The 52,311-nt window shown below is 55.6% G+C and carries 45 protein-coding genes; 32 read left to right on the plus strand and 13 right to left on the minus strand.

The window, feature by feature from the left end:
- Window positions 1-1,376 (minus strand): hypothetical protein (locus HQL52_07615; GenBank protein ID MBF0369304.1); only part of this gene is annotated, 1,376 nt, incomplete at its 3' end.
- 812 nt (window positions 1,377-2,188) lie between these two features.
- On the opposite strand from HQL52_07615, the gene HQL52_07620 reads away from it, so the two are divergent.
- From HQL52_07620 to rsgA, 13 genes are all read left to right on the plus strand, one after another.
- Entirely contained in the window at window positions 2,189-3,016 is an 828-nt protein-coding gene (locus HQL52_07620) for a protein-glutamate O-methyltransferase CheR (protein ID MBF0369305.1), read from the plus strand.
- A 99-nt stretch (window positions 3,017-3,115) separates the two neighbouring features.
- Window positions 3,116-3,499, plus strand: coding sequence for a response regulator (locus HQL52_07625; protein MBF0369306.1), 384 nt, complete (start codon window positions 3,116-3,118; stop codon window positions 3,497-3,499).
- Window positions 3,500-3,503: 4 nt separating this feature from the next.
- Window positions 3,504-4,007 carry a chemotaxis protein CheX gene (locus HQL52_07630; GenBank protein MBF0369307.1) on the plus strand — a complete coding sequence of 168 codons (504 nt, stop codon included), beginning with the start codon at window positions 3,504-3,506 and terminating at the stop codon, window positions 4,005-4,007.
- Window positions 4,008-4,404: 397 nt separating this feature from the next.
- Window positions 4,405-4,776, plus strand: coding sequence for a response regulator (locus HQL52_07635; GenBank protein ID MBF0369308.1), 372 nt, complete (start codon window positions 4,405-4,407; stop codon window positions 4,774-4,776).
- A gap of 1,187 nt (window positions 4,777-5,963) precedes the next feature.
- On the plus strand, window positions 5,964-7,616 hold the full coding sequence (locus HQL52_07640; protein ID MBF0369309.1) for a methyl-accepting chemotaxis protein: 1,653 nt from the start codon (window positions 5,964-5,966) through the stop codon (window positions 7,614-7,616).
- Window positions 7,617-7,654: 38 nt separating this feature from the next.
- A complete protein-coding gene (locus HQL52_07645; GenBank protein ID MBF0369310.1) occupies window positions 7,655-8,170 on the plus strand; it encodes a chemotaxis protein CheW in 516 nt (171 codons plus the stop codon).
- Between the two features lie 273 nt (window positions 8,171-8,443).
- Window positions 8,444-10,834 carry a nitrate- and nitrite sensing domain-containing protein gene (locus tag HQL52_07650; GenBank protein MBF0369311.1) on the plus strand — a complete coding sequence of 797 codons (2,391 nt, stop codon included), beginning with the start codon at window positions 8,444-8,446 and terminating at the stop codon, window positions 10,832-10,834.
- 97 nt (window positions 10,835-10,931) lie between these two features.
- Entirely contained in the window at window positions 10,932-11,867 is a 936-nt protein-coding gene (locus tag HQL52_07655; GenBank protein ID MBF0369312.1) for a chemotaxis protein CheV, read from the plus strand.
- A gap of 98 nt (window positions 11,868-11,965) precedes the next feature.
- On the plus strand, window positions 11,966-12,301 hold the full coding sequence (locus tag HQL52_07660; protein MBF0369313.1) for an STAS domain-containing protein: 336 nt from the start codon (window positions 11,966-11,968) through the stop codon (window positions 12,299-12,301).
- Between the two features lie 5 nt (window positions 12,302-12,306).
- A complete protein-coding gene (locus tag HQL52_07665) occupies window positions 12,307-12,672 on the plus strand; it encodes a response regulator (GenBank protein MBF0369314.1) in 366 nt (121 codons plus the stop codon).
- A 208-nt stretch (window positions 12,673-12,880) separates the two neighbouring features.
- Window positions 12,881-14,974 carry a chemotaxis protein CheA gene (locus HQL52_07670; protein ID MBF0369315.1) on the plus strand — a complete coding sequence of 698 codons (2,094 nt, stop codon included), beginning with the start codon at window positions 12,881-12,883 and terminating at the stop codon, window positions 14,972-14,974.
- Between the two features lie 166 nt (window positions 14,975-15,140).
- Window positions 15,141-15,395 carry a hypothetical protein gene (locus tag HQL52_07675; GenBank protein ID MBF0369316.1) on the plus strand — a complete coding sequence of 85 codons (255 nt, stop codon included), beginning with the start codon at window positions 15,141-15,143 and terminating at the stop codon, window positions 15,393-15,395.
- 153 nt (window positions 15,396-15,548) lie between these two features.
- Window positions 15,549-16,604, plus strand: coding sequence for a ribosome small subunit-dependent GTPase A (gene rsgA / locus HQL52_07680; protein MBF0369317.1), 1,056 nt, complete (start codon window positions 15,549-15,551; stop codon window positions 16,602-16,604).
- 665 nt (window positions 16,605-17,269) lie between these two features.
- Here the strand turns inward: rsgA and HQL52_07685 are convergent.
- The 3 genes from HQL52_07685 to HQL52_07695 all read right to left on the minus strand — a co-directional run bounded on the left by HQL52_07685 (window position 17,270) and on the right by HQL52_07695 (window position 20,561).
- The gene (locus HQL52_07685) at window positions 17,270-18,988 is read right to left on the minus strand and encodes a hypothetical protein (protein MBF0369318.1); all 1,719 of its coding nucleotides are present in this window, start codon (window positions 18,986-18,988) and stop codon (window positions 17,270-17,272) included.
- Between the two features lie 206 nt (window positions 18,989-19,194).
- Window positions 19,195-19,668, minus strand: a complete 474-nt coding sequence (locus HQL52_07690; GenBank protein MBF0369319.1) for a chemotaxis protein CheD — start codon at window positions 19,666-19,668, stop codon at window positions 19,195-19,197.
- A gap of 2 nt (window positions 19,669-19,670) precedes the next feature.
- On the minus strand, window positions 19,671-20,561 hold the full coding sequence (locus HQL52_07695; protein MBF0369320.1) for a HAMP domain-containing histidine kinase: 891 nt from the start codon (window positions 20,559-20,561) through the stop codon (window positions 19,671-19,673).
- A 328-nt stretch (window positions 20,562-20,889) separates the two neighbouring features.
- Between HQL52_07695 and HQL52_07700 the strand changes: the two genes are divergently transcribed.
- Window positions 20,890-21,990, plus strand: a complete 1,101-nt coding sequence (locus HQL52_07700; protein ID MBF0369321.1) for a chemotaxis response regulator protein-glutamate methylesterase — start codon at window positions 20,890-20,892, stop codon at window positions 21,988-21,990.
- Window positions 21,991-22,021: 31 nt separating this feature from the next.
- On the plus strand, window positions 22,022-22,891 hold the full coding sequence (locus tag HQL52_07705) for a chemotaxis protein CheR (protein ID MBF0369322.1): 870 nt from the start codon (window positions 22,022-22,024) through the stop codon (window positions 22,889-22,891).
- Between the two features lie 327 nt (window positions 22,892-23,218).
- Here HQL52_07705 and HQL52_07710 read toward each other — a convergent pair whose 3' ends face one another.
- From HQL52_07710 to HQL52_07720, 3 genes are all read right to left on the minus strand, one after another.
- Window positions 23,219-24,208: a hypothetical protein gene (locus tag HQL52_07710; GenBank protein MBF0369323.1), complete on the minus strand. Its 990-nt coding sequence runs from the start codon at window positions 24,206-24,208 to the stop codon at window positions 23,219-23,221.
- A gap of 346 nt (window positions 24,209-24,554) precedes the next feature.
- Complete coding sequence (locus HQL52_07715) at window positions 24,555-26,363, minus strand: SulP family inorganic anion transporter (protein ID MBF0369324.1); 1,809 nt, start codon at window positions 26,361-26,363, stop codon at window positions 24,555-24,557.
- A gap of 287 nt (window positions 26,364-26,650) precedes the next feature.
- Window positions 26,651-26,989 (minus strand): 4a-hydroxytetrahydrobiopterin dehydratase, encoded by a 339-nt coding sequence (locus tag HQL52_07720; protein ID MBF0369325.1) that lies wholly within the window; start codon window positions 26,987-26,989, stop codon window positions 26,651-26,653.
- A gap of 188 nt (window positions 26,990-27,177) precedes the next feature.
- On the opposite strand from HQL52_07720, the gene HQL52_07725 reads away from it, so the two are divergent.
- Window positions 27,178-27,462 carry a hypothetical protein gene (locus HQL52_07725; protein MBF0369326.1) on the plus strand — a complete coding sequence of 95 codons (285 nt, stop codon included), beginning with the start codon at window positions 27,178-27,180 and terminating at the stop codon, window positions 27,460-27,462.
- 265 nt (window positions 27,463-27,727) lie between these two features.
- A complete protein-coding gene (locus HQL52_07730) occupies window positions 27,728-28,588 on the plus strand; it encodes a DUF3800 domain-containing protein (protein ID MBF0369327.1) in 861 nt (286 codons plus the stop codon).
- A gap of 80 nt (window positions 28,589-28,668) precedes the next feature.
- On the opposite strand, the gene typA is transcribed toward HQL52_07730, so the two are convergent.
- Together typA and arfB are read right to left on the minus strand one after the other, a co-directional pair.
- Window positions 28,669-30,498 carry a translational GTPase TypA gene (gene typA, locus HQL52_07735; protein MBF0369328.1) on the minus strand — a complete coding sequence of 610 codons (1,830 nt, stop codon included), beginning with the start codon at window positions 30,496-30,498 and terminating at the stop codon, window positions 28,669-28,671.
- A 212-nt stretch (window positions 30,499-30,710) separates the two neighbouring features.
- A complete protein-coding gene (gene arfB, locus HQL52_07740; protein MBF0369329.1) occupies window positions 30,711-31,157 on the minus strand; it encodes an aminoacyl-tRNA hydrolase in 447 nt (148 codons plus the stop codon).
- A gap of 163 nt (window positions 31,158-31,320) precedes the next feature.
- Here arfB and HQL52_07745 point away from each other — a divergent pair, with 163 nt between their 5' ends.
- Together HQL52_07745 and HQL52_07750 are read left to right on the plus strand one after the other, a co-directional pair.
- Entirely contained in the window at window positions 31,321-31,599 is a 279-nt protein-coding gene (locus tag HQL52_07745; GenBank protein MBF0369330.1) for a hypothetical protein, read from the plus strand.
- Between the two features lie 77 nt (window positions 31,600-31,676).
- Entirely contained in the window at window positions 31,677-32,003 is a 327-nt protein-coding gene (locus HQL52_07750; protein ID MBF0369331.1) for a nucleotidyltransferase domain-containing protein, read from the plus strand.
- 75 nt (window positions 32,004-32,078) lie between these two features.
- On the opposite strand, the gene HQL52_07755 is transcribed toward HQL52_07750, so the two are convergent.
- A complete protein-coding gene (locus HQL52_07755) occupies window positions 32,079-32,402 on the minus strand; it encodes a hypothetical protein (GenBank protein ID MBF0369332.1) in 324 nt (107 codons plus the stop codon).
- Between the two features lie 76 nt (window positions 32,403-32,478).
- A complete protein-coding gene (locus tag HQL52_07760; GenBank protein MBF0369333.1) occupies window positions 32,479-33,786 on the minus strand; it encodes a hypothetical protein in 1,308 nt (435 codons plus the stop codon).
- Between the two features lie 216 nt (window positions 33,787-34,002).
- Here HQL52_07760 and HQL52_07765 point away from each other — a divergent pair, with 216 nt between their 5' ends.
- From HQL52_07765 to HQL52_07780, 4 genes are all read left to right on the plus strand, one after another.
- Window positions 34,003-34,548 (plus strand): hypothetical protein, encoded by a 546-nt coding sequence (locus HQL52_07765; protein MBF0369334.1) that lies wholly within the window; start codon window positions 34,003-34,005, stop codon window positions 34,546-34,548.
- An 83-nt stretch (window positions 34,549-34,631) separates the two neighbouring features.
- Window positions 34,632-34,970 carry a hypothetical protein gene (locus tag HQL52_07770; GenBank protein MBF0369335.1) on the plus strand — a complete coding sequence of 113 codons (339 nt, stop codon included), beginning with the start codon at window positions 34,632-34,634 and terminating at the stop codon, window positions 34,968-34,970.
- A gap of 129 nt (window positions 34,971-35,099) precedes the next feature.
- Window positions 35,100-36,431: a pentapeptide repeat-containing protein gene (locus tag HQL52_07775; GenBank protein MBF0369336.1), complete on the plus strand. Its 1,332-nt coding sequence runs from the start codon at window positions 35,100-35,102 to the stop codon at window positions 36,429-36,431.
- Between the two features lie 13 nt (window positions 36,432-36,444).
- Window positions 36,445-36,618: a type II toxin-antitoxin system HicB family antitoxin gene (locus tag HQL52_07780; protein MBF0369337.1), complete on the plus strand. Its 174-nt coding sequence runs from the start codon at window positions 36,445-36,447 to the stop codon at window positions 36,616-36,618.
- A gap of 40 nt (window positions 36,619-36,658) precedes the next feature.
- On the opposite strand, the gene HQL52_07785 is transcribed toward HQL52_07780, so the two are convergent.
- Both HQL52_07785 and HQL52_07790 read right to left on the minus strand, forming a co-directional pair.
- Window positions 36,659-37,510, minus strand: coding sequence for a hypothetical protein (locus HQL52_07785; GenBank protein MBF0369338.1), 852 nt, complete (start codon window positions 37,508-37,510; stop codon window positions 36,659-36,661).
- Window positions 37,511-37,645: 135 nt separating this feature from the next.
- Window positions 37,646-38,437: a hypothetical protein gene (locus HQL52_07790; protein ID MBF0369339.1), complete on the minus strand. Its 792-nt coding sequence runs from the start codon at window positions 38,435-38,437 to the stop codon at window positions 37,646-37,648.
- A 238-nt stretch (window positions 38,438-38,675) separates the two neighbouring features.
- Here HQL52_07790 and HQL52_07795 point away from each other — a divergent pair, with 238 nt between their 5' ends.
- From HQL52_07795 to HQL52_07835, 9 genes are all read left to right on the plus strand, one after another.
- Window positions 38,676-38,822, plus strand: a complete 147-nt coding sequence (locus tag HQL52_07795) for a hypothetical protein (GenBank protein MBF0369340.1) — start codon at window positions 38,676-38,678, stop codon at window positions 38,820-38,822.
- Window positions 38,806-39,264 (plus strand): cytochrome c maturation protein CcmE, encoded by a 459-nt coding sequence (ccmE, locus tag HQL52_07800; GenBank protein ID MBF0369341.1) that lies wholly within the window; start codon window positions 38,806-38,808, stop codon window positions 39,262-39,264. Before HQL52_07795 ends, ccmE begins: the two co-directional genes overlap by 17 nt.
- Window positions 39,265-39,852: 588 nt before the next feature.
- On the plus strand, window positions 39,853-41,298 hold the full coding sequence (locus tag HQL52_07805) for a porin (GenBank protein ID MBF0369342.1): 1,446 nt from the start codon (window positions 39,853-39,855) through the stop codon (window positions 41,296-41,298).
- Between the two features lie 16 nt (window positions 41,299-41,314).
- Window positions 41,315-42,301, plus strand: coding sequence for a phosphate/phosphite/phosphonate ABC transporter substrate-binding protein (locus HQL52_07810; protein ID MBF0369343.1), 987 nt, complete (start codon window positions 41,315-41,317; stop codon window positions 42,299-42,301).
- 58 nt (window positions 42,302-42,359) lie between these two features.
- Window positions 42,360-46,886, plus strand: a complete 4,527-nt coding sequence (locus tag HQL52_07815; protein MBF0369344.1) for a response regulator — start codon at window positions 42,360-42,362, stop codon at window positions 46,884-46,886.
- Between the two features lie 187 nt (window positions 46,887-47,073).
- Complete coding sequence (locus tag HQL52_07820; GenBank protein ID MBF0369345.1) at window positions 47,074-47,685, plus strand: acyltransferase; 612 nt, start codon at window positions 47,074-47,076, stop codon at window positions 47,683-47,685.
- 140 nt (window positions 47,686-47,825) lie between these two features.
- The gene (locus HQL52_07825; protein ID MBF0369346.1) at window positions 47,826-49,766 is read left to right on the plus strand and encodes a pyruvate dehydrogenase; all 1,941 of its coding nucleotides are present in this window, start codon (window positions 47,826-47,828) and stop codon (window positions 49,764-49,766) included.
- Window positions 49,763-51,208 carry a 2-oxo acid dehydrogenase subunit E2 gene (locus HQL52_07830; protein MBF0369347.1) on the plus strand — a complete coding sequence of 482 codons (1,446 nt, stop codon included), beginning with the start codon at window positions 49,763-49,765 and terminating at the stop codon, window positions 51,206-51,208. Before HQL52_07825 ends, HQL52_07830 begins: the two co-directional genes overlap by 4 nt.
- Before the next feature lie 9 nt (window positions 51,209-51,217).
- Window positions 51,218-52,018 (plus strand): 4'-phosphopantetheinyl transferase superfamily protein, encoded by an 801-nt coding sequence (locus HQL52_07835; protein ID MBF0369348.1) that lies wholly within the window; start codon window positions 51,218-51,220, stop codon window positions 52,016-52,018.
- Window positions 52,019-52,311: the final 293 nt, after the last annotated feature.

Consider the following 52,311-nt stretch of genomic DNA (forward strand, 5'->3'; position numbering starts at 1 on the left):
GCTAGGGCTTTAGCTTGTGCCTCCGCTTTAGCTTGGGCCTCTGCTTTAGCCTTAGCTTCCGCTAGGGCTTTAGCTTGTGCCTCCGCTTTAGCTTGGGCCTCTGCTTTAGCCTTAGCTTCCGCTAGGGCTTTAGCTTGGGCCTCCGCTTTAGCCTTAGCTTCCGCTTTAGCCTTAGCTTCCGCTTTAGCCTCAGCTTCCGCTAGGGCTTTAGCTTGTGCCTCAGCTTCCGCTAGGGCTTTAGCTTGTGCCTCAGCTTCCGCTAGGGCTTTAGCTTGTGCCTCAGCTTCCGCTTGAGCTTTAGCTTGTGCCTCAGCTTCCGCTTGGGCTTTAGCTTGGGTCTTTGCTTTTGCTTCAGCTTCCGCTTTAGCTTGGGCCTCCGCTTTAGCCTCAGTTTCCGCTTGGGCTTCCCCTGGGGATTTGGTTTGGATTTCGGTTGGGATTGCCGCTGGCGGTTTCAGCGTATTTTTCTCACCCGGTTTGGGCATGGCCATGAGCTTGGCGATCATCCGGGCTCGGGCGCTGGATTCTTCATCCTTTTGAGGATCGGATGGGAGGTCGCTTTGGGAGTTGGTTTGCAGGTCGCTCGTGAGTTTGGTGACCTGAAATTCAACCACTGTTTTTGGCGCTGGGTTGATGGCTTCCAAGGGGGAGGGCGGATGCCGGGGGGGCTCAGGTTCTCCAGCCATCGCTTCCAGTTGGGCCGCTTCCCGCATCAGGGAGGCCATGGCCGGGACCGGCTCGGAGACCTCGGGGGGAGGGGGGGGTGGTTGCGGGATGGTGGCCGGAGGTGGTGGAGGCTTCACTGCCGGTGGGGGGTGGGATGGGGTTTTGGTCAGATAAGGGGAGCGCTTGGGGATGGGTCTGTTGACAAAATCGGGCCGGACTTCATGTTGATTCACTGCGGTGTTGATCCCGGGGCTCTTTTTGTCCTCTCCACCCAAGGTGAAAATCAGTGTCAGGCCGAGAACCGTGATACCGGCAACCCCCCCCCACAGGGGCAAATTGCCTTTGAGTCTCCACTTTTTAGTGCTTTTTGGCGGCGAAATGCCTAGATCCCGGTAGACTTCCAATCGCTTTTCAGCAATGGCTTGTTGCCAGCTTTTTCCCTGAATTTTGTTTTCATACGCTTCCCGCCCGCCAAACAGATCGTGGAGGGCATAGACGATGGTATCGACCCCATGGCCGCCAGAATAATCGATGAGGGGTTTGCCGGTTTTGCCGGAAACCTCCAGGCGGGCCAGAAAGCCGACCACAGCCAGCTTTTGCTTGCGCACATCCCCGCTTTGCAAAGCCGCCAGATAACGCCCAGCCGGGATGGTTTCCATTCTGGTTGTGGGTTTGGCAGGCTGATTTCGAACTGTGGTCAATGCATTCATGATGGCGTCCAACTCCAGGGTCGTCCTTGTGAAACACTGCTCCGACCATCGGCATTTTTGTGCCGGTAGGGGGCGTGAGGCGAATCCATGATCTTGGGGCTCGGGCCAACGTGAGCCGGTTGATGGCGTGAACAGTTCAAACCATTCTCGCCGAAGATATCAAACCGATCTTGGTGATGACCATGATTTTTGCCATGATTGCCTTTCGAGGGCTGATTATGGTCGATATGGTTCAGGAGTGAGTGGACCCTGCAGGACTGGAAAAAGTGGCTTGGTTTCAGTGGCAAAAGCTACAACCCAATCGGTTGATTTCAGCCTCAAGCCACCGGCTGAATGATGGGTCGCTCTGTTCAGGCCACGGGATTCGGTGTTTTAAAAAAAGTGGCACTAAACGTGCATTGAATTTATCGTGCTTGGGTCTATTTTGTTGCGTTTCAGCCATTTTTGACGATTTTTGCGATGCACGCAGGTTTTTTTTGGAAAATAATGGGCAAAAAGGGATCCGTTTTGGTTTGAATCGGTGTAGAATGTCCACTTTTGTTCCGTAGATTTTTGTGTGCCAATATCTGTGTGGGTGTGAAATAATTCACCTCTTTGCTGGACAACAAAGGCCGGACTCAAGAAAATTTCTGACCAACCGATCAATAACTGGTTGGGGCGGCTGGGGAAGTGGGGCCGCCGCTGATTTTTGACTGGAAACTACTTTTCAAAAGCAGTTGTTTTGAACAGGGCAGAGAGTCGTGGGGGGAAGAGGCTCTCGAAGATTGGGTCTGTCTTGGCGAGAATTAACTGCTGTACCGGAAACGGAGAACATGGGTATCACGCCCCAGGAATTTAAACTGATCGCCTCATTTTTGCATGAGCACAGCGGCATCCTCATCGCTGAGGGTAAGGAGTATCTCCTTGAAAACCGTCTGACCGTGCTGATGGCGCAAAACGGCTGCAACACCTTTTTGGAGCTGCACGAAAAGCTACAGAAGGATTCGGGGCCGCTCTGCACCAAGGTGATTGATGCTCTGACGACCAACGAAACGTTGTGGTTTCGGGACGATTCATTCTTTAATGCCCTGAACGATTTTATCGTACCCCATCTATTGGAAAAGGCCAAACGCCAGTCCAAGGTACGCATCTGGTCTGCAGCTTGCTCCACCGGGCAGGAACCCTATTCAGTGGCGATGTTGTTGAACCATGTTGGCGGTGCAGGCGTTAATTTTTCACCGGAAAAATTTGAGATTCTGGCGACCGATATCTCTCCTTCGGCCATTGTCATGGCTACCCGGGGGCGATATAGCCAACTGGCGATCACCCGGGGTATGCGCAAGGATTTTTTGAATCACTATTTTACCAAGAAAAACATGGCCTATGAGATCAATCCGGCTATCCGCCAAATGGTGACTTTTAAACGGTTCAACCTGAAGGGGCCTTTTGATTCTTTGGGAAAATTTGATTTTGTTTTGTGTCGCAACGTGTTGATCTATTTTTCTGAGCAGCTCAAGTGTGAGATTTACGACAAGATTCACCGCGCCCTGAACCGGGATGGCTTTTTGGCCATCGGTGCGTCAGAATCCCCGAGAGGCTTGACCACCGCCTTCCGGCAGAAGCGGGTGGGCAAGGCGGTGCTGTATAAACCCGTGGGTTAAGAGCAGTAAGAGCAGGCGCGTTTGCTTGGGGGGTTGGCAGGGCAACAGTCCGGAGTCATCCACAAAACACAAAGTGGACGCCGGGTCTGGGAGAGAGTGATGAAGCTTTTATCCATAGACGATTCCAGGATCATCCGGCGCATCATCAGCGGCGTCGGTGCCATGCTGGGTTATGAGACCCTGGAGGCAGAGCATGGGGAAGCCGCCTTCATCCTGTTGCGGGAGCGTGCCGACGAGGTGGGCTTGATTCTCCTGGACTGGAACATGCCGGGACTCAATGGTCTGGAAGTATTGATTGAGCTGAAAAAATCACCGGCTTGGCAGCACATTCCTGTCATGATGGTGACGACTGAAGGCGAGAAGGAGTATATCGTCAAGGCGATTCAGGCGGGAGCGGCCCATTATATGACCAAACCCTTTTCCCAGGAGGAGATGGCCGCTAAAATCATGGAAGTTCTCGGTAAGGGTACTATTCAGGAATAGCTTGATGACCCAATCGAAATGGCCGCTGAATGGAGATCTCTATCGGCAAAAGGTGTTGGATGATCTGAAAAATTCCACCATTGAGGTGTTGGCCACCATGGCGATGGTGGAGGCCTCCTTGATCGACAGCCGGGAAAAAGCGGTTTTTTCTCTTTCCGGCCCAGTGGGTGGGCTCATTCATCTCACCGGTTCCGGGGAAGGGGTGTTTCAGGAGGGTATGTTTGGCATTGCCGGGGAGGTTGGCCTGATCAGCGACCTGGTGGCTCGGATCGTCGGCTTGGATGCAGGGGAGTTGACCAAAGAAGATCTGCTGGATGGTGTTGCTGAACTGGCCAACATGATCTGCGGAGGCATGAAGAGCAAGGGTGGCATCGGGCCAGGGCGACTTTCACCTCCCATGGCGGCTTTGGGTGACGGCATGTTGTTATTGTGGAAAACCAGCAAGCCTACACGCCTGATGCGCTTTCAAATGGCAGCGGGTGTGTTGGAAGTGCATGCCAGCGTGTGAGTTTTGATTGTTGGCGTTTTATTGTTTTTTTTGTTTACGCACGAATCATTTGAGTTCGGTTTTTGCTTGGAATAGTGTCGCCTGTGGTGCTGGATCAGGTGGAAATGATCCGGTTGGATCATGGCCGAAGGGTGTTCGGTTTTGAGTCCTGACTGCTTGAAATGGATCAGGTTGTGCTTGAAGCTTGGCCATTAAGCTTGTAGAATATCACTCTTTCAATGGGTTGCATCCAGTTCTGGGTATGGCTTTCACAAACCAGGGAGAGCTGTGGGATGCAGATCGAATTGCACCCTTGTGTCTGAAAAAACAGATGGGCTAAACTAATCCTGAACGGGCTGCTCTGGCCTGACCAAGTCCGTGAATGGGGCATGGGGATTAATCATTTACGAGGTGTAACATGCGTGTTCTGATTGTCGACGACTCTTCGGTGATGCGGAAGATCGTTCAGCGGAGTCTCCGTCAAGCTGGATTGATGGCGGACGAAGTGCGGGAGGCTGGAAATGGGATGGAGGGGGTTAACGCTCTCAAAGCTGGGCCGGTCGATCTGATCCTGTGTGACTGGAACATGCCGGTGATGGATGGCCTCACCTTCGTTAAAACCGTGCGAAGCGGCCCCCCGCAAGTTAAGGGGATTCCCATCGTCATGGTAACCACCGAAGGGGGCGAAGATCGTATGGCTGCCGCCAAAGAGGCTGGAGCCAGTGGCCACATCAAAAAGCCCTTCACCACCACCGTCATGCAGGAAACTTTGGGGAAATATTTCAAATAAGGCTGCGTTGTCGGGGTGATTAATCCCCCCTATGAATCAAAGCATTTGCCTGCTGGATATCCAAGCCTCTTCCACCCCCCCGGTGGAAGGGGCTTTTTTGTTTTTTCGCTCCTTGTCCAAAGCCCCGCTCCCACCCATTTTATTTTTGAATGAGACCTGTTAACAAAATCCTTACAATATGGTGACTTTTTTGTTAAACTTATCCGGGATTTTCGTTGAGATGCGCTCTATTGTATCTCATGTGTCACTATTTATAGCTGCATGAGCGGTCTATTGGGGAGTCTTTTTTCTCGTCGCTCTTTCTTGTTTGTTTCACCCTTTTGAAAGCTCGTTTTGGTGGGGGTACCCCCTGTTTTTTCTGGAATGATTCTCGTTTACTGACATTAGTCACTTTTTTGACTGATGCCTCTGGGGTAAAGAGCGTTCTGACCAGGAAAGTGTGTTAATGGGGGTGGCTGAACGGAAGGTATTAAACCAACTGGCCTGGATGTCTGGGATGAGGTCATAGATGAATGAAGGAAATGACAAACCGGCCTTGATGGTTTAGGAGTGGGGCTACAGAGGGGGCGACGATGGGAATCGTCAATGGTTTTAAAAATCTCAACATCAGTGCCAAAATTGGCGTCAGCTTTGGTTTGATCGGCATCCTGTTCATTGGGGTGGTGACTCTTTACCAGACCACTCTGAACCAAACCCGGGATAACTACCAAAAGCTGCTCACTCAGGCCGAGGCGGTGAAGAGTCACGCCATGGGAGTGGGGGAGTTGATGCTCCAGGCCCGCCGGGCAGAGAAGGATTTTTTGCTGCGCAAGAAGATCAAATATATTGATCGGGTTGCAGAGCTGGGAAATCAGGTTAACATGAAAGCGGCTGCCATCGGTGAAATCGGCCAGGTCATGGGTGGGGATATTGGCCACATGCTGGTGGGAGATGCCAGGAATATCCAGGCGGCGATGGATTCTTACGTGGCTTCCTTCAAGGCCATGGCCCACGCCTGGGAGGTGAAGGGGCTGGATCCCAAATCGGGGCTCCAGGGAGAGTTCCGAAGCGCGGCCCACAGCCTGGCTACGCGGCTGAACGATTTTGACACCGCCAAGCTCAAGATTATCGCTTTGCAGTTGCGTCGTGCAGAGAAGGATTTTCGGCTGAGGGGTAAGGATAAATATATCGAGAAGCATCGCTCGTTGATGTCTGATTTTGCCGGAACCCTCAAAGCGAGCAGCTTGAACGACAGCCTGAAAAGTCAGCTGACGGCAGCCATGGTCCCTTATGGAGAGGTTTTTGCCCGTACGGTGGCGGAAAAGAGGCGGGATGGTGCGGCATCCTCCGCCACGGCGAATAAATTGAGTGCCACCGCCAAGGTGGTGGAAAAGCTTTTGGATGCCAACTATGTGACAGGCGTCTGGCGGGACTATCTGGAGGTGCGCAAGCACGAAAAGGACTATCTGCTGAGGGGGGCTGACAAATATATCGGCAAACTGGACAAAACCATTGCCGCTATCGTTAAAAATACCCAAGCTTCCGTTTTGCCTGAAGGGGGCCGCAATGCGGTGCTGGATGACTTGGCCGTTTACCAGGGGGCCTTTCACAAGCTGGTGGCTGAGGACGGTAACATTGCCGGGATGACCGCTGCCATGCGGGAGGCGGTGCACCGCATTGAGCCAATGGTTGCGGATTTGGTGGAAGATGGTGAAAAAATGATGGGGGATACCGCCATCGCTACCGAACAGGAGGTGGCGCAAGGGTCACGACAGGCCTTGATCGTCAGTGGTGTCATTCTTCTGCTGGGAGCCTTTTTTGCCGTGGTGATCGGTCGAGCTGTTTCCGGTCCTCTGGTGCGGCTGAAGGGTATGTCCGACCAGTTCAGCCAAGGAGATCTGACCGTTACCACTGATATCAGCCGTTCTGATGAGGTGGGGATGATGGCGCAAGGGTTGAGCCGTACGGTGGCCAAGCTGCGGGAGGTGATGTCCCAGGCCAAATCCGCCTCGTCCAACGTCGCTGCTGGCAGTCAGGAGCTTTCGGACGCTTCCCAGCAGCTTTCCCAGGGGGCGACCCAGCAAGCAGCCGCCATTGAGGAGACCTCTTCGGCCATGGAAGAGATGGTTTCCAATATTCAGCAAAATGCCGATAATGCCCAGACCACCGAGCAGATTTCCCAAAAGGCCTCCAAGGATGCCGTGGAGAGTGGTGATGCGGTCAACGAGGCCATGAGCGCCATGAAGATGATCGCTGAAAAGATTTCCATCATTGAGGAGATCGCCCGCCAGACCAATCTTTTGGCCTTGAATGCCGCGATTGAGGCGGCCCGGGCCGGGGAGCACGGGAAAGGGTTTGCAGTTGTGGCTGCAGAAGTGCGAAAATTAGCCGAACGGAGTCAGTCGGCAGCTGGTGAGATCGGCGGGCTTTCCGCTTCCAGTGTTTCGGTGGCGGAGCGAGCTGGGGGCATGTTGGAGCAGCTGGTGCCGGATATCCAGAAAACAGCCGAGCTGATTCAGGAAATCACCGCTGCGAGTATCGAGCAGAACCAGGGGGCCACCCAGATCAACAAGGCCCTGCAACAGCTGGATCAGGTCATTCAGCAAAATGCCGGACAAGCGGAGGAGATGGCCGCTACTTCCGAGGAGCTTTTCGCCCAGGCGGATACCCTGCAATCGGCGGTGGGTTTTTTCCATACGGGAGAGGAGGGGGGCGCTGTCAGGACCACACCCAGGTCCAGGCTCCCCAGGCAAAAAGCATTGGGCGCACCACCCCAGCGAGCCCGGCCCACCGGTGCTCTGCTGGAGATGAATGCCGGACCCGGAGGTGGTTCGGGGGATGACGAATTCGAAAATTTTTAAGGCGGCCCATGGATCAGGCTGACGAGGGAGGAAGTGAGATGAGTGTTCCCGGTATTACCGAAACAACCCAGTTTTTGACCTTTACCCTGGCGGACGAGGTCTTTGCAGTAGACATTTCCCAGGTCAAGGAGGTGCTGGAATGGACCCCCATGACCAAAGTCCCCCGCACCCCTGCCTTCATGTGTGGCGTGACCAACCTGCGGGGCAGCGTTGTCCCGGTGGTGGACATGCGGCTCAAGTTTGGCATGTCCAAGGGAGATCGGACGGTCAACACCTGCATTATCATCGTCGAAGTAAATGTCGAGGATGGCCAGACGGTTCTGGGAGCCATGGCTGACTCGGTTCGTGAAGTGATCGGTCTGGAACCCGACCAGATCGAACCTCCCCCAAAAATTGGAACCAAGCTGCGTACCGAGTTTATCAAGGGTATGGGCAAGCGGGATGGGCAGTTCATCATCATCCTGGATACCGACAAGGTGTTTTCCGCTGAAGAGTTGAGCCTGATGGGTGAAGCAGGGGATGGCAGGCCGGGCGAGAGTGCCGCTGCAGCCTAGTCACTCTTTCTGCTTGGTGAATGTGCAGGCTTGCTTTCCTGAAGACAGATCTCCTCCCCGGTCGGATCTGTCGATGGAGTATGCCCAATCGAAAGCCTGGCCTCTCGGCTGTTGGCGCCTTGGGGGGAGAGATGGGCGTACGGTTGACGCAGGTCTGTTTCCTGAAGTGATACCAAAACAAAACAACGACTTGATTGCAATGATCCGGCTCCAGTTCGACGCATATGCCCACGGGAGCGGGCATCATTTTTGATCAAGAAAGGTGGTTGCGCCATGGGATTCCTGAAAAACATCCAGTTGAGTACCAAATTTTTCATCATGCTTCTCATCCCTCTGCTGGGGTTGATCATTTTCGGTGTTCAGGGGGTGATGGATCGACAGGAGATGGCCAATCGCATGACCAGCATGGGGGAACTTTCCGGGCTGGGGGTGCGTATCAGCGCCTTGCTGCATGAGACCCAGAAAGAGCGGGGTATGACGGCGGGATTTTTGGGCAGCAAAGGCAAAAAATTTCGCTCCGAGCTTCCCAAGCAGCGGGGGGAGACCAACAAGCGGGGTGGGATTCTCAAAGAATATCTCGAAACCTTTGATGCCCGCTCCTTTGGTCAGGAACTCTCCTCCCCCTTGGCAGATGCCTTGAGCCGTTTGGAAGGGCTGGATGATATTCGCCGCAAGGTGGACGGTCTCAATATTGCCGGTAAAGAGGCGATTGGCTATTACACCAAAATGAACGCGACGTTTCTGGACACGGTGGGGAATCTTTCAAAACTGGCCGGTAACGTGGAAATGGCCGCCCTCTCCAACGGCTACGTCAATTTTTTGTTGGGTAAGGAGCGGGCCGGAATTGAGCGGGCGGTGTTGACCAATACCTTTGCCCGGGACAGCTTTGGGCCGGGGATGTTTCATAAATTCGGGGTATTGGTGACTGAGCAAAACACCTTTTTCCGGGTATTTCGTTCCCAGGCCAGCCCCTCTCAGATCGCCTTTTTCAATGAAAAACTCTCTGCCCCCCCCGTGGCAGAGGTCCAGCGGATGCGGGATATCGCTTTTTCCAAGGGTACGGCGAGCGAAAAGGGGGATCTGCTGAACACCCTGTTTCGTCACATCGGCTACGGTGGGATGATCCATGATTTTAAAAACCTGGTCCTGCGGATGGACCCCATGTATCTGGAACGGGCCAAGGACAACCATCAGCAGGCGATGGCCGTCCTGGATCGGTTTGAAAAAATTGCCACCTCCGAGGAAAAATCCCAGCTGGCTGTTGTGCGTTCCACCCTGGATAAATATCGCGCCGGCCTGGATGTTGTCATGGGGTCATCGGGGGGTGATCAAGGGGATGTGACGACTCGGGACAAGGCGGTCAAGGTGAATGACGGCCCCGCTCTGAAGGCGTTGGAAGCCCTCTCCATGGCCAATCTGTCCAGCAGTATGGGGGTGGAGCCTGCCTACTGGTTTAAAACGATCACCGCCAAGATCAATCTGCTGAAGGAGATCGAGGATCGGCTTTCCACGGATCTCGACGCCCGTTCTACCGAGCTTAAGTCTACTGCCAACCAGGCCTTCTGGGCGACTCTGATCTTTACTGTGGTAGTGGTTTTGATGGCTTCGCTGTTGGGAATTCTCTTTGCCCGGCAGATTTTGGCCCAGGTGGGGTGTGAGCCTGCTGAAGTGATGGCGATTGCCAACCGGGTGGCCCAGGGGGATCTGACCATGAGTTTTGAGGAAAGATGTGACCCACGGGGTATCTATGGCTCCATCAAAAACATGGTGGAAAATTTAAGCCGCACGGTACGCACCTTGAACATCGTGGCTGAAGAGGTGGTATCAGGCAGCAGCACGGTGAGTACCGGCTCCCAGAGGGTGTCCGAAGGAGCGACCGAACAGGCCGCCTCTGTGGAAGAGACCTCGGCGGCCATGGAGCAGATGACTTCCAATATCGCCCAAAACACCGAAAATGCCCAAACCACCGAAAGCATGGCCGAAGTGGCCTCCAAGGATGCCGCCAGCGGTGGCAGTGCCGTCAGCCAGGCGGTGGGGGCGATGCGGGAGATCGCTGAAAAAATTTCCATCATCGAGGAGATCGCCCGTCAGACCAACCTGCTCGCCCTGAATGCCGCCATTGAGGCCGCTCGGGCGGGTGAACACGGCAAGGGCTTTGCGGTGGTGGCTGCCGAAGTGCGCAAGCTGGCGGAGCGCAGCCAGACTGCGGCTGGTGAGATCACCGGGCTTTCCACCTCCAGTGTGGCGGTGGTGGAGGAAGCGGGGGGTATTCTGGCCAAGCTGGTCCCGGATATTCAAAAAACCGCCGGGCTGGTGCAGGAAATTTCCGCCTCCTCTCTGGAACAGCAATCGGGATCCCAACAAGTCAACCAGGCGATCCAACAACTGGACCAGGTGATTCAGCAAAATGCCTCCACTTCTGAGGAACTTTCGGCCACGGCGGACGAATTGGCAGGACAGGCGGAAAAATTGGTCACCTCACTGGCCTTTTTTAAACTCAGTGATAAACGGGGTGCGGCCATGCCGGCCCAAACCCGAAAAAACCGCGCCACTCCCCGGATTGCCTCTGGTGGAGCCAGGCCGAAAGCCCTGCCCCAACCCGCCTCAAGAGGAGGTCAGGGGGCGCAGATCGACATGGGTGATGACGCCTTTGAAAAATTTTAGCTGGGCTGGACTGCATTTGCCGGGTAACATGGGGCGATTGAGCTGAAAAAATTACCTACATGGGGGCAAATGCAGTTGGTTTGCAGGAGTGAAGGCTATGGATGATGTTTTAAACGAGGTACAGCAGCGCGCCAATCTTGCCATGAGCAACGAGATGGAGATGCTGACCTTCTATCTGCGAGACGAACAGCTCTACGGCATGAACGTCTTCAAGATTATTGAAATCCTGGAACACAAAGCCATCACCAAAATTCCAGGGTCTCACGACGCCATTCTGGGAACCATCGACTTTCGGGGTAGACCCATCTCCCTGATCGATCTTTCCTATGCTCTGGACCTGGGCTATACCGACTACGAAAACAACCTGGCCTATATCCTGGTTTGCGAATACAGCGACACCACCCAGGGTTTTTTGGTCAGCCGGCCCAATGTTCTCATCACCAAGGGGTGGAAGGATATCATCAAGCCGGATGGCATGTTCTATGATTCCACCTATCTGACGGCCATCACCTATCATCAGGATGAGACGGTTCAGATTCTGGATGTGGAAAAAATTCTGGTAGAGATCACCGGCATCACCATGCAAGTGGACGAAAGCCTGCTCCAAGAGGCCCAACGCCTCCACGCCGAGAGACACCACGTTCTCTGTGTTGACGACTCCAAGGCCGCCTGTGAGCTGTTACGTACGACCTTGGATCAGATGGACATTCAGCATACCATTTTGGAAGATGCCCAAAAGGCCTATGATACACTGGAAAAATCGGTCGAGGATGGGGGAAAGAGTCCTTACACCATGGTAATTTCCGATCTGGAAATGCCGGGGATGGACGGCTTCAGCTTAACTCGGAAGATCAAAGCCAACCCCAAGCTGGCAGGCATCCATGTAGCGATTCACTCATCCCTTTCCAATCGCTCCAATCAGGTCAAGGCTCAGCAGATGGGGGCGGACGATTTTATCCCGAAATTCATGCCCAACAGCATCGTCAAATCGGTGTTGGCGCAAATCACGAAATCGCAAGAGGCAGCCAACTGATAGCAGTGCTGGGAGCTCCCGGTTTTTTATGACGAAGAGCTGAACGGCTTCTCCGGTTGAACCCGAACGGTTGGTTTGACATCCTATAGGGGGTGGCAGTGATTGAATTTACTTTGGACAATGCAGATGGAAACGGTACTCTAACCCTCTCTGGGGACATTACCATTCAGGTTGCCACAGAGTTGAAAGAGAACCTGATGAAAGCCCTGGACGACGAGGTGAAACATCTGATCTTAAGCCTGGATCAGGTTAGCGCCTTGGATCTGACCGGGTTGCAGCTCATCTGTGCCGCGCAGAGGAGTGTGAAAAATGCAGGAAAGAGCTTTACATTGGCGGGTGCGGTTCCCGACGCCGTAAGGCAAGCGGTGGTGGAGTCCGGCTATGTCGGATGCGGGGGGGCCGAGGACAACAGCAAACTCTGGACGGGAGAATAGTAGGCATGGCCAAGAAAATCATGACGGTAGACGATTCCTCCAGCGTGCGGCAAATGGTGGGCCTTACGTTGAAGGGGGCTGGCTATGATGTGGTGGAGGCTGAGGATGGTGTGGATGCCCTCAATAAATTGAAGGCATCCCCCGTGGACATGGTGATTACCGACCTGAATATGCCCAATATGGATGGTCTCACCCTGATCAAAAATCTTCGGGCGCTGCCCCAATATAAGTTTATCCCCATCGTCATGCTCACCACGGAATCCCAGGCCGGGCGCAAGGCGGAAGGTAAATCTGCCGGTGCGACGGGTTGGATCGTCAAACCCTTCAAGCCACCCCAGTTGTTGGGTGTGATCAAGAAGGTACTGCGTTAGCCTCCTCTTCCCCAGGGGTCGATGGATCCGGGGATATGAAGAGGTTATCGGTGGAAGCTGCTTTTGAAATGAAGGCAATTGCCGGTCTGACGATGTGTTGGATGGTAAACCTCGTGGTACCTTCGGGCTCTCTCCCGGGTGACGTGTGTGCGGGGTGAGCCACTGGTAAACAGGAAAAGGGTTGCAGCCCTTTGGAGGAGTGGGGGAAATGGAAATCGATACCAGTGCGTTTACAGAGGAAGCGTACGAACTCCTGTCAGAACTGGAGGATTCTCTGCTGACGCTGGAGGAGGTCCCCGATGACCAGGATCTCATTGGCCGGGTTTTCCGGGCCATGCACACCATCAAGGGCTCCGGAGCCATGTTTGGCTTCGACGAAGTGGCGGAATTTACCCACGATGTGGAAACGGTCTTTGATCTGGCGCGCAACGGTACCATTCCCGTCACCAAGAAACTCATCGATCTGACTCTGGCTGCCAGAGATCAAATTCGCTCCATGCTGGATGCCGCTGCCGGTGGCCCTCCTGCAGATGTCGAAAATGCCAAGCAAATCACTGCAGGCCTGAGAACCTTGGTTCCCGGTGCTGAGCCTGCCGCCGATACCTCGGCAGAAGCGCCTGGTGCTGCACCTGATATTCCTGATCAGGATGGTCCCCTCCCTTACCGCATCCGGATCAAACCCCAGCCGGACATCATGGCCAACGGCACCAACCTCCTGTTGCTGCTGGATGAGCTTCGGGAGCTGGGAGACTGTCGGGTGGTGGCTTTTACAGATGCCCTGCCGGATCTTGCCGAGCTTGACCCGGAACACTGCCACACCAGCTGGGAGGTGTTTCTCACCACAGATGGCGGCGAAAACGCCATTCACGATGTCTTCATTTTTGTCGAGGATGAGTGCGAGATCAATATCCGCATCCTCGACCGTGGGGAAGAGGATGAGGATTCTCCCCCCAAGAAGATTGGTGAAATTCTCATGGAGAGGGGGGATATCTCCAAGGATCAGCTGGAGCGGGAGCTGCAGCCCCTGGGAGACCGGCTGGTGGCTTCAGGAGCAGCTCCTGCCGCCAAGGTCAAAGCCGCCCTCGCTGAGCAGGATGTGCTCCGAAAACAGAAAGAGGTGCGCCAAGCCACGACAGCCGCCGCCAGTGTTCGGATTCCCGCTGATCGCCTGGATGGTCTTGTAGACCTGGTGGGAGAGCTGGTGACCACTCAAGCCCGCCTCCACCAGACATCCAACTCTCTGGACAACCAAGATCTACAGCTCATCTCTGAGGAGATTGAGCGCCTGACCAACGAGCTGCGGGACTCCACCATGAGTATCCGCATGCTCCCCATTGGTGCTACTTTTAATAAATTCAAACGCTTGGTCCGGGATCTCTCCAAGGAACTCAGTAAGGAGATGGAACTGACCACTGAGGGGGCGGACACTGAGCTGGACAAGACCGTTATCGACCAGCTTAACGATCCTCTGGTACACATTATCCGTAACTCCATTGATCACGGTGTTGAGTCTCCTGATGAGCGGGAGGCCGCTGGTAAATCCCGTTCCGGAACGATCCACCTTTCCGCTGTTCACTCCGGCGCCAACGTGCTGATCAGCGTGAAAGACGACGGCAAGGGGTTGGATGCGGACAAGCTGCGCGCCAAGGCGATCGAAAAAGGGATCCTCTCCCTTGACGACAATATTTCCGATCATGAGGCCTACCAGCTGATTTTCGCCGCCGGTTTTTCCACCGCCGAAAAAATCACCAACGTTTCCGGTCGCGGTGTGGGAATGGACGTGGTGAACAAGTCTATCGACGCCTTGCGAGGATCTATTGATGTTTGGAGCGAGCTGGGTGTGGGGACTGAGATCACACTCAAGCTGCCTCTGACTCTGGCGATCATTGAAGGGTTGTTGGTGGAGATCAACGACCAGCGGTTTATTCTGCCCTTGGCATCCGTGGAGGAGTGTGTGGAGCTATCCCGGGAGGATATTGCCCAGACCCATGGCCGTCATGTGGTCAACGTTCGGGATGAAATCGTGCCTTATATCCGCATTCGGGATCGCTTTAACGTGGAGGGCGAGTCTCCAGAGATCGAGCAGATCGTGATCACCGAGGTACAGGAAAAACGGGTCGGTTTTGTGGTGGATGGGGTGATTGGTCAGCATCAGACAGTGATCAAGAGTCTGGGTAAACATTTTTCCCATTCCGATGAGCTTTCGGGGGCGACTATCCTGGGAGATGGCTCTGTCGCTTTGATCTTGGATCTGGGCAAAATGGTCCGTCTGGTGGAGGATGAAGAGATCGTAGCGGGCTGACCCTCTGTTTATTCAGCTTATTTCAAAAAAAGCCTCCGATTGAATGGTCGGGGGCTTTTTTGTGTCCTGATTTTCAATGGCCGAAAATGATCCTAAATCCGGCAGTTGGACGTACGCACATGCCCCCCAGCTTCTTGATCCACCAAGGCAATCGGGAGAAAGTCTTGTGACCAACATGGTGCCGGCGATTCCTCCCAATTCACTCTGCGAACCAATATCCTGCACCATCCACACACGCCCAACTGCCGGATTTAGGATGATCGGTTCGATACGGCCTGTCTCCTCGGAAAAGTGGATGATGAAAAACCCGATGGGACAGCCCGTCAGGCCGTTGTGTGAAATGGATATCTCTATTCCATCACTCCATATGCCATGCTATATTGATCAGGTTGAAGTGAACCAAACCAAGGAGCTTTTATGAAAAGCAGGACACTTGTCCCCGGGCCCGGGCTACCGGACCACTGGATGAGGTGGGACAGTTACCTCTGACTGGTTTTTCCGGTCTGCCCGGCTTGATGAGCTGGGCTTCTTTCCTGGAAGCCCGATCTTTTATTCCTGATCGAGGTTTCAGACCGTGTCGAATGCGTTTACTTCGCTTTCCAAGCTGGGCTTGCGCCCATTTTTCCAACAACAACTGACCCTTGACGAATTGAATGACAGCCGCCTGGTTCGGGTGACTGGTCGTCATGGTGATTGGCTGACCCTGGTGGGTAAAAACGGCCAGAGCCAGCTAAAACTACCAGGCAAATGGCGATTGCACGCCCCAGATGAGCAACCGCTCATTGGTGACTGGCTTGTCGTCAACCAGAATGATCAACCGGTTCGTCTGCTGGATCGGATTTCGCTGCTTTCCCGCAGAGCATCCGGGCATGGTCAACATGCCCAACATATGGCCGCGAATATCGATACGCTGTTCGTCGTTTCCTCCTGCAATCGGGACTTCAACCTTTCCCGCATTGAACGCTATCTGGCTCTGGCCCATGAAGGGAAAGTCCAGCCAGTTGTTATCCTGACCAAGGCAGACTTGGTGGATGACCCGGCATTTTATCGTCGGGAAACTGAAAACCTTCACGGGGGGGTTGTCGCTGTCACCATGGATGCCCGCAGCCAAGAGGTTCAGCATCATCTGGCTCCTTGGATCAATCCAGGGGAAACAGTCGCCTTTTTGGGCTCATCCGGTGTTGGAAAATCGACCCTGATCAATTCCCTTCTGGAAAAAGAAACCATCCCGACCCAAGCCGCGCGCTCCCAGGATAACAGAGGGCGACACACAACTACGGCCCGTTCCATGTTTCAGATGGCCGGCGGCGCTTGGTTGATTGATACCCCTGGAATGCGTGAGTTGCGTCTTGGAGAGAACAAGCAGGGTTTGCAGGAGGTGTTTGGGGAAATTGAGGAGCTGGCCAAAGGATGTCAATATCGTGATTGCGACCATGAAGAAACATCAGGATGTGCGGTGTTGGCTGAGGTCCAGGCCGGTACAGTGGATGCCAGGAGGCTCCAGAATTATCTCAAGCTACAACGTGAACAGGGTTATTTGAAAGAAACCGTGTGGCAACAACGAGATCGGCACCGTCGTTTTGCCCGGATGGTCAATCAGGCCAAAAAAACCAAATATGGCTGGCGTTAACCATTTGGGGTTGGGCAGAAAAAGCCTGAGAGAGTTTTGTTTGGGCTCCTTCCCCTGGAAAAAATGCGGCAAGATGAAACGGCTCCCTTGGGGGCCGTTTTTTTTCTTCATTCCAGTTCAGAAGAGCACGCACGTTTGGCCCTGACAGGCCATTTCCAGGAGGAACCAGCGTAGGATACGGTAAGGCCGCCCGAACCGCATCTATCCGGATGTTGATCTTGACTTTATTCCCACGGGTGCAGGGTAATTATTACCCTGCCGGGTGTGGGCAGCGCCCACGGTTTGTCTTTTGATCTTGTCTTACATATCCAGCGGGTTTGGGGCGCAGCCCCAAGGTCTTATCTTTTGCTCTTGTCTTACCATATCCAGCGGGTTTGGGGCGCAGCCCCAAGGTCTTATCTTTTGCTCTTGTCTTACCATATCCAGCGGGTTTGGGGCGCAGCCCCAAGGTCTTGATTTTGTTTTTCGCCTTTTCATCAAAGCGACCATGATGTGCCATATTGGTTTAGAATAACGATATAAAACAAAGTGCCATCAAAAACGGGGCAAAACACCGAAATCAGTCCAGACCAAAAAAAAGTCGAGACCTGAAGGAGATTCCCCTCCAAGTCCCGACTTTTTTTGATTTCCATCCGGGGAAGAGGATCCCCCGGGAAGGAGAGAGCCTAGAATAGTTCGATATCCAGGTCGTCGTCCTCACCGTTTTCAACATTCAGAGCGGCATCATGGACCCGCCGTTCGCTGGCCATGGTGTAGAGGCTTGCCAGATCATCGAACTCCGATGCCAGGGCGGTAATGTCGGTGTCGAGACTCTTGAAGAGTTTTTCTCCGGCTTCAAATTCCAACACCTCCTCCAGAACCCGATCAGATCGGTCACAAATACGCTTGATGACTTTTTGGAACGTCATCTCTGCGGCAAGCAGCATGATTTGGTTGAAGGTGGCGTGGGTATCGCCAAACGTTTCATTGAGTTGATCCAGCACGTCGCTGTTGCCGGTATCCATCTGCCGGGTGGTGAGCGGGATGCGCCGAAGCATGGAGTTGGTTCGCATCAGCTGGGGGGTCACCTGGCCTGCATAGTCGGTGCTGATCTCCTGAATTTGATCAGACATGGTGTTGATGGTCTGATTTTTTTCTTTGGTTTCAGTCTGGATACGCTGAGCCAGCATGGTGATGCTTTCCGCCAGGGTGCGAAGACGCTCATTGCCCTGGGTATCCATGGTGTCGGACAGCTTTTCCAATCGTTCCGTGGTCATTCTCAGCATATCCATGGCCCGACGGGTCTGAAACAGGCTGTTTTCGGCCTGGGAAAAGGTGCGCAATACCTCGGAGGAGAGCCCTTCGTCGAAGATGGGCAGGCGTAGCAGGGCAGTGAGGTGATAGGTGACGTTGTCGTTATCCTGATGGAAAGTCATGCTGGCGCTACGGGCTTGGGAGATGTCCGATTTTTGGGCATCGGTCTCGCCGCTGATCAGGTCGAGGTTTTCGGTCAGGGAGTCAACGGCTTTGACCAGGTCGGCGCTGATCTCTTTCAGTTGATTGATGGTGAGTTGGGTGGCGATGGCAAACCAGCGCTTCCGGTTTTTTTTGTCCGTTCCACCGGGTTCCAGTTTTTGAGCAGCCTGACTGAGAATTTCCACCACGTGGCCGATACGCTGGGCGGTGATGTCGTCATACTGCATGGAGCCCACCATTTCGAACACCAGGGTGTTCACAGTGTCGGTGTGGGCTTCCATTTGGCCGCACGCCTTGTCCATCCCCTTGACCGACTGTTCCATCTGTTTGAAGGTGGTGGTGATGGTTTTTTTCAGGGCCATCAAACCGTGCTGGGAGGTGTCCAGGTCGGTGGAGAGGCGACGGACCAGATGATTCATGACATTGCCTCCCTCCTGGCTGGAGGTGACGATCTCCCGGAGCAGCAGGCGTACCTGGCGCATGAGGTTGTCGATTATGGCCCCCAGGGATTGCCGCTCCACCTTTTGACCCCCCTTGGCTCGAATCTGATCCACCATGGCGGGGAGAAAGGCATCCTGCTCCAGGGGCAGAGCCCAGGCGGTGATCTCCTCCATACGGCTGATAAACTGACTGTTGCTTTCGGTCAGTTTGTCGATGGATTCGAAGACACCGTTGATGGCCTTTTGAATGTCCTGGAAATCTTTGCGTACGGGAGCCAGGCTCAGACCACCGTTGTCAGCAGCGATGCGTTCCCGGATGGAGGCGGCCCGGCTGGCGCTGGCGGCAAAGGCCGCTGAAAAATTGCCCATGTGATCGGCCACGTTCATGAACCCGGCCTTGCTCAGGTCAGGAACCTGCTCCAGGGCGGTGATCTGCTGTTGGAGGCGGTTGATGGATTCTTCTGTGGACGAGGTGATATCCGAACTCATGGATGATTCTCCCGAAATTGAGTAGGGCGCAATCTGTTTTGGATGCATGAACAGGGGTGGTTTTGCTCCAATGCCCCTGATCCGATTGTTTGTCTTGGTGCTTTTCTGGTTGTCTCTCCTCCTTTTCCAAGTAAACGCTGCTTGGGCTTGGAAAAGGTTGCCCAGGGGGTGTTTCTGTCGGGTTGGGAGGAAATCCCCAACGCCAGTTAGCGTGGCTGGGCTTTTTTCATCATCACCGAGCCATCGGAGGTGATGAATAAAATTTTGCGGCTTGAGTCTCCCCCTACGTTAGAGGCGGTGACAGCGATTTTTTCTTTGGTGAGCAGTTCCTTGGCCACGGCAATGTTGCGTTCGCCCACTTTCAGCATGCCGTCGGAGGTTTTGAGTACCGCCCCCCCACCAAACACCTTGGCCTGGAGATTTGCCCTCTGGCAACCCATTCCCAATAACGCCTCAATCAGATTGGCGATGGCGATGTTGCCATACTTGGGGGAGGGGAGTCCTTCACCGTTCCAGTAGGGGAGTTTGTAGTGGTTCATGCCTCCCCGTTTCAGTCTATTGTCCCAAAGGCAGACGGCGATGCAGGAACCAAGCACCGTGGTGATGGCACTGTCTTCATCCTTGGCGTAGATCGCACCAGGAAGTAGAAAATGTTGGGTGTGATTGGGGGGGAGGGCCATGGTTAGAAAGCTTCGGAGGAATCGTCGTCATCGAAGAAAAATTCTCCCCCATCCACGGAAAAGGCATCCGCCTCGACATCCACTTCCACTTCGGAGATGGTGACACTGAAGATGGAGCCTCCTCCCTCGTTGTCCTCGACCTTGATGCTTCCTTCCAGGGTTTCCAGAAGTGCCTTGATAATGGTGAGTCCCAGTCCGTGACCTTTGAAGGATTTGCTGACGCCGGATTGTCCCTGACTGAATCGGTCGAAGAGGCGACCTGTTCGGGTGACATCCACACCAACGCCGGTATCGGCTACCGCCAGGCTCAACTCGCCGTCGGCGACGGTGGCTTTGATCTCGACGCTGCCGTCCTGGGTGTTGTATTCGATGGCATTGGCGACCAGATTGCTGGCGATCAGGTGGAGTTTTTCCCGGTCGGTCTTAAACTTTAGACCTTCCTCGGCGACCACGGTGCAGGTGAGGTTTTTTTCCGGAAGCAGATGCTCGAAGGAGTCTCTGACATCGTTGAGTACGGCGGGAATATCCACCAGGGAAAACTGCATTTCCGCTTCACCGGATTCCAGTTCGGCGGTGATGAAAATATTGCGCAGCTGATAGTCGAGGCTGAAGGATTCCTTGTAGATCATGGCGGAGATGGGACTCACCATGTCAAGGGTGGCGGAACCGCTGCGAAGTTGGTCGGCCAATCCCAGGATGGAGGTCAGGGGATTGTTGATTTCATTTTTAACCAGGGAGACGAATGTGGATTTGATTTTTTCGCTTTCCTGAAGCCTGCGATTCATCTCCTCCAGTTTTTTGGTGATCATCTGGACGTCGTGGAGGGCTTTCTTCGTGGTATCAAAACGCTTTTTCAGCTCAGCGATCAGTTCATCATCACTCATTGCTTCCATGGAGCATCTCCCGTTTTTTCAGCGGTGCTGGAGCGATTTGCAGGGTTTTTGAAGTTTGCGTCCCGGTCAATCTCTTCCAGGGTTGTGAAAGGTTTGACAGGCTGACGCCAGCACCTTCATACTATGTGGTCCCGGGTGGTTATGGCTACCGTGTTTGGAACCTGATTATGGGAAAATTACAAAATTGCGGTCAAGTTTACTCCACACCGTGATCTCTTCGCAAATTTCCTTATCATCCCACGGGTAAACCTCTTTCCGGGTGAGCTGAATCCAGGCAAAATATCCTGGAACGCGTTATGAACTGCAACGACCAAATGGGCAAGGCGCCATGACCAAAAAAGTTCGTGTCCTGATTGTGGATGATTCAGCGGTAGTCCGTCAGTCACTGCAACAGATCTTATCATCCGATCCCCATATCGAAGTAGTCGGGCACGCCCCTGATCCCTTTGTTGCCGCAGAGCGGATTCGACGGATGGTCCCGGATGTGATTACTCTGGATGTGGAGATGCCCCGGATGGATGGCATCACCTTTCTACAAAAGATCATGAAGCAACATCCCATTCCGGTGGTGATGTGTTCCACATTGACCGAAGCGGGCTCTGAAACCGCCTTGAAGGCGATGGAGGCCGGGGCGGTGGAAATTATCACCAAACCGAAACTGGGCACGAAGGAATTTTTCGAGGAAGCCCGAATCCGTATCTGTGACGTGGTGAAGGCTGCGGCCATGGCCAATGTCAAGGCGGGGGCGAGTAGTCGACGGCGTATCCCGCCCAAAGGGGCAGGGGTCAAAGTGGCCCCCAAGCTCACGGCCGATGCGGTGTTGGCTGCGCCCAGGGCGGGCTCCCGAGCCATGGTCAAAACCACCGAAAAGGTCATCATGGTTGGGGCTTCCACAGGTGGTACCGAAGCGCTCAGGGTCTTTCTGGAGGCCCTGCCAGCTGACGCCCCCGGTATCGTCATCGTTCAGCACATGCCGGAAAAATTTACCACCGCCTTTGCCAATCGTTTGAATGGCCTGTGTCGGATCACTGTCAAGGAGGCCGCCGACAACGATACCGTGGTGCGGGGGCGGGCCTTGCTGGCGCCAGGCAATAAACATGTCCTCCTGAAACGCAGTGGGGCGCGTTATCACGTGGAAGTACGGGACGGCCCCCTGGTCAGCCGCCATCGTCCCAGCGTCGATGTCCTGTTTCGCTCCGCCGCCCGCTATGCCGGGGCCAATGCCGTGGGGGTGATCATGACCGGTATGGGAGATGACGGGGCTATTGGCATGAAGGAAATGAAGGATGCCGGCGCTTTCAATATTGCTCAGGATGAAAAGAGCTGCGTGGTCTTCGGCATGCCCAACGAGGCGATCAAAAAGGGAGGGGTGGATCTCATTAAACCCCTGAATGAAATTGCCGGAGAGGCCCTCAAGGCGAGTCATTGAGGGATCCGTCAGGGAGTAGGGTTTGATCGGGATGAAGGGCCATTTCAGGGAAGGAGAGGAAGCTGAATTTTCAGACCGGGATTTCGACCGGCTGAGCCGCTTCCTATACAAGCAGTGTGGCATTCAGCTGCCCCTCACCAAAAAATCCATGCTCTCCTCAAGGCTGCAAAAGCGGATTCGTCTGCTGGGGCTGCCCACTTTTACCGCCTATGTGGATCGGGTGGTGGACCCCAAGATGGGGGATGAGGAGCTGATCCAGTTTTTGGATGCCGTGACCGCTACCAAAAGCGATTTTTTCCAGGATCCAGGCCAGTTCGAATATCTCACCCGGGATGTGGTGCCGGGATTGATTCAAACCAAAGGGGTGGGGGTGCGCCGTCCCCTGGTGGTTTGGAGCGTGGGGTGTGCCACCGGAGAAGAGCCTTACACCCTGAGTATCGTGCTCAAGGAGTTTTCCGAGCAGGTGCCCGGGATCAACTTTAAAGGGCAGATTTTAGCCACCGATATCTCCGCCCGGGCTCTGGAAAAGGCTTCCACAGCTATCTACGAGATGGAGCGGGTGGCGGCTATTCCGCTGCCGATCAAGAAAAAATATCTCCTCAAAAGCAGAGACCCCCGCAAGCAGATGGTGCGTATCTCTCCCGATCTGCGGGCCATGGTGCGTTTTCGTCAGCTCAACCTGATGGATCCCCGTTTTGGCCTGCGGGAGCCCCTGGATGCGATTTTTTGCCGCAACGTCGTGATCTACTTCGATCAGCCTACCCAGGAGCGGGTGATCAACAAACTATGTCAACATTTGGCTCCTGGAGGTCATCTTTTTGTCGGCCAATCTGAAAAGCTCGATAAACTCCACACCCCCCTGGTCAAGGTCGCCCCCACCATCTATCGCCTGCCGGAATAACCGTCTTATCCCTCGCCAATCGTCGGTCAGCTTGTGTCGCTTTGTCGCTTTGTCGTTTTGTAGGGTGTGGTGAGCAACGCGAACCGCACCGCTCGAAAGTTGTCACACCTGTTTGAACCAGAGCCTCTATTCCTTGGGTTGGTTTTGAACTCGATGAGGTGATTGATGGGGGGAGTGATTTGGATGATGCGATGTGGTCTTGATCGATGCGGTTCGCGTTGCTCACCGCATCCTACAGGTTGCGTGGGTTGTGCAGGGGTTAAAAATTTGGGCGGAGCAGGGGGGGGAGAGCAGGTGTAAGGTGTAAAGTGTGAGGTGTGAGGCAGGTCAGAAGAGTTCGATATCCCCTTCGTCCAGGGAGTCTTGCCGTACCGGCCGGTTGATCGACTCATATTCGCTCTTGCGGTTTTCCAGGACATTTTGGATGGCAGCCAGGCGTTCTTCTTCTGTTGACAGAGAGGGGTCGTAAAAGCAGGAAAAAACCTCTTCTACCAAGCTGTGCATGATGTTCAGCTTGTTTTCCATGGCATGGGTTACCTGGGTGACCATATCCTCAAACTGCAGGGACATGACCGCCAGACCCACACTGTTGGTCAACTCTTCGGAGATGGATGAGATGTCCTGGAGGCTTTGGGACATGACTTTGTTCATATTGCCGATCTCTTCCATCATGGCATCAATCTGACCCTTGGAGTCCACCGCAAAGTTCATGTCCTTGGTGGCCATTTTTTGGATGAGATTTTTGATGGAGCCGAGTTTTTCCAGGGAGTGGTTGGCCACCCGGTCGATCCGTTCACCGAACTGTCCGGAATCCTTGGCGAGCTTTCGCACCTCCCCAGCCACCACCGCAAAGGCACGACCGGCGGTGCCAGCCCGGGCTGACACGATGTTGGCATTCAGCGCCAAGACGTTGGTCTGTTCCGAGATCGATTTGATCTCCTGGAGCATGGTGGTGATATCGTGCATGTGGCCGGAAAGCTCGTCCACCTTGTAGACCATGTCCATGGTCTGCTTGGAGACGTGGAGGACGTAATCCATGAAATAGTGGAGAATCCGGTTGGTCTCATCCAAAAATTCCTGGATGTTGATGCGTTCTTTATCCTCCCCCTCGGTGGGGGCGGGAGGTGGAACGGGTTCGGCCTCTTCCTCCTCCGTTTCGCCCTCGTCGGGCTTGTTGGAGACGCTCGACTCCATGGAGGAGATGAGGATACCGACCTTGGCGCTCTGGTTTTGGGTTTGATCCCGCAGTCCGTTGAAGCTTTCGGTAAGCTTGATGATGGCGTCCTGGACCAGACCCCGGACCTGCTGGAGTTCCATGTCCAGGTCTTCTTTCTCGAATCGGATCTCGTCCCTGACCTGTGCGATCAGGTTTTCCATGGATTTATCCATTGGATGTTCCGGCTCCGAGAAATGAGATGAAAAGGTAGACGATCTAAAATATCAAACCAGACAGAGGAGAACGTTCCCCGCCCACTGAATTTTTCAAACCAGCACAAATCCTAAGCGATCCTCAAGAATGACGCAAGATCATATGGATGTTTTGTACCGGAAGTTGTTCGAAATCAGGTAAATGCAAGTGGCAGGCCAGTATTTTCATAGAAGAGATGGCCAGTTGATCCGGTATCAGACCGGCTGTTTATCACTGCAATGGCCCTGTCTTTTGTCAATAGCGGCTGTCACAGGGGTTGAAACGCCTTTTGAGCGGGGTGAGGCGACCATTTTTTTTCAACTCTGCACACTCTCGAAAGATGCGATCCTGGCAGGTTTGGCAGCGTTCCCAGTCGAGATTGGCAACCATGGCGTGGATGGTCTCCTCTTTGGTGCGGAAAAACTGGTCGGGACTCAGGCGGCCCAGAAACCCTCGTTTTTCAAAGACGTTGCACACCCGGGTCTTGGCCCCGTAAAAATAGAGATTTCCTCCCAGCTTGCGGCGCCGTTCCGCTTCGTTTTCAAGCATTTCCGCCCCCGAAAGATCGACAAAATTGATGCCGTTGCCAAGAATGATCAGGTTGATCTGTTCGGGATTGACTTTGTCTACCTCCCGGAAAATCCGATCCAATAGATCGACGTTGGCAAAAAAGATGGAGCCATCCACTCGCAATATTTTTCCCTGGGGGCACTCCGGGAGTTCGGGGTCGGTGACAAAGTGGCGGTTAAGATCTTGGGGGTCGGGCACCCTGGCTACGACGTTGGGCCGGGTGGTCTGGCGCAGATAGCCCATCAGGGAGAGGAAAACCCCCACATAGATGGCAAAGACCAGATCCAGAATCAGGGTGGCCAGAAAGGTGACGATCATCACCGCTGCCTCCCAGCGGCTGGTTTTGATGATCCGTCGGATATGGAGAAAATCGATGAGATTGTAGGCGACCAAAAGCAAAATGCCACCGAGAGCGGCAATGGGAATGTGGGCCGTCCAGGGGGAGAGTGTGAGGAGTATCACCAGCAACAGAAGCGCTGCAAAAATGGCCGCCAGGGGAGTGACCGCCCCTGCACGAAAGTTCAAGCCGGTGCGGGTGAAGGAGCCTGAGGAGGCGTAACAGGAAAAAAAGGAACCGATAATGTTGGCCATGCCCTGACCGACAAACTCCTGATTGCCGTCAATGCGCTGTTGGGAGCGAAAGGCTACCGAACGGGCAATGGAGACCGCTTCCACCAAACCCAGCAAGGCGATGGCCAGGGCGCTGAAAGAGAGATTTTGAATGGTGGTCAGGGAGATATCCGGGGTGACATAGGGGGGGATGCCTGAGGGAATGGCCCCTATCAGGGTGAGTTGATTTTCTTCCGGTCCCATCCAAGCGGCCAGCACACTGCCGACGATCATCGCCAGCAGCATTCCCGGCCAGCGGGGGAGCAGCACCTTGAAAAGCACCGCTGTCCCCAGAGTTGCAAGCCCGACAACCACCGCCGCCGGGTTGATTTCATCGATATGAGAGGCAAAGCTGAGCAGGGTGTGGAGAAAGGTCAGCCCGTCGGGCAGGGGAACGCCCAGCAGATGTTTCATCTGGCTGGTGGCGATCAACACCGCAGCGCCTGCAGAAAATCCGACCACCACCGAATGTGAGATAAAATTAATTAATACCCCAAGGCGGGCGTTGGCCATGGCCAGTTGCAGGATGCCTACCATGAGGGTCAACGTCATGGCCATGGCCACATAGGGGGCGGTGCCTGGTTCGGCAAAGGGGACCAAGGCGTTGAACACCACGATGGAGATGGCAGTGGTCGGGCCGGAAATCAGATGCAGGGAGGAGCCGAAGAGGGCGGCGATGATGGGGGGAATGATGGCGGTATAGAGGCCATATTCCGGGGGCAGCCCGGCGATCATGGCAAAAGCCACCCCTTGGGGCAGCACCACCACCGCACCAGTCAAGCCCGCTCCCAGATCCCGGCGCAGGCTGTTGGCATCCACCAGTTTGAGCCAGTTGCGAAACGGGCAGAGCCGGATCCAAAGTATGGCGCAGTCGGAGGCGCTCAATCTCACGATAAACGGTGCTTTCGGGTTGGGATTGACTGGAAACGCAAAAATAACATATCAACCATAACCTATTTTAATGGGTTTTTAGAGGGATGAGCCGGTCTCTTCCCACTTTTAATGGTTTTTTTTGCGGGATGAGCCGGTCTTTTTCAACGAATTTTTTTCATCGTGGCCCGGCAGCGCCTTTGGTTTTGTGAGGGAAAGCTTTGAAACATGGGAAAAAATGTTTTGCTGGTGGGGTGGCGCCTGTCTGAAATTCAGGCAGGTTGGGTTGACGTGGATCCGGTTCAGGTTGGGAGGAGGAGTCCCTCCACCTTGGCCGCACAAATAAAATCGTTTTCCGACAGCCCCCCAATGGCATGGGTGGAAAAACGCACCCGGCACTCTTTATAGCTGATGGTGAGTTCCGGATGGTGATCTTCCTGATGGGCAATCCAGGCGACAGCATTGACAAAAGCCATGGTTCGGTGAAAATCAACGAAGGTAAAGGTTCGCTCAATCCAGGTCTCGGCACCATTCATCTGCCAAGGGGGGAGTTGATCGAGAAACAGCTTGGCTTCCTCTCCCTTGAGAGGGGGAATCCCTCCTTCACAGGGGCGGCAACGTTTGGATGTCAGTGTGGTCATATGAAAGCCTCCGATATCGTTGGTATGACACTCTGGCCGGTGGGGGGGGTAACTCTTCTGACAGGTTTGAAAAAGATTGGTTCGCTAGAGGGTAGGGGAATGCTGGAGTCGGTAGGGGGATTGGTCTGGGATATCGGCTGTTTTGAGATAAAAGTGTCGCATCAGGGTGGAAAAAGGAGGGTAGGACGATGGCTGGATGGGCTGTGCAGGTGACAGGGAATGGTACGGGGGATCCCATGACCTTTGGGGTGACGGTGCGGGAAGGGGGCGGTGAAACCCGCCATCAGGTCACCCTGAAGCGGGCCACCTATGATCGATTGGCCGGGGGCGTCCAGCCCCAGCGGTTTGTTGAGGCCGCATTTGGTTTTCTTCTCGAGCGGGAGCCCAAGGAAGCGATTTTGGGCCGCTTCGATGTGGATGTGATCTCCCGCTATTTTCCGGAATTTCCCCGGGCGATTGGTGACTATCTGTAGGATTGGTCGAGAGAGTGTCTGAAATGGATGCGGTTGCGCAAAGCTGTTTATTTCTTGGGTGGCTGGAACCCTCTTTGATCGAACCAGAATTGTGGGTCAAAAATAAAATTGTATTTATTCGAGATTTTGGTTAATCTAATGTTGGCCTGAGAGATCCTAAGGATCGGTGGGTTCCACCCGCTCGGGCCTCCATTTTTACAACCTCCCGAATTACAACCTTCCGAAATTCCCCCTCTCCATTCATGTTCTTCCTATATCTTGACGCATCAGGTTCTGGAGGAGACACGAGGGAACCTGGTTTGCTCTAGAGAAGCGCATTCAAGGACTGAAAAATAAATTTCAATTGCCGGATGGGTCAGAGCTGCATGCCCGGGACTTCTGTTGCTCATACAATAAGCAGGATAAAACAAACAATTTCGGGCAACTTTCCTGGCCTGATCGGCGTTTGGCGATGGAAGCCTATTGGCAAAGCCGGATCGCCTCTGCTTCAGACCCAAGACAGGCTCGGGCAAGAAGGCGCAAATACCAGACAAGAAAGCATTTTTTTCATTTGAGCAGAGCAGAACGCTCTGGATTGTTTGAAGAAATTCTCGATCATATTGGTAACCATAGAGGCATTTCCCTGTTTGGAGAAGTCGCCGACGTTGACCGAATTCCCGACCATACGGGTCACTCCTTCACTCAAGTGGTTACCCGGTTTGATGCCTTCCTAAAGCGTTTCAACGCCAACTCCCCCCCTGGTCAAATCGATAATGGCATTGTTTTGATGGATCGTGAAACATCCAAGGAGAGGCAACTACACGAAATGCTTGTTGCATATCGTGAGCAAGGTCATCCTTGGGGGCAGCTGAAACACGTATTGGAGATGCCATTTTTTGTGGACAGCCATACGGTCTTGTCGGTGCAGCTGGCGGATATTGTCGCTTATGCGATTCGTCGCTATGTAGAGCATAATCCGCAACCGGGTAGCCCGGAAGAGAACAATTTCAGGAGAATTTATCACCTGTTTGATCGTGATGGTCACAAGTTGCATGGCTTGAGGCACTATTGTGAACCAAACAGCTGTATTTGCCTCATTTGTCGTGATAGAGGCCATTCAGATCTGCCCTCCAGAGAGACTTCTTGAAAATTCCTCAAGCTGGGCGTGGGGATGCCTTCCAAATGGCTCCATGCTTTGGCTGTCTAATCATGGAGCCATCCAACTGTTTATTCCTCCACGGGTTTTTTGGCCCGGCCAGCTTTTTTGCGCTCGTGTTCCTTGCGGAGTTTTTTCCGCAGGCGAATCACTTTTGGGGTGATCTCCACCAGCTCGTCGTCATCGATAAACTCCATCGCCTGCTCCAGTGAATAGCGTATGGGCGGGGTGAGCATGATGTTTTCATCGGTGCCTGCGGCGCGAATGTTGGTGAGTTGTTTGGCTTTCAGGGGGTTCACCACCAGGTCGTTGCCTCTGGAGTGGATGCCGATGATCATCCCCTCGTAAACATCCTCGCCCGGGCCAATGAAGAGCTTGCCCCGCTCCTGAAGATTGAAGAGGGAGAAGCCTACCGAACGGCCCAGATCCATGGCTACCAATACACCGTTTTTGCGCTGTCCAACGTCGCTGGACACGACTGGGCCGTAGTGGTCGAACAGGTGATGCATGATTCCGGCCCCGGAGGTCAGGGTGCGAAACTCGGTGAGAAAGCCGATAAGGCTGCGGGCGGGAATGATATAGTCCAGACGCACCCGGCCCTGACCGTCGGGGGTCATGTTGGTGAGTTCTCCGCGCCGCAGTCCCAACGCTTCCATCACGGCTCCCTGGTTGGCATCGGGGACATCCACCACCAGCTGCTCGTAGGGCTCTTTTTTAACCCCGTCCTCTTCCTTGATGATCACCTCCGGGCGGGAGACTGCCAGCTCATACCCTTCCCGACGCATGTTTTCGATGAGAATCCCCAGATGCAGCTCTCCCCGGCCCGAGACCCGAAACTTGTCGGCCTCTTCGGTCTCTTCCACCCGCAAGGAGACGTTGTGCTCCAGCTCCTGCATCAGTCGGGAGCGAAGCTGGCGGCTGGTGAGATATTTGCCGTCTTTGCCGGAGAGGGGGGAGTCGTTGACCTGGAAGGTCATGCTCACCGTGGGCTCATCCACCGACAGGGGAGGGAGGGCTTCCACATGGTCCGGATGGCAGAGGGTGTCAGAGATGCCCAGACCCGTCAGTCCTGTGATGGCGATGATGTCCCCGGCACTGGCAGAGGACTGCTCGACCCGATTCAAGCCCATAAATCCCAAAATCTGCAAAATCCGTCCCGGTCTTTGCAGCTTGTTGGCATCGATGATGGTGATGGGGGTGTTGGTGGTGATCTGGCCCCGCTCCACCCGGCCAATGCCGATGAGGCCCACATAGCTGTTGTGGTCGAGGGCGGAGATGCGCATCTGGAATGGGCCGTCCGGGTCCACCTTGGGGGGGTGCACCTTATCCAGAATGATTTCAAACAGCGGGGTCATGTCCTGGCCGGGTTGGTCGGCTTCCAGGCTGGCATACCCTTGCAGGGCGGAGGCGTAGATCACCGGAAAGTCGAGCTGCTCGTCGGTGGCGCCCAAGCGGTCAAAAAGTTCGAAGGTTTGATCCAGCACCCAGTTGGGGCGGGAGCCTTCGCGGTCGATTTTGTTGATCACGACGATGGGGGTAAATCCCATGTCGAATGCTTTTTGGGTGACAAAGCGGGTCTGGGGCATGGGGCCTTCCACCGCATCCACCAGCAGTAGCACCGAATCCACCATGGAGAGCACCCGCTCCACCTCGCCGCCAAAATCGGCATGGCCGGGGGTGTCGACAATATTGATGTGCTTATCCTGCCAGCGGATGGCGGTATTTTTCGCCAGGATGGTGATGCCCCGTTCCCGCTCCAGGGTGTTGGAATCCATCACCCGCTCTTGGGGAGCGTTGCGGCTTTCCAGGGTGCCGGATTGTTGCAGGAGTTTATCCACCAGAGTGGTCTTGCCATGGTCGACGTGGGCGATAATGGCGATGTTGCGAAGATTTTCAATCACGGATCAAGCTGCCTCGAACGTTAATTTTGCAGGGAAAAAAGGGGGTGCGCTTCGAAGGGGAAGTTTTCACTTCAACAGGAACGAAACGATTGGCCTTGAAAGGGGATAAGCTGTCGAAAACGCTATGGTCTGATAACAGGGCGGATAGCGGGCCGCCGGTGTTTATGCGCTGATCTTTGGGAGTGGGTCAAGTGATTACCTTGAAAAAAGGACTAATAATCCCCATCTCCTGATCCCCGACGGGACACTTTTCGCTGACTTTGACGGCGTTTGGCCTCCAGGCGGCGCTCCTTGGAGGCCCGGCTGGGGCGGGTGGCGCGACGGGTTTTGGGGCGAATCAACGCTTGTTGGATCAAGGTGACCAGTCGTTCCCGGGCGTCGGCACGGTTTCGTTCCCGGGAGCGAAAGCGTCGGGCCTCAATGAGGATTTCCCCTTGCCGGGTCATGCGGCTGCCAGCCAGCTGTACCAGGCGGTTGAAAACCTCCGGTGTCAGGGCAGGGGCATTTTTGGCATCAAAGCGCAGCTGAACCGAGGTTGCCACCTTGTTGACATTTTGCCCCCCGGGGCCTCCGGCCAGGACAAAGCTTTCTTGAATTTCTCCTGGTGTAATCACGATCTCCGGCGTGACCTGGAGCGGGGTATGGCCTATAGTGTCCATGGAACCATTTCACACCCATTGCGCGCCTCTGGACAAGGGTTTGTTTTTTCGATGCATTCCAGATGGGGTGGGAGGGGGCGGAAGAGCCCATGTTTCTTTTCCCCTTGGAGGGGGCGGGGAGGGGCTTTTTCGACAGGGGGCAAGGATTAGGGGGATTGGGAAGATGGCCAAGGAGAAAGCCAAAGCCAAGTGGGAACAGGTCGGGGTCTGTTCCATCACATCGGGCCGACTCTGGATCGGTGACCCCAGCTTTTGTGCGTTTGGGACCAAGGGGGGGAAAACCAAAAAAACAGTCATGACCGAACCGGATAAATCGAGCAAAGCCTCCAAAAAAGGCAGCTGGGTCTGCTTGGCCACCCCCATGCCGGACGGCAACTATCCGGTGGAGGTGCGCCGAACCGATGGCGGCAAAATCCGCTCAGTTCGGGTTCGGTTGATGTAGAATGTCAGGCGGGTAGACTGGCGTTTGTCTCGTGGTATCGATGGATATCGATGGCTCAATTTCGGATAAAGTGAAACGTGATCAGCGAAAAAACCATCCGTGAGGCTGTGGATCGGTTGGTCGCCGTGGCCAAGCCTATCAAGGTCATTCTGTTCGGCTCTTATGCGACCGGAAAGGCCACAGACGATTCCGACTTGGACTTCATGGTGATCCAGCCGACTGAAAGTGGGGTTGAGGGGGATCGCGTGATTCTTCGGGATGCCGTTGGCGATGTGGGTGCCGGGGTTGATGTGTTGGTTTTTTCCGAAGAGGAAACCTGCCGACGGGGTCAGGTGCCAGGAACGCTTATCTATTGGGCTCTCAAGGAAGGACGGGTGATGTATGAAGCCTCCTCACACGGATGAGGCCTTGCGCTCCCTTCGTTTGGCGGATGGCCGGAATTTGAGACTTTATTATTAGCTCATCTCAGGCCTGAGCCACTACATGCAGACCTCTCGATACTGCCGGGATTTTTCGATAAAGCACTCCTTCCCACAGGGCATCACCTCATAGACCATGGACCAGTGACCCCGGGGCATGCGCTGGCAGTGGCGGGTGTTGCAGTGTTTGTTGATGAGCCTCTCCACCTGCCCCCGGGAGCCGGCCACCTGCTCCCAGGCTTGACCCCTCACCCCGATGGTGGTGCCAAACCAGCGGCATTCGTTGCTCTGGGGAAATCCCGACAGGGCTTGAGCCGGGGGGGAGAGCCAGAGCATCCCGCCAAAGAGCAGCCCAGCCAACATCACCACTCCGATCCATTTCATGCGCCATGATCCCCACCAACCGGTACTCAGAGTGTGTGGTGAGGGGGCGATGTTTTTGCTGTCATGGTGTTTCATTCTATCCCCCCAATCCGGCCTGTTGCAGAGGGTGGACCCAGGGAGTGTGGTACCAGCTCATGATCGAATGGACCGACCAGGCCAGGGTGATCATGGCCAGGGTGGGTTTGACCATCTGGTTGGGTAGTTTTGGCGTGACCCACTGCCAGGCCAGCATGGCCAGCCCCACCGTGACAAACCAAAAATCAGCGCTCATATAGGGAAAATAGCGGTTGGCAAAGAGGGCCTGGAGCACCAAAGTGATGTGGAACAAAAGGAGAAAATAGATCGTTCGGTTCTGTTTTTTATGCAACAAAATCAACAATCCAGCCATGGCGGCAAACTGCCAGAGGCTGTGAAACTGCGCCATGTGGCCCATAAAATATTTAATGTTGGCCCAGATCAGCAGCAACCCTTTGGCGGTATCGGGATTGTTCAGCAGCTGCACCATCCACACCCCTTGGCCGTGGGTGGTGACCGCCTTGCTGAAATAGGGGATGTCGATGAGATCAATATATCCCAGCCACAGCAGCAAGGGGAGCAGGTGGACCCCGGCGCTCAAAAATACCCACCGAAACCGGCCATGGAAAAAGCCAAACCCCAATGCTGCTACATAAGCGGCATAGTTGGGTTTGGCGAGCATTAAAATCCCTACCAACACCGAATATCCCAAGACCGTTTTGGTGGCAGGCCGCCCCAGCTGCTCCAGATCGGTGATGCGCATCAGGAACCAGGCGATGTAGATCGGGGTGATAAACTCCAGATCCATCACCGGAAAGAGGGAAAAGCTGTAGAGGGAAAAGGGGTGGAAAAAGAGAATCCAGACCCCTGCCAGCGCCGTGGTGCGTTCCACATAACGGCTGAATAGCTGAAAAGCCGCCACCATTCCCATGCCAAAGAGCAGCAGCTTCAGGGTGAGATAGCCGAGCAGGGTGGTGACCACCTGCAACCCTTCGCCCATGGTGAGCACATGGGCATAGGCGTAGCTTTTTTCGCCTTTGAGGTTGATGGTGGGAAAGGGGCTGAAGGCATAAAAGGGGCTGGCCAGGGTGTGGTAGGTTTCGGCGATGAGGTTGACGACCAGCAAGGTGGCGGGTCGCTCCACCCGGGCCGGGCTCTGGCGAAAATATTCCGGAAAGCGGGCCGCAGCCTGAAAATTATTGGGGGCGTCGGAGTTGTCGTACTGCCACATGAAGGGAATTCTGGGCAGGGGACGCATGGAGGGGGGCTCCCCGGGGGTGGGGTTGAGCCATGCCAGATTGGTGGAGATGACCGCCACCAGAAGCAGAAGCAGGGGGAGGACGATGCGATGCAGTGAAAAGGGCTTCATGGGGTCTGAAATTTCCTTCGGCTGCCAGGGATAACGATTCCGGGTGACGCCGGGCGTTTCCCTCGGTGGAGCAACCATGTAAAAATGACCAATTCAGATAAGAATACCAGTTCATTCCAGAGGGCGACCAGAGATGATGGTTGGAAATAGCAAAGATGGGTGGTTGGTCGTGGTGGGAGTGGGGCTGGGGTATTGTTTCATTGTGGGGAGTTTTGAATGATGGCCCATGACTATCCTGTCACCATCCTGCGCAAGCCGGAGCGTATTCATCTACATCAGCAACAGCTGGGTATTTTGGTGGATGGAGCGGATATCGCTACTGCTTTTGAGCGCTATCGTGAGGAGGAAACCCGGATTCTGGCGCGCTACCAGGAGCTGGAGATCACTCCACCACCTCCCCCGGGCAAGGGCAGAGGGGGCGGTGGGCGGGAACCCTTGCGCCCCTTTATGATCAAATCCGCAGTGGTGCTGGTGGTGGTGCTGGTTCCCACCATTCTCCTGGGTGCCGCCATTCGGGAGGCCCCCCGGGTGATGGCTTATAATCTACCCACCGCTTTGCAGCGGGTGATCGACACCGGGCGTGGGGCTTTCGAAACCGTCCTCGACCGTCTGGAAAAAATGTCTCCGAAGAGTCGGGAGGCGCTGCGCAAGGATATGCGGCGTCTGGCGCAAAATCTGGAGCCGGTGGTGGGGGAGTTGCGGCCTCTTTTGACCGGCCCACCCCCTGAAAACCAAGAGACAACCCCTCGGAAACCGGAGTGATTGGTTCGGGGATTTCCGAATAAAATCAACCTCTCTGGATCCGGAAAATGTCGGAATTTTCAACCCATCTTCAAGGAATCGTCATGAAAAAACGTTTTTTTCTGTTGGCCGGGATGGTGCTTTTGGCAGGCTGCACCCAGGAAACCCAAAACAAGCTCGGGCGCGCTGTGCAAAACTGGACCGGTACCAACGGGGTGCTGGAGGTGTATGCCGGAGATAAGGTGGTACGGCGTTTTATCAAGGTAGACAAGCTCTCCACCGCCTATGGCACCGATGAGGCCCGCTCCCGGCCCTACCGTTATGGTTACGGCTATCTGGACAGCAATCTTAACTTTGAGCTGGACAAGGAAGAGAAGAAAAAGATCTATTTTGAGGTGAGCGACTATTCCACCAACTATGTCTTTTTCGAAAATCCCTTCTAGCAGTCGTCCATCAGGCCCTTGGCTGGGGAAGGGCCGTTTGGTTGGGGAGGTTTGTTTGAATATCTGGCTGGGATGGTTGGCCTGATTGGGAGGCCTGCAGTTGGGCCGGGGTTGAAGCTGGAGGGGGAGGTGAGCGTGATGGATCGACTGAAAAAAGGGATGGTTGGGCTTGGGAGCGCTATCGGTTCCGGGGTGGGTCGGATTCCGGCACTGCTGGGGCGTCTGGCAGGATTGGTCGTGGCACTCTTCAAGATCGGCGTGGTGGTCTCAGGGGTGGGGATTGCCGGGGTGCTTTTTTTGGCTGTCCTGCCCAACCTGATGGATGAGCTGCCCTTTTGGCAGGGGCTTGACAGCACCGGCTCCCTCTATTTTTTGATGGGCCGTGACGCTGCCGGATATTTGCAGAATGCCGGGCCGGTGGGGACTTTCCTGGCCTTGGGGCTCTCGTTGCTCATGCCCTTTTTGATCTGGTGGACGGTCTCGGCGGATCGTTCGGCGGGTGCCCTGGCGCACCAGGCCCGCACCGCCCGAGAGGGGCTGCTCAGTGATCGGTTGACCCAGGCGGTGGCGCTTTTGGGTAGCGATCAGAGTGCGGTGCGTTTGGGGGGAGTGCATATCCTGGAGCGCATCGCCCGGGAGGAGGCTGAGACCCATCACTTTTTGATCCTGGAAATTCTATCCGGCTTTATCCGTGGCACGGCCCCCTGGCCTCCCAAGGAGTCGGATCGGGCGGCGTTGGAAGGGGAGGAGGGGGAGAGCGCCGAGTGGGTGCAGCCCCGCAGACCTTCCGCTGACATTCAGACCGCTTTGACCCTGCTGGTGGAGCGCGACCGGAGCTGGGAAAAGGGCCGGACGGTGCGTTTGGATCTCAGCCGCAGTGATCTTCGGGGAGCGGATCTGGCCGGGGCGAACCTGGAAGATGTGAATTTGGAAGATGCCCATCTGGAGGGGGCGCGCCTGGAGAGCGCCAACCTGCGGGGAGCGGATCTGGAGCGGGCGCATCTGGATGATGCCGATCTGGAAAATGCCGATCTGCGAGAGGTGGAGCTGAAGGAGTCCTATCTGATCGGCACGGTGCTCCGGGGAGCGAGACTTTCGGATACCGACTTTGAAAAAGCCCACCTGGATGGGGCGGACCTGGGAGAGGCGGATTTGACCCGCACCCGGATGTGGGGGGCCAAACTACGCGGGGCTGACCTGATGGAAGCCACCATGGAGGGGGCCAGCCTGCTGGGAGCGGATCTGGAGGATGCCAATTTGTGGAAGGCCAACCTGAAAAATGCCGACCTGCGCAAGGCCAACCTGAGGGGCGCTCGTCTTTGGGGGGCGCAACTGAAGGGGGTCAATCTCTGGACCGCCCGTCTCGAAGAAGCCAATCTGGGCGAAGCTCTGGATCTCACCTCCAAGCAGATGGAAGAGGCGATCACCAACGAAAAGACGGCGCTACCGGATTATCTGTAATCAAGGGGGTGGTGTGAAACGGACAGCCGTTTTAGAACCCTCTGATGAAGGAGGGTATACGGTCACAGTCCCTGCTCTGCCCGGCTGCATCAGTGAGGGAGAAAGTCGGGAAGAAGCGGTTCGCAATATCCGTGAGGCGATAGAGTTGTATCCGGAGCCGGTGGAATGGGGGCGGGCTGCCGGGTAAGCGTCTTTCTTTCCCATTCCAGTCTGTATTTTCTGTCCATTCAGCGCTTTCGGGAGATATCCACCGATTCGAAGAGGCGTCGGCTCATTTCTCGGCGGTTGGGTTCGTCCCTGAAGTTGACCATCACAAACCAAAGGGTGTTTTTATCCAAGATTCCCAATATCTGCAGGTGATATTTTTTCTGTCTCACCTGGTATAGGGTGCCGCCTTCGAAGGCTGGATAATTCCGAAAGGTGATCTCTTTCATATCGATCAATTCAAAGTCGATGCGCCACTCCCCTCGATGGTTTTGGATCAACTCCTCACCGAGATTTTCCATCAGGCGTATGAAGGGGGTGTTGTCATCGACGGCTCTGTTGGATCTCATCCGGATGTGGCCCAGGGTGATTTTGAACCGGGGTATGAGACACTGATAGAGCCGCAATCGCTTGTCTTTGAATGTCCTTTCGATGGGGGTGTAGATTGTGTTCCGGTCGGGTGTGCAGGGCGCTTCCAGCGTCAGGTGCGGAGTGACCTCGGGGTAGGTGACGATATGCCAGACGGTCTCTTCCTTGAGCAGATGTCTGGTCAAATGATCACGGAAAACAAGGTAGAGAGCGCCCGTGAGGCTCAATACCAGTATGACACGCCACAACAGCGGGGTTTTCCATTTGCCGGGAGCCCATGAGCGTTTTCCGGTGGGTCTTTGAATATCGGTGACGCCCTCATGACCTCGAACAGAACCTCCGGGGGAAAGCCCTTTGCCGGTGGTCTGAATCAACCGCTCCTTTTCCTGCCGTTCCTTGTTCATCCGGGCGATGATATAGGCGACTTTGCACTTGGGGCATTCGTAGGCGGGGGCGTTATCCCGGGGTCGGCGTTGATAGTGGCATTGGGGGCAGACGATGGACATGGCTGACTCTGAAAGAGAGGTTACACATAATATATCTCTTTCGTTTTTATCGGATCAGAACGTGAAGAGTCAAATCAGTCGAAGGCGGGTTATGGTATAATCGTAATTATTGTGCGCCCCGCTTCGACGGGTTGATTATTTTTTTCGGGAAATATCCACCGACTCGAAGAGACGCTGGCTCATCTCCCGGCGGTTGGGATCGTCCATGATGCCCACCAGCACCATCCACAGCTCCTGTTTATCCTGAATCGCCATCGCTTCCAATCGATGGCTGCGACCCCACACCTTAAAATCAACGTTACCCTCGAAGGCCGGATAGTTTTGGAAGGTGATCTCTTCCAGATTGATCTTGCGATCGGTCACTCCACCCATGTGTTGCTGGATATAGAGCTTGATGACATTCTCCACCCAGCGGTTCAGATCGATGGTCCAGTCAGGTTTCATCTTCATGTAGGCCAGCCCGGTTTTAAAATCCAGCACTTCGCAATGCTGGATGGGGGGGAATTTTTCCAGGGCTTCCATAAACTGGGAATTGTCGTGATTTTTTTCCGGTTCAGGGGAGCAGGGCAGCTCCACCGTGAGGCGACGGTTTAGCTCGGAGCTGTTGAAGGTTTGCCACTCGGCGAGACTGTTTTTGAGATAGGTCCCGGTAATCTGATCCCAAAAGCCGGTAGCCAGAGCCCCACCCATGAGGCCCCAGATGAGCATTTTGGTGACCCACGGGGAGCTGTCCCGGCTGCCGGGGCCGCGAATTTTGGAGCCGGCAGGCGGTCCTTTGCTGGCGGTTTTGCGCCAGGCCTCCTTCTCCCGCTTATCCTTGCTCGCCTGGGCTTTTTTATAGATCACCCCACACTGGGGGCATTCGTAGGCGGGGCCGGTGTCGGCGGGTTGCCTTTGGTATTGGCACTGGGGGCAGATGGTGGCCATGGCAAGCTCCGTAAAGGGAGTGGGGCTCTCATTGGATGATCTGATTTTTATCGGTCGGGAAAGGGTTGTGTCAAACGGGTTTGGGGGTCATCCGGGGGAATGGCGCAGGGTTGGGTGGATTTTGGGCAAGCAAGACCGTTGATTTTACTTCCCATGAAACCCTATGCTGATAAGCGGAATCAAACGGGAAATGGGGCCTGGGTGCAGCGGGCCTGAAACTTGTGAATAAAGAGGCGTAATGGCTGACTATTCGGGATATGTGACGGCGGTCTATGGGATCGCGCTGGCGGTTTATGGCGGCTTGACGCTGCTGTGGCAGATGCGCCTGCGTCAGGCGGAAAAACAGTTGCAGGAGGAGATGGATTCCCATGAACCCTCCCAATAAAAACAAGCGGATCTTTATGGTCTTGACCCTCCTGGCGGTGGGAGGCGCGCTGATCACCCTGGTCTTCACCTCTTTCACCGGCTCCCTGGTCTATTTTCACACTCCCACGGAGATTCAGGCCAAATCCGGTGAATTCATCGGGCAAAAGATTCGCATCGGCGGCATGGTGCAGGAGGGCACTCTGGAAAAGGCGCCTGATTCCCTGAAGATTCGCTTTCAGGTGACCGATGGCCATCTGCTCATTCCGGTCAAGTATGAAGGCATGGTGCCGGATCTGTTCCGGGAAGGGCAGGGGGTTGTGGTGGAGGGGGTTTGGCAGCCGGGACAGGATTTTGTCGCCTCGACCATTTTGGCCAAGCACTCCGAAGATTATATCCCGGTGGAGATGAGCGAGGAGGGGATTTCCAAAGCCAAGGAGTCGATCCTCAAGTCTCTACAGTAGGGTTTTTCCCTGACAGCGTGTTGGGAGGATGAATCACCCAACTGCCAGATCATAAAAAAAGCCAGCTCTCTTGACGGGGCTGGCTTTTTTTATAGGTGTGGGAGACGCTTTCCCTCCACCCAATATTCTTGAGAGCGCGGTCCTGTCTGGTTGGATGGTGCTATTGGTTTGAAGGCGAGGATTCATCCTGGGAGCTGGTTTTTTTTGAGTTGCGGGAGAGGGTCACAATGACCAAAACGGGCACGATCACAACAAAGAACCAAAGCAGCAGGTTGGCGTTCATGGTTTTCTCCTCAATCAGTCGCAATTATTCACCCCATTTTCTATACTTGGGGATATCCTAAGCCATAGGGAGGGCTATCCTGGCGTGAAGCCGGGGGAATAGCAACTCAGAAAAACGCCGGATTCCATCCTTCTCCTATCTCTTTGGAGCGTGTTTATCGGGTTTGAGTTCCATCGGTTTGGTGGGGAGAAGCGTCAGGAATGCGGCCTCTGGAAGCAAGCCGGAATGGCTTCGGATCGAACTCTTCGGAGGAAGAGTGCCGAGGTCTCCGGGAGGGGCGTTTTACGTCCAAAAGGGGAGGGAAGATGAACAAGCCGATGCCGGGGTGGGCGGCTCTTCTGCTTGGGGCTTTGCTGCTGGGCGTGCCTGGGGGTGGTTGGGCGGGTGAAGCCAAACTCCTGCAACTGATCGGCTATCTGCGGGATAACGGTAGCCTGACCCAGGCCCAATATGAACTCCTCACCGAAGCGGCCCGCACCCCCGATGAGGCCGCTCCCCCCCCTTCTGATCCTCCCCCCACGGCCAAGCCTGGGTTTTCTGAACATTCCGCCGCATCCCAAACACCGGCCATCACAACCCACCAGGCCGAGGCAGCCCCGTCAAAAAATTCCAGGGAAACCACCCCAAAAGGGGGCCGCTCTGATGTCAAAGGGGTGGAAATCAAGACCAAAGGGGGGATCAAGGTCACCTCAGGGGATGGCGATTTTCAAGCCAAGCTTGGTGGTCGGATCATGGCGGATGCGGTGTTTGCCAACGACGACCAAACCGATCTTCTGGATGGCACCGAATTTCGCCGGGTTCGATTGCATCTGAAAGGCCGACTCTACGACGACTGGACATTCAAGAGTCAGATCGAGTTTTCCGACAACGAGGTGGATCTCAAGGATATGTGGTTGGGGTATGATGGCTGGGAGCGGTTTGGCCTCCAGATGGGTCAGTTTAAAACCCCCTTCAGCCTGGAAGAGAGCACCAGCTCCAAATATATCACCTTCATGGAGCGGGCCATGCCCAATGAATTGGCTCCGGGATATGGCATCGGCGTCAACCTCTCCAGCCATGGGGATAACTGGTTTTGGGGCGGGGCGCTCTTTGGCGAGGATGCCGACTCGGGAGATGATCGCAATGAGGCGTGGGGGGTGAGCAGTCGGTTGGCCTGGGCACCGGTTTTGGCAGAGGGGAGGGTGCTGCATCTGGGGTTGGGCCTGGCCTGGCTTGATAACGACGATGGTGAGGTGAGCTTTGGCCCCCATCCGGATGCCCACATGATTCCCGCCTTGATCGAGGCGGAAATGATGGATGTGGATCATCACAGCCTGCTGGGATTGGAAGCGGCGTTGGTTTGGGGGGCCTTTTCCCTCCAGGGAGAGGCCATCTGGGCGGATGTGAAGCGGGATCTCAACCCGACGGCCAGCCTCAACGGCGCCTACGGCTATGCCAGCTGGTTTTTGACCGGGGAGTCCCGGCTCTATGAAGGGGATGCCGGGGAATTTGGCCGGGTGAAGCCGGAGCGTGACTTTAACCTCGATCAGGGGGGCTTCGGGGCCTGGGAACTGGCCGCCCGCTACAGCCTGATGGATCTGAACGATGTCGGGGTGGCGGGGGGAGAAGAGGATAACATCACCTTGGGGCTCAACTGGTATCTCAATCCGCAAATTCGCCTGATGGCCAACTATATCCTGGTGGATACCGATGAGGTGGCGGGCAACGACGATCCTGATATTTTCCAGATGCGCATGCAGGTTGATTTTTAAGGAGTTGGAGAGGGCCATGACGCATTGGCAGGGGATGGCTGGGTCTGGGAGGGTGTTCTTCGCAACGGGGCTTGCGTGGCTGTTGCTGATGGCGGTGGGGCCTGCCTTGGCTGAGGAAATTCGAGGGGAAGCGCCTGGCCTCAAGCAAGGGGAAAAACGCGCTGAAACCCTGGTGATCGGTCGGGTGACCAATCGTCCCAAAAAGCATATCGAGGGGCTTCGGGGGATGGTCAACTATGTGGTTCCTCATCTGGCCCGGGCAGGCATTCGCCAGGGGCGGGTGGTTTTTGCCCGGGATAATGCCCAGATGCAACGTTATCTGGCTGAGGGGCGGGTGGATTGGGTCTCTGAGTCGGCCTTTTCAGCCTTGGAATTTCGGGAACGCAGTGGGGCTCAATTGTTGCTGCGCCGCTGGAAGGGGGGGGTGGCGGAATATCATACGGTTTTTATCACCCGCATCGATTCTCCCATTCAAAGCCTGGCTGATCTCAAAGGTCGCCGGATCGCTTTTGAGGATGCCGGTTCCACCTCCGCTTTTCAGGTGCCAGCGGCGACCCTGCTTGAGGAAAATTTGGAGTTGGTGGAATTAAATACCCCTCGGGAGAGTCCAGCTGCGCACCAGGTGGGATATGCCTTCGCCGGGGGAGAGATCAACGTGGTCACCTGGGTCTCCCGGGGATTGGCGGATGCCGGGGCGGTGAGCAATCTGGACTGGCATGATTCTGAACGGGTGCCGGAGGGGATTAAAAAACAGCTGCGGATTTTTCATCGCACCGACTCTTTTCCCAGAGGGGTCGAGTTGGTTCGGGGGGGGCTCGATCCAGCGGTTAAGGCGGGGCTCAAAGAGCTTCTTTTGCAGGCCCATCTCGATCCGGAAGGAGTCAAAGCGCTGAAAGGTTATAACAAAACCTCCCGTTTTGATGATTTTTCCGGTGGTGTCGAGGCTTTGATGGCCCCAGCCTACCGATTGTGGCCTCTTTTGAATAAAGCGACGGATCAATGATCAACGATTCCCCACCACGGCTTCCAGGACGAAGGCCAGGACGAAGGATCTTCATCCCATGACCCTGCGGCATCGCTATACCTTGATTATCCTGGGACTGGTGATCTCTGCCACGTTGGTGGTAGCGGGGGCGCTCTTGATGCAGTTTCGGGAATCGATGCATCAGGTCACCACCCTGAGTGCCGATTCCGTGGCCCCCATGCTCCGGGAGCAGTTGCGCCAGAGGGGGGAACTCCTGACCCGGGTTTTGGCCGATAATCTGGTCAATCCGGTTTATCAATACGACATGGAGACGGTATCGGAGTTGATTGCTGCCGCCCGGGAGCGGGAAGATGTATTGGAGATTGTGCTCTATGACCCCCGGGGGCGTGTTGTTCATGATGGCCAGGCGGAGATTCCCTCCTATGGCAAAACCATCGACGACATCACTCCAGCCCTTTTGGCGCTTACCGATTTGAAGGTATTGGAAGAGCCGCAGAGGATGGTTTTTTTCATGCCTGTGCAATTGGCTGAGGAAAATCTGGGGGGGGTTCGGGTTGCTTTTTCCCTGGCACGCATTACAGGCCGGATCGACGCCATGCGAGAGGGGATCGGTGAGATCAAAACCGCAGGCCTCAAGGGTAACCTCATCGCCATTGCGCTGATCACCCTGCTATTGACCGGGCTTGGCATCGTCATGGCGGTGTGGGTGGCCCGGGGTTTGAGCCGCCCCATCGGCAAGCTGGCCAAGCAGGCCGAAGCGTTGGGTCAGGGGGATCTGGAGACAGCCATCACCCTGGAACGGCAAGATGAGCTGGGGCAGCTGGCAGGGGCTCTGGATGTGATGCGCCGGGATTTGGGACATTCCTACCACGAAATTCAGCGGCAAAACGAGGAGTTGAAAGCCCTCGACCGGATGAAGGATGATTTTTTGGCCAATGTCACCCACGAGTTCAAGACCCCCCTGAACGGCATTCTGGGACTGGGGCGGGCCATGGGGGACGGGGCTTATGGGAAGGTGCCCCAGGCGCTTGATAAACCGATCACCCAGGTGGTTGATTCCGCAGATCGCCTGTTAAAACTGACCCTGCAAATTTTGGCCTTTTCACCGGCTGGTGCCTCCTCTGGCCGGATGGAAAAGATTTCCATTCGGGGGTGGCTGGCTCATTTTCTGGAAACGTTTGAATACCAGGCCCGGGAAAAACAGATCTCTCTGCAATATCAGGCCCCGGAAAATTTAACCCTGCACACCGATCCGGATCAGCTGGAAACGATCCTCATGAACCTGGTGGGCAATGCCGTCAAGTTTACCCATCGGGGTTTGGTGCGGGTTCAAGCCCAGGCTCTGGGAGAGGTGGGGGTGGCTCTCTCTGTGGCGGATACCGGTATCGGTATTCCCAAGGAACTCCACGACAAGGTGTTTGATCGCTTTCAGCAGGGGTTTGAATCCGAACGACGCCTTTATGAAGGTTCCGGATTGGGGTTGGCCATCATGAAACGGGCGGTGGGGGTGCTCCAGGGGGCAGTGCATCTGGAAAGCGTTCCCAAGCGGGGTTCCACCTTTACCGTTCTTTTGCCTGTGGGAGAGGGGGTGGCCAAAGAGGATCTGCTGGCTCTCTGGCCGCCAAAGCCGGGGATGCCCACTCCAGTGGAGGGGCCGATCTCTCTGGTGGCGGGGCCGATGGTGCTCAAAGAGGCGGCCATCCTTCAGCCTGGGGAGTTGTCTGGAGATTCTCCCGACACTGAGGCTGCCAGTGCCGACCCATTGGCTTTGGAAGGGGATCCAGCTTTGGCATCGGCTTCTTCAGAACCTTCCAATCCAAGTATTCACCCCCCCTCGACGTTGCTGGAGATCTCCCCGGAGGAGGAGGTGGATTGGAAACCCCTCTATACCATCCTGGTGGTGGATGACGATCCCATCAACCGGGAGGTGGTGCGGGCCAATCTGGGGCGGGATTTTCATGTGGCTGAGGCGGCTACGGGAGCAGAAGGTCTGGAAAAAATTCGCGCTCGTCCCTACGACCTGATTTTGTTGGATCTGATGATGCCGGGGCTTTCGGGGTATGATGTCTTGAACGCCTGGAAAAAGGAGCAGGCGACCCACCGGATTCCACCGGTGATCGTGCTTTCGGCCAAGGATCAGATTCCGGCCATCACCCGGGCGTTTGAGTTGGGGGCGGTGGATTATGTCTCCAAACCCTTCCATCGGGAGGAGCTGAGGGCTCGGATTTACGCCCATGTGCAGCTGCGGCAAAATGCCATGGAGATCATGGAGCGCAAGCTGGCCGAATCCCGCTTGCGGGCGGAAAAAGCCATTGCCGAGGCTGCGGACAGCGCCAAGAGCGAATTTTTGGCCAACATGAGCCATGAAATTCGCACCCCCATGAATGCCGTCATCGGCCTGACCGATCTGGCTCTGCAAGCGGAGATTTCTCCCAAGGGACGGGACTATCTCACCAAGATCGCCCATGCGTCTCACTCTCTGCTGAGAATTTTGAACGACATACTCGATTTTTCCAAGATCGAAGCGGGGCGTTTGGAGTTGGAGCAGAGCGATTTTTATCTCCGGGATGTTTTTGATCACCTGGCGGATCTTTTTCGTAATCAGGCGGCTGAACAGGGGGTTGAGTTGATCCTGAGCCTTTCCGATGCGTGTCGTTATCGGATCACCGGGGATCAGCTGCGCCTGGAGCAGGTTTTGATCAACCTCACCGCCAACGCCCTCAAATTTACCGAAGCGGGTGAGGTGGAGTTGGGGGTGACCACGGTGATGGCCTCGGAGGAGGGGGTGCTGCTGGCCTTTTTCGTTCGGGATACCGGTATGGGCATGAGCCGGGAGCAGATGGAAAAGCTCTTCTCTCCTTTTACCCAGGCGGACGCTTCCACCACCCGTAAATTTGGTGGTACTGGTCTGGGTTTGGCCATCTGCAAACGGCTGGTGGAGATGATGGGGGGGCGTATCCAGGCGGAGAGCGTGCCCCGGGAGGGGAGTATTTTTAACTTTACCGCCCATTTTGCCCGCCAGGTGGCGGGGGAAGGGCCGCATCTGACGCCACCTGAGGATTTTGCTCCCCTCAACGTCCTGGTGGTGGATCGCAATCCCGCCACCCGCAAGGTGTTGGTGGAGATGTTGGGGGCGTTGACTTTTTCGGCCCACGGGGTGGATTCCACCGAGGCCGCTTTGGCTGCACTCAGGCGTGAGGAGGAATCCCCCTATCAATTGGCCATGGTGGATTGGTTCATGTCCGATGGTGATGGCATTGAGACCGCCTTGGCTTTGCAATCCCTCTTTTCCAAAGGTGGATTGTCGGGACAAGCCCCTCGGGTGGTGCTGATGCTGCCAGCCCATCGGGAGGGGGAGATCCGCCATCTGGCCCTGGAGTCGGGTTTTTCCCAGGCTCTGGTCAAACCGGTCAACTGTTCCATTTTGTTCGACACCATCATGGAGACTTTTGGTCGTCAGCTGACCAAGCTCTACCGGTCGGGAGAGAAGGGGGTGGATGGCGCGGGGGTGACTGAGCGGGTAGGGGGGGCTCGGGTGTTGTTGGTGGAGGACAATCCCATCAATCAGCAGGTGGCCAGGGAGGTGCTGGAAAATATCGGCCTGGAGGTGGAGCTGGCGGAAAATGGTCTGGAAGCGGTTCAGATGGTGGGGATGGAAGCGTATGATCTGGTGTTGATGGATATTCAGATGCCTCAGATGGACGGCTATGCCGCCACTCGGAAAATTCGGGAAAATCCCAAGCGTCGGAATCTGCCCATCATCGCCATGACCGCCCACGCCATGCACCGGGATCGGGAAAAGAGCCTGGCGGCTGGAATGGACGCCCACATTGCCAAACCCATCGATAGAAAAGAGCTTTACGGGACGCTGATGACCTGGATCGAGCCGGGGGAGCGGGAGATTAAAAAAAGAGCGGGTGATTCCTTCAGCGGCCTGGGGATTGAACAACAGGTGCCGGAGGATCTGGTGGGGGTGGATGTGCCTGCCGCTCTCAACCGGTTGGGGGGCAACCACCATCTTTTTCGTTCCCTGCTCTACGAATTCCAACGGGATTTTGCCAACTCCGCCGAACAGGTCCGGGATTGCCTGAGGGGGCGTCGTCAGGATGACCTGCTGCGGGGGGCCAATCTGGTGCATGCGGTCAAGGGGTTGGCGGGCAATCTGTCCGCTACGGATCTTTTCCTGGCGGCCCAGGCTTTGGAGGTATCTATTCGGGAAGAGCGCCACGAAACCTGGCCTGGGCTGCTGGCTGATTTTGACATGGGGCTTTCAGCTGTGATCAAGGGGATTGGTCGCATGCAGGAGGCCCAGGCCAAGCAGGCCGATGAGGCGCGGCAAGCCTTCGAAGGCAAGGGGCGGATGGATCGGCAGAAGGTGGCTGATTTAATGGCAGCGTTGTTGGATGCTTTGGAAGAGGCCCGTTTGGATGCCCAGACTGTTTTTGGTCGTTTAAAACCCCTCCTGGCAGGGGTTCCTGATGAGACGAAAGGGTTGATTGCTGAGCTTGAGGCCTGCATATTCCGTTTGGATTTTGGCAAAGGGCGGGATCTGCTTTTGCAACTGGCAGAAGCGTTGGAGATCACCCTGACGGGAGAAGGGTGAGGCCATGGGGATGATCCTAGATCCGGCAGTTGGGCATACACACATGCCGTAGCCTCTTGATCCGTCAAGCAAATCAGGAAAAAATCTCATGACCAATAAGGTCACCACGATTTTTCCTAATTCACTATACGAACCAATAGGCTACAGCAGCCGCATACGCCTAACTGTCGGATCTAGGATGATTGGCATGACAGGAAAACAGCGTTTGGCCGAGTTTCTTTTAAACCCGGAAAAATATTGGAATTTGCTCCTCTCTCCGCTTCGGGCCCGGCTACTCTGGCTTTATGATGTGCAAATGGGGCCGGGAGTGGGGGTGATCGGCAAGCCTCTGATCATCAACCGGGGAGCGGGGATTCGCCTGGGGATGGGGGTGCGGCTCTATTCAGCCCAATCCAACCACGAAATAGCTCTCCCTTCCCGGGTGGTGTTGACCACCCGGGGGGAGGGGCGCATCGAAATAGGTGACCATGCCATGATCAACGGCTCCACCATCCGCAGCTTTCACCGGGTGACAGTGGGCAAGAATGTCTGGATATCCAGCAACTGCACCATCATGGATTCCCACGGCCACGCCCTGGATCCCGATACCCGGCTGAACAAGCCCGACGAGCATGGTGAGGGAGCCCCTGTCACCATTGAGGATAATGTCTGGATGGGGATCGACTGCAAGGTGCTGCCAGGGGTGGTGATCGGTAAAAATTCTGTCATCAGCCTGGGCAGTATGGTCACCCAAAATATTCCCCCCAACTCCCTGGCCGCAGGTGTTCCGGCCAAGGTGATCTCCAAGTTGACGATATAGCCATGGGTCATACCAGCGATAGGCGAGACACGCCCCCTGAAAATTCCCCGGAGAGACCCGCCAGGGAGGGATCCTCTCTCCCAGCTGGAGAGGGTGCTGGCCAAAAGAATGCACCCTGGGATGAGGCTTTCCCCAAGGGTGTGTTCACGGATGGTCAATTCATTCGCACCGTGGAGCAATCCTTTCTGGATCTTTTTTCTCAGGGGCGGTTGTCGGGCACGGTGCACACCTGTGTGGGGCAGGAGCTTTCGGCCCTGGCCTTTGCCGGGCAGCTTGAGGCGGGGGATTTTATCTTTTCCAACCATCGCTGCCACGGCCACTTTTTGGCTTTCGACAACAACATCGCCAAGGGCCACCATCGGGGCCTGATGGCGGAGATCATGGGGCTTGGCGAGGGGGTGTGTGGTGGGGTTTCCGGCAGCCAGCACCTCTGCTGGAACCGGTTTTTTTCCAACGGCATTCAAGGGGGGATCGTTCCCGTTGCGGCGGGTCACGCCCTGGCGGAAAAGCTCTCTGATAAAGCGCACATCGGCATTGTCTTCATCGGTGACGGCACCTTGGGGGAGGGGGTGGTTTATGAAACCCTCAACCTGATCGCAAAATGGTCGATCCCGCTGCTCATCGTCTGCGAAAACAACCGCTACGCCCAATCCACCCCCACCGAGAGCGCTTTGGCCGGGGATATCGTCGCCCGGGCTCAAGCTTTCGGTATTGAGAGCTGGTCCGGGAGTACGGAACAGCCGGAAGCGCTTTTTGCCTCGGCACGACAGGCCATCGATCATGTCCGCAGTCAGGGCCAACCCGCCTTCCATCTGGTGGAGACCTATCGTTTGGTCCCCCACTCCAAAGGCGACGACAACCGGGATCCCCGGGAGATCGCCCGTTTTGCCGAGCGGGATCCCCTGACCCTGTGGAGCCGGGAAGAACCAGAGGCCGCTGGGGAGGCTCGGGAGGCTGCAGACCGGGCGGTAGCCCAGACGCTGGCTGGGCTCGAACAAGCCCAACCCATGACCATAGCCGACTATTTTCCGATACCTCCCCAGCCGGAGCCCATCCAGTGGCGTGAATTGGTTTTTGATTCCGATCTCAAGGGGAAGCGCCTGGTCAAACTGCTGAATCGGTTTTTGGCGGAGGAGATGGGGCGTAACCAAGATCTCGTGCTTTTGGGGGAGGATATTCGTTCTCCCTATGGCGGGGCTTTCAAGGTGACTCTGGGGCTGTCGGATCAATACCCCGACCGGGTGTTTGGCTCCCCCATCAGCGAGGCGGGGTTGGCTGGTGTTGCCAATGGTCTGGCACTCGCAGGCAAACGCCCGGTGCTTGAGATCATGTTTGGGGATTTTATCATCCTGGCCTTGGACCAGATCATCAACCACGCCTCCAAGTTTCACCACATGTACAACCGGCAAGTCACCTGCCCGGTGGTGATTCGCACCCCCATGGGGGGAGGTCGGGGCTATGGTCCCACCCATTCCCAAACGTTGGATAAATTTTTGATCGGTATCGACAACGTATCGGTGGTGGCGTTGAACCGTCTTTTTGATCCGGGGGAGATCTACGAAGGGGTGATGGCTCAGGCGCATCCGGTGATCGTGATCGAAAACAAGCGGGATTATGCCTTGCCGGTGCTGAGGGAGCGTCAGGATCATTGGCGTTATTTACGCAGTGGCGGTGATTTTCCCTGGGCGCGCATCACCCCGGCCCTCTCCAAACCGGATGTAACGGTGGTCACCTATGGGGGGATGGTGGCCGGGGTGCTGGAGCTGCTGGAGCCGCTTTTTTTGGATCATGAACAGCTCCTGGAGGTGATTGTTCCCAGCCGGATTCATCCCCTGGATATCACCCCCATTCTGCAATCGGTGGAGGAGACGGGGGCGCTTGTGGTGGTGGAAGAGGGCACCCTGTTTGCCGGGCTGGGGGCGGAGATCATCGCCCGGGTGGCGGAGGAGATCCAACGCCCCTTCCGGGCCAAGCGAATCGGGGCGTTGCCAGCACCCATTCCAGCCGCCCGCTCCCTGGAAGAGGAGGTGTTACCCAGCCATGATGCCATTCTCCGGACCATTGGGGAGTGGCTGACATGAGTGCGGATGACCTTCTCGAAATCCTGCGGGTTCCCCAGGAAGGGGCCAACGACGAATTTGTGGTGGTGGTGGAGCTACCGGTGGCCCATGGCAGCCGGGTTGAAGTGGGAGAGTTGATCGCCGAGATCGAAACCTCCAAGGCGGTGGTGGAGGTGGTGGCCGGGGAGGCGGGTCATCTGGCGCTTCTCTGCCATCTGGAAGATCAACTCCCCATTGGCCGGGAGATCGCCCGGATTCAGCGTGGACCGGTCACCACTCCCCAGGGGCCACTGGCTGAGGGGGATGCTGCCATTGGGGAGCCTCAAGGGCCACTGGCATCACCTATGGTCTCCTCTGGGGCTGCTACGGCTTCGGCTGTCTCCTCAGCTCCGGCTCCGGCTGTTTCTCCCCCCAAACCGACCACTCCCCCCCTTGCAGCGGATATCCGTGATCTGGAACCGGTTTTTTCCCGGGAGGCGGTGGGGTTGATCCAGGAAACCGGCTTGGCTCGGGACACCTTCAAGGGGCGGGATTTTGTTCGGGTCCACGATGTCCGGCTGGCTGCAGGCCTGGTCCCTGCCACATCAGCAGCTTCCACACACACACCTGTTAGGGGCGCCACACCCGCTACCGAACTGTCGCCAGCTCCACCCGTCGGCGTGACGGTCAAACCACTCACCGCCACCAAGCAGGCGGAGATACGCCACCTGGAGCAGGTCCAGTCAGCCGGCCTCAACAGCCAGGTCCACACCCTGGTGGATCCCAAAGGGTGCCTGGCGATGATGGCCCGGGAGCTTTCGGTCTACGCCAACACCATCGCCCCGGAGGTGATTCGACTGTTGCCGGCGTTGCTGGGGGAATTTCCGGAGTTCAACGCCCGTTTCCTGGGAGGGCAAGAGGGGATCGGCTTTCATGATCAGGTGCAGGTGGGGCTCGCCCTCAACCTGGAAGATGGCCTGAAAGTGGTCGGGGTGCCGGGGGAGGCGATGGCTACTCTTCAGGGAATTGAAGGGGCGCTTTTTGAGCTTGTCGAAAAATATATGCAGCGCAAGCTCAAGCCTGCTGACATGAATGGCATCACCTTTACCCTGACTGATCTTTCCATGAGCGGGGTGTTTTTGTTCAATCCCCTGATCGGTGCCCAGCAGTCGGCGATCTTGGGGATTTCCAGCCTGGACGATGGGCTGGGGCGGTTGGTGCTCTCCCTCACTTTTGATCACCGGGTGGCGGATGGCAAACGGGCGGCAGAATTTCTCGGCGCATTGAAAGAGCGGATCGAGGCGTTCAATGGGGAGGTTTTCACCGGCCAAGCCCCTGCCAGCGAGACGATGGCGATTCATTGTCACCGATGTCACAGGAGCCTTCGGGATGAAAAGCGGGATGGTGGGGTGGGACTCTTGCAGGTGGTGACCCCGGATGGTTCGGCCAAACATCTCTGCCGTTTGTGTCTGGAAGGGTGGTAGGAGGGGGCCATGGGAAATCATCCAGAGCAGGTTCAACAGCTGAAAGCCATTCTATCCGCCTTTACCGGTCTTTCCGAGCAGGAGATCGATGAAGGGAGCCCGGCCAATCGCCAGGCCATCGGTGCCTCCTCCATTCGCTACCACCAATTTTTGGCAGCGGTGGGAGGGGTGGTGCCGGTTTCCCTCGGGGAGTGGAAGGGGGTGGAGACTTTTGGGGATTTGTTGCGGGTGGCGGGGCTTCAGGAAGGGGGGGGCGTTCCAGCGGGCAGAGCGGATGAGGCTTTGGCTGACTTGCCTGATGATAAATTTACCTCCCGGCAGCACTTTTCCGGTGCGACTCCGCCGACGCTGATCCCCCGTGAGTCGGGTGGCCCATCTGCTCCCTTGGGAGAGGTGGTGGTGGGGATCGATCTGGAAGAGCTGGATCGGTTTGGCCGGGTGGATGATTATGGCTCGGACCCTTTTTATAAAGACAACTTTACCCCTGAAGAGATGGCCTATTGCCAGCAACAGCCCGATCCCATCGCCTCCTTTGCGGGACGGTTTGCGGTGAAGGAGGCCTTGGTCAAAGCGGACAACGGATTGGGTCAAACCCCCTTCAACCAGATCGGCATTTCGGTGGATGGGGAGGGACGGCCCACCTATCCCGGCTTTTCGATCTCCCTCTCCCACTCGGAAAAGAGCGCGGTGGGGGTGGCGGTAAAAGTGGTCGGGGGGAGCGCTGAAGCTCAATCCACAGGTGGGAAAACGCCCCTGATCCTGTCGGTTGCTGCCCTGGTGATTTCCCTTTTGGCCCTTTGGGGGGGATGATTCCGATCCTGGATTGAATCGACGTTCATCCCTGTTGGGTGGGATTGGTTTTTTTCTCTCATCTCTTGAGCAATATGCCCCTGATCGAACAGGCATGCTGATACAGTCATTCACATCAAGAATTGGACGTATGCCGTTGCACTTTTTTCGTCATTCCCGCGAATGCGGGAATCCAGGGCGTCTGGCACGAAACTTTCCAAATATTATTTCATTTTCAGCAAAATACCGGCCTTGCTGAAGATTTGGTTTTTCTTTGAGGGCAATCATCAGCTCCCTGACTCGTCATCCCCACA

Source organism: Magnetococcales bacterium (assembly GCA_015232395.1).
Classification (GTDB): domain Bacteria; phylum Pseudomonadota; class Magnetococcia; order Magnetococcales; family JADFZT01; genus JADFZT01.

Bases quoted from the DNA above. Each gene is read 5' to 3' on its own strand.
- HQL52_07770 (MBF0369335.1), top strand. From the start codon at position 34,632: ATGAAAAAACGTTTTTTTCTGTTGGCCGGGATGGTGCTTTTGGCAGGC.
- HQL52_07720 (MBF0369325.1), bottom strand. From the start codon at position 26,989: ATGACCACACTGACATCCAAACGTTGCCGCCCCTGTGAAGGAGGGATT.
- HQL52_07765 (MBF0369334.1), top strand. From the start codon at position 34,003: ATGATGGCCCATGACTATCCTGTCACCATCCTGCGCAAGCCGGAGCGT.
- HQL52_07655 (MBF0369312.1), top strand. From the start codon at position 10,932: ATGGATGATGTTTTAAACGAGGTACAGCAGCGCGCCAATCTTGCCATG.
- HQL52_07835 (MBF0369348.1), top strand. From the start codon at position 51,218: ATGGGAAATCATCCAGAGCAGGTTCAACAGCTGAAAGCCATTCTATCC.
- HQL52_07820 (MBF0369345.1), top strand. From the start codon at position 47,074: ATGACAGGAAAACAGCGTTTGGCCGAGTTTCTTTTAAACCCGGAAAAA.
- HQL52_07700 (MBF0369321.1), top strand. From the start codon at position 20,890: ATGACCAAAAAAGTTCGTGTCCTGATTGTGGATGATTCAGCGGTAGTC.
- HQL52_07620 (MBF0369305.1), top strand. From the start codon at position 2,189: ATGGGTATCACGCCCCAGGAATTTAAACTGATCGCCTCATTTTTGCAT.
- HQL52_07625 (MBF0369306.1), top strand. From the start codon at position 3,116: ATGAAGCTTTTATCCATAGACGATTCCAGGATCATCCGGCGCATCATC.
- HQL52_07755 (MBF0369332.1), bottom strand. From the start codon at position 32,402: ATGAAATGGATCGGAGTGGTGATGTTGGCTGGGCTGCTCTTTGGCGGG.
- HQL52_07710 (MBF0369323.1), bottom strand. From the start codon at position 24,208: ATGGAACTCCAGCAGGTCCGGGGTCTGGTCCAGGACGCCATCATCAAG.
- HQL52_07745 (MBF0369330.1), top strand. From the start codon at position 31,321: ATGGCCAAGGAGAAAGCCAAAGCCAAGTGGGAACAGGTCGGGGTCTGT.
- HQL52_07670 (MBF0369315.1), top strand. From the start codon at position 12,881: ATGGAAATCGATACCAGTGCGTTTACAGAGGAAGCGTACGAACTCCTG.
- HQL52_07685 (MBF0369318.1), bottom strand. From the start codon at position 18,988: ATGAGTTCGGATATCACCTCGTCCACAGAAGAATCCATCAACCGCCTC.
- HQL52_07830 (MBF0369347.1), top strand. From the start codon at position 49,763: ATGAGTGCGGATGACCTTCTCGAAATCCTGCGGGTTCCCCAGGAAGGG.
- HQL52_07705 (MBF0369322.1), top strand. From the start codon at position 22,022: ATGAAGGGCCATTTCAGGGAAGGAGAGGAAGCTGAATTTTCAGACCGG.
- HQL52_07785 (MBF0369338.1), bottom strand. From the start codon at position 37,510: ATGTCCATCGTCTGCCCCCAATGCCACTATCAACGCCGACCCCGGGAT.
- arfB (MBF0369329.1), bottom strand. From the start codon at position 31,157: ATGGACACTATAGGCCATACCCCGCTCCAGGTCACGCCGGAGATCGTG.
- HQL52_07810 (MBF0369343.1), top strand. From the start codon at position 41,315: ATGACGCATTGGCAGGGGATGGCTGGGTCTGGGAGGGTGTTCTTCGCA.
- ccmE (MBF0369341.1), top strand. From the start codon at position 38,806: ATGAACCCTCCCAATAAAAACAAGCGGATCTTTATGGTCTTGACCCTC.
- HQL52_07690 (MBF0369319.1), bottom strand. From the start codon at position 19,668: ATGGCCCTCCCCCCCAATCACACCCAACATTTTCTACTTCCTGGTGCG.
- HQL52_07725 (MBF0369326.1), top strand. From the start codon at position 27,178: ATGGCTGGATGGGCTGTGCAGGTGACAGGGAATGGTACGGGGGATCCC.
- HQL52_07650 (MBF0369311.1), top strand. From the start codon at position 8,444: ATGGGATTCCTGAAAAACATCCAGTTGAGTACCAAATTTTTCATCATG.
- HQL52_07635 (MBF0369308.1), top strand. From the start codon at position 4,405: ATGCGTGTTCTGATTGTCGACGACTCTTCGGTGATGCGGAAGATCGTT.
- HQL52_07630 (MBF0369307.1), top strand. From the start codon at position 3,504: ATGACCCAATCGAAATGGCCGCTGAATGGAGATCTCTATCGGCAAAAG.
- HQL52_07760 (MBF0369333.1), bottom strand. From the start codon at position 33,786: ATGAAGCCCTTTTCACTGCATCGCATCGTCCTCCCCCTGCTTCTGCTT.
- HQL52_07795 (MBF0369340.1), top strand. From the start codon at position 38,676: ATGGCTGACTATTCGGGATATGTGACGGCGGTCTATGGGATCGCGCTG.
- HQL52_07645 (MBF0369310.1), top strand. From the start codon at position 7,655: ATGAGTGTTCCCGGTATTACCGAAACAACCCAGTTTTTGACCTTTACC.
- HQL52_07695 (MBF0369320.1), bottom strand. From the start codon at position 20,561: ATGGAAGCAATGAGTGATGATGAACTGATCGCTGAGCTGAAAAAGCGT.
- HQL52_07790 (MBF0369339.1), bottom strand. From the start codon at position 38,437: ATGGCCACCATCTGCCCCCAGTGCCAATACCAAAGGCAACCCGCCGAC.
- HQL52_07805 (MBF0369342.1), top strand. From the start codon at position 39,853: ATGAACAAGCCGATGCCGGGGTGGGCGGCTCTTCTGCTTGGGGCTTTG.
- HQL52_07815 (MBF0369344.1), top strand. From the start codon at position 42,360: ATGACCCTGCGGCATCGCTATACCTTGATTATCCTGGGACTGGTGATC.
- HQL52_07665 (MBF0369314.1), top strand. From the start codon at position 12,307: ATGGCCAAGAAAATCATGACGGTAGACGATTCCTCCAGCGTGCGGCAA.
- HQL52_07640 (MBF0369309.1), top strand. From the start codon at position 5,964: ATGTCTGATTTTGCCGGAACCCTCAAAGCGAGCAGCTTGAACGACAGC.